The organism is Shewanella sp. SM73 (assembly GCF_025653795.1).
GTDB classification, from domain to species: Bacteria; Pseudomonadota; Gammaproteobacteria; order Enterobacterales; family Shewanellaceae; genus Shewanella; species Shewanella oncorhynchi.
The window spans coordinates 1-57,671 of the sequence record NZ_JAKKRY010000002.1 but is presented as its reverse complement, the minus strand read 5'-3'; the positions used below and the strand labels follow the sequence as shown (position 1 = coordinate 57,671).

General features: G+C 45.8%; 52 protein-coding genes, 2 pseudogenes and 1 riboswitch (1 of these 55 running past the window's edge). Of the genes and pseudogenes, 37 read left to right on the top strand and 17 right to left on the bottom strand.

Features of this window, described 5'->3' with window-relative positions; genetic code table 11:
* From L5M51_RS03490 to L5M51_RS03480, 3 genes are all read right to left on the bottom strand, one after another.
* On the bottom strand, nt 1–287 hold the start of the coding sequence (locus L5M51_RS03490) for a DsbA family protein (RefSeq protein WP_263171622.1). The gene continues 469 nt to the left of window position 1, outside the view; only the first 287 of its 756 coding nucleotides appear in the window; it begins with the start codon at nt 285–287; its stop codon lies beyond the left edge, outside the window.
* 312 nt (nt 288–599) lie between these two features.
* Nucleotides 600–1,244 (bottom strand): DNA-J related domain-containing protein, encoded by a 645-nt coding sequence (locus L5M51_RS03485; RefSeq protein WP_131524261.1) that lies wholly within the window; start codon nt 1,242–1,244, stop codon nt 600–602.
* Nucleotides 1,245–1,577: 333 nt separating this feature from the next.
* On the bottom strand, nt 1,578–2,231 hold the full coding sequence (locus tag L5M51_RS03480) for an oxygen-insensitive NAD(P)H-dependent nitroreductase NfsB (protein WP_028761757.1): 654 nt from the start codon (nt 2,229–2,231) through the stop codon (nt 1,578–1,580).
* A 162-nt stretch (nt 2,232–2,393) separates the two neighbouring features.
* Here L5M51_RS03480 and L5M51_RS03475 point away from each other — a divergent pair, with 162 nt between their 5' ends.
* The 4 genes from L5M51_RS03475 (at nt 2,394) to L5M51_RS03460 (ending at nt 6,088) form a co-directional block, all read left to right on the top strand.
* The gene (locus L5M51_RS03475) at nt 2,394–2,759 is read left to right on the top strand and encodes a glyoxalase superfamily protein (RefSeq protein ID WP_105251592.1); all 366 of its coding nucleotides are present in this window, start codon (nt 2,394–2,396) and stop codon (nt 2,757–2,759) included.
* Between the two features lie 77 nt (nt 2,760–2,836).
* Nucleotides 2,837–3,193, top strand: coding sequence for a DUF6547 family protein (locus L5M51_RS03470; RefSeq protein ID WP_251069017.1), 357 nt, complete (start codon nt 2,837–2,839; stop codon nt 3,191–3,193).
* A gap of 613 nt (nt 3,194–3,806) precedes the next feature.
* Entirely contained in the window at nt 3,807–4,544 is a 738-nt protein-coding gene (locus L5M51_RS03465; protein ID WP_263171621.1) for a hypothetical protein, read from the top strand.
* Between the two features lie 326 nt (nt 4,545–4,870).
* Entirely contained in the window at nt 4,871–6,088 is a 1,218-nt protein-coding gene (locus L5M51_RS03460; RefSeq protein WP_263171620.1) for an IS4 family transposase, read from the top strand.
* Between the two features lie 293 nt (nt 6,089–6,381).
* On the opposite strand, the gene L5M51_RS03455 is transcribed toward L5M51_RS03460, so the two are convergent.
* From L5M51_RS03455 to L5M51_RS03445, 3 genes are read right to left on the bottom strand one after another with little or no spacing between them, the layout of a single operon-like run.
* Nucleotides 6,382–7,107, bottom strand: coding sequence for an amino acid ABC transporter ATP-binding protein (locus tag L5M51_RS03455; protein WP_028761645.1), 726 nt, complete (start codon nt 7,105–7,107; stop codon nt 6,382–6,384).
* Nucleotides 7,100–7,780 (bottom strand): amino acid ABC transporter permease, encoded by a 681-nt coding sequence (locus L5M51_RS03450; protein ID WP_006085903.1) that lies wholly within the window; start codon nt 7,778–7,780, stop codon nt 7,100–7,102. The genes L5M51_RS03455 and L5M51_RS03450 overlap by 8 nt, the downstream gene beginning before the upstream one ends.
* A 7-nt stretch (nt 7,781–7,787) precedes the next feature.
* Nucleotides 7,788–8,522, bottom strand: a complete 735-nt coding sequence (locus tag L5M51_RS03445; protein WP_173496786.1) for a basic amino acid ABC transporter substrate-binding protein — start codon at nt 8,520–8,522, stop codon at nt 7,788–7,790.
* A gap of 433 nt (nt 8,523–8,955) precedes the next feature.
* Between L5M51_RS03445 and L5M51_RS03440 the strand changes: the two genes are divergently transcribed.
* Nucleotides 8,956–9,774, top strand: a complete 819-nt coding sequence (locus L5M51_RS03440; RefSeq protein ID WP_263171619.1) for a hypothetical protein — start codon at nt 8,956–8,958, stop codon at nt 9,772–9,774.
* A gap of 8 nt (nt 9,775–9,782) precedes the next feature.
* Here the strand turns inward: L5M51_RS03440 and L5M51_RS03435 are convergent, their stop codons facing one another.
* Nucleotides 9,783–10,673, bottom strand: coding sequence for a LysR family transcriptional regulator (locus L5M51_RS03435; protein WP_113938996.1), 891 nt, complete (start codon nt 10,671–10,673; stop codon nt 9,783–9,785).
* 122 nt (nt 10,674–10,795) lie between these two features.
* Here L5M51_RS03435 and L5M51_RS03430 point away from each other — a divergent pair, with 122 nt between their 5' ends.
* The 5 genes from L5M51_RS03430 (at nt 10,796) to L5M51_RS03410 (ending at nt 15,054) form a co-directional block, all read left to right on the top strand.
* Nucleotides 10,796–11,230 (top strand): CidA/LrgA family protein, encoded by a 435-nt coding sequence (locus tag L5M51_RS03430; protein ID WP_028761649.1) that lies wholly within the window; start codon nt 10,796–10,798, stop codon nt 11,228–11,230.
* 2 nt (nt 11,231–11,232) lie between these two features.
* Nucleotides 11,233–11,952 (top strand): LrgB family protein, encoded by a 720-nt coding sequence (locus L5M51_RS03425; protein ID WP_263171893.1) that lies wholly within the window; start codon nt 11,233–11,235, stop codon nt 11,950–11,952.
* Nucleotides 11,953–12,127: 175 nt separating this feature from the next.
* Entirely contained in the window at nt 12,128–12,619 is a 492-nt protein-coding gene (locus L5M51_RS03420) for a GNAT family N-acetyltransferase (protein WP_263171618.1), read from the top strand.
* A 396-nt stretch (nt 12,620–13,015) separates the two neighbouring features.
* The gene (gene pbpG, locus L5M51_RS03415; protein ID WP_105251600.1) at nt 13,016–13,984 is read left to right on the top strand and encodes a D-alanyl-D-alanine endopeptidase; all 969 of its coding nucleotides are present in this window, start codon (nt 13,016–13,018) and stop codon (nt 13,982–13,984) included.
* 164 nt (nt 13,985–14,148) lie between these two features.
* Complete coding sequence (locus L5M51_RS03410; protein ID WP_263171617.1) at nt 14,149–15,054, top strand: hypothetical protein; 906 nt, start codon at nt 14,149–14,151, stop codon at nt 15,052–15,054.
* A gap of 29 nt (nt 15,055–15,083) precedes the next feature.
* On the opposite strand, the gene L5M51_RS03405 is transcribed toward L5M51_RS03410, so the two are convergent.
* From L5M51_RS03405 to L5M51_RS03380, 6 genes are all read right to left on the bottom strand, one after another.
* Nucleotides 15,084–16,181 carry a calcium:proton antiporter gene (locus L5M51_RS03405; RefSeq protein ID WP_025008445.1) on the bottom strand — a complete coding sequence of 366 codons (1,098 nt, stop codon included), beginning with the start codon at nt 16,179–16,181 and terminating at the stop codon, nt 15,084–15,086.
* 143 nt (nt 16,182–16,324) lie between these two features.
* Nucleotides 16,325–18,637: a toxin-antitoxin system YwqK family antitoxin gene (locus tag L5M51_RS03400; RefSeq protein ID WP_263171616.1), complete on the bottom strand. Its 2,313-nt coding sequence runs from the start codon at nt 18,635–18,637 to the stop codon at nt 16,325–16,327.
* 159 nt (nt 18,638–18,796) lie between these two features.
* Nucleotides 18,797–20,557, bottom strand: a complete 1,761-nt coding sequence (locus tag L5M51_RS03395) for a toxin-antitoxin system YwqK family antitoxin (protein ID WP_263171615.1) — start codon at nt 20,555–20,557, stop codon at nt 18,797–18,799.
* A gap of 12 nt (nt 20,558–20,569) precedes the next feature.
* A complete protein-coding gene (locus L5M51_RS03390; RefSeq protein WP_263171613.1) occupies nt 20,570–22,867 on the bottom strand; it encodes a hypothetical protein in 2,298 nt (765 codons plus the stop codon).
* Nucleotides 22,868–23,084: 217 nt separating this feature from the next.
* Entirely contained in the window at nt 23,085–24,293 is a 1,209-nt protein-coding gene (locus L5M51_RS03385) for a NupC/NupG family nucleoside CNT transporter (protein ID WP_219233794.1), read from the bottom strand.
* Between the two features lie 264 nt (nt 24,294–24,557).
* Nucleotides 24,558–25,505, bottom strand: a complete 948-nt coding sequence (locus tag L5M51_RS03380) for a LysR family transcriptional regulator (RefSeq protein WP_028761657.1) — start codon at nt 25,503–25,505, stop codon at nt 24,558–24,560.
* 225 nt (nt 25,506–25,730) lie between these two features.
* On the opposite strand from L5M51_RS03380, the gene L5M51_RS03375 reads away from it, so the two are divergent.
* Nucleotides 25,731–26,711, top strand: a complete 981-nt coding sequence (locus L5M51_RS03375) for a dienelactone hydrolase family protein (RefSeq protein ID WP_263171612.1) — start codon at nt 25,731–25,733, stop codon at nt 26,709–26,711.
* A gap of 159 nt (nt 26,712–26,870) precedes the next feature.
* Here the strand turns inward: L5M51_RS03375 and L5M51_RS03370 are convergent, their stop codons facing one another.
* The 3 genes from L5M51_RS03370 to L5M51_RS03360 are packed head-to-tail and all read right to left on the bottom strand — an operon-like array spanning nt 26,871 to nt 31,587.
* Nucleotides 26,871–28,160, bottom strand: a complete 1,290-nt coding sequence (locus L5M51_RS03370; protein ID WP_263171611.1) for a cytochrome c — start codon at nt 28,158–28,160, stop codon at nt 26,871–26,873.
* The gene (locus L5M51_RS03365; protein WP_006082848.1) at nt 28,160–28,693 is read right to left on the bottom strand and encodes a (2Fe-2S)-binding protein; all 534 of its coding nucleotides are present in this window, start codon (nt 28,691–28,693) and stop codon (nt 28,160–28,162) included. Before L5M51_RS03365 ends, L5M51_RS03370 begins: the two co-directional genes overlap by 1 nt.
* A complete protein-coding gene (locus L5M51_RS03360) occupies nt 28,690–31,587 on the bottom strand; it encodes a xanthine dehydrogenase family protein molybdopterin-binding subunit (protein ID WP_263171609.1) in 2,898 nt (965 codons plus the stop codon). Before L5M51_RS03360 ends, L5M51_RS03365 begins: the two co-directional genes overlap by 4 nt.
* A gap of 1,166 nt (nt 31,588–32,753) precedes the next feature.
* Here L5M51_RS03360 and L5M51_RS03355 point away from each other — a divergent pair.
* A complete protein-coding gene (locus L5M51_RS03355; RefSeq protein WP_212599396.1) occupies nt 32,754–34,064 on the top strand; it encodes a DUF3644 domain-containing protein in 1,311 nt (436 codons plus the stop codon).
* A 342-nt stretch (nt 34,065–34,406) separates the two neighbouring features.
* Nucleotides 34,407–34,913: a hypothetical protein gene (locus tag L5M51_RS03350; RefSeq protein ID WP_263171608.1), complete on the top strand. Its 507-nt coding sequence runs from the start codon at nt 34,407–34,409 to the stop codon at nt 34,911–34,913.
* A 947-nt stretch (nt 34,914–35,860) separates the two neighbouring features.
* Here the strand turns inward: L5M51_RS03350 and metH are convergent.
* Nucleotides 35,861–39,595, bottom strand: coding sequence for a methionine synthase (gene metH, locus L5M51_RS03345; protein WP_263171606.1), 3,735 nt, complete (start codon nt 39,593–39,595; stop codon nt 35,861–35,863).
* A 269-nt stretch (nt 39,596–39,864) separates the two neighbouring features.
* Between metH and L5M51_RS03340 the strand changes: the two genes are divergently transcribed.
* The 24 genes and pseudogenes from L5M51_RS03340 to L5M51_RS03225 form a co-directional block, all read left to right on the top strand.
* Nucleotides 39,865–40,590 carry a histidine phosphatase family protein gene (locus L5M51_RS03340; RefSeq protein WP_263171605.1) on the top strand — a complete coding sequence of 242 codons (726 nt, stop codon included), beginning with the start codon at nt 39,865–39,867 and terminating at the stop codon, nt 40,588–40,590.
* A gap of 221 nt (nt 40,591–40,811) precedes the next feature.
* Nucleotides 40,812–40,988: riboswitch (cobalamin riboswitch) on the top strand.
* Nucleotides 40,989–41,087: 99 nt separating this feature from the next.
* A complete protein-coding gene (locus L5M51_RS03335; protein ID WP_263171604.1) occupies nt 41,088–41,963 on the top strand; it encodes an ABC transporter ATP-binding protein in 876 nt (291 codons plus the stop codon).
* Between the two features lie 40 nt (nt 41,964–42,003).
* Nucleotides 42,004–43,089 carry a FecCD family ABC transporter permease gene (locus L5M51_RS03330; protein ID WP_263171602.1) on the top strand — a complete coding sequence of 362 codons (1,086 nt, stop codon included), beginning with the start codon at nt 42,004–42,006 and terminating at the stop codon, nt 43,087–43,089.
* Nucleotides 43,090–43,297: 208 nt separating this feature from the next.
* Entirely contained in the window at nt 43,298–44,380 is a 1,083-nt protein-coding gene (cobT, locus tag L5M51_RS03325; RefSeq protein WP_263171601.1) for a nicotinate-nucleotide--dimethylbenzimidazole phosphoribosyltransferase, read from the top strand.
* A gap of 105 nt (nt 44,381–44,485) precedes the next feature.
* The gene (locus L5M51_RS03320) at nt 44,486–45,274 is read left to right on the top strand and encodes an adenosylcobinamide-GDP ribazoletransferase (protein WP_028759425.1); all 789 of its coding nucleotides are present in this window, start codon (nt 44,486–44,488) and stop codon (nt 45,272–45,274) included.
* Nucleotides 45,271–45,882, top strand: coding sequence for a bifunctional adenosylcobinamide kinase/adenosylcobinamide-phosphate guanylyltransferase (gene cobU, locus L5M51_RS03315; RefSeq protein ID WP_263171600.1), 612 nt, complete (start codon nt 45,271–45,273; stop codon nt 45,880–45,882). Before L5M51_RS03320 ends, cobU begins: the two co-directional genes overlap by 4 nt.
* A 74-nt stretch (nt 45,883–45,956) precedes the next feature.
* Complete coding sequence (locus tag L5M51_RS03310; protein ID WP_263171597.1) at nt 45,957–47,564, top strand: cobyric acid synthase; 1,608 nt, start codon at nt 45,957–45,959, stop codon at nt 47,562–47,564.
* 44 nt (nt 47,565–47,608) lie between these two features.
* Nucleotides 47,609–48,232 carry a cob(I)yrinic acid a,c-diamide adenosyltransferase gene (gene cobO / locus L5M51_RS03305; protein WP_263171595.1) on the top strand — a complete coding sequence of 208 codons (624 nt, stop codon included), beginning with the start codon at nt 47,609–47,611 and terminating at the stop codon, nt 48,230–48,232.
* A gap of 762 nt (nt 48,233–48,994) precedes the next feature.
* A complete protein-coding gene (locus L5M51_RS03300) occupies nt 48,995–49,288 on the top strand; it encodes a hypothetical protein (RefSeq protein WP_263171594.1) in 294 nt (97 codons plus the stop codon).
* Nucleotides 49,289–49,460: 172 nt separating this feature from the next.
* Nucleotides 49,461–49,634, top strand: coding sequence for a hypothetical protein (locus tag L5M51_RS03295; RefSeq protein WP_263171593.1), 174 nt, complete (start codon nt 49,461–49,463; stop codon nt 49,632–49,634).
* Nucleotides 49,635–49,641: 7 nt separating this feature from the next.
* A complete protein-coding gene (locus L5M51_RS03290; protein ID WP_263171592.1) occupies nt 49,642–50,001 on the top strand; it encodes a DUF2750 domain-containing protein in 360 nt (119 codons plus the stop codon).
* Between the two features lie 126 nt (nt 50,002–50,127).
* A pseudogene (locus L5M51_RS22820) lies at nt 50,128–50,517 on the top strand (DUF6985 domain-containing protein); the annotation flags it as partial.
* A 118-nt stretch (nt 50,518–50,635) separates the two neighbouring features.
* Nucleotides 50,636–51,124 carry a DUF6882 domain-containing protein gene (locus tag L5M51_RS03280; RefSeq protein ID WP_263171587.1) on the top strand — a complete coding sequence of 163 codons (489 nt, stop codon included), beginning with the start codon at nt 50,636–50,638 and terminating at the stop codon, nt 51,122–51,124.
* Between the two features lie 91 nt (nt 51,125–51,215).
* Complete coding sequence (locus L5M51_RS03275; RefSeq protein ID WP_263171586.1) at nt 51,216–51,635, top strand: hypothetical protein; 420 nt, start codon at nt 51,216–51,218, stop codon at nt 51,633–51,635.
* Nucleotides 51,636–51,742: 107 nt separating this feature from the next.
* Nucleotides 51,743–52,087, top strand: a complete 345-nt coding sequence (locus tag L5M51_RS03270; RefSeq protein WP_263171583.1) for an SMI1/KNR4 family protein — start codon at nt 51,743–51,745, stop codon at nt 52,085–52,087.
* A gap of 97 nt (nt 52,088–52,184) precedes the next feature.
* Nucleotides 52,185–52,730, top strand: coding sequence for a CbrC family protein (locus tag L5M51_RS03265; protein WP_219233784.1), 546 nt, complete (start codon nt 52,185–52,187; stop codon nt 52,728–52,730).
* Between the two features lie 633 nt (nt 52,731–53,363).
* Nucleotides 53,364–53,636: a hypothetical protein gene (locus L5M51_RS03260; RefSeq protein WP_219255924.1), complete on the top strand. Its 273-nt coding sequence runs from the start codon at nt 53,364–53,366 to the stop codon at nt 53,634–53,636.
* Between the two features lie 837 nt (nt 53,637–54,473).
* On the top strand, nt 54,474–54,842 hold the full coding sequence (locus L5M51_RS03255; protein ID WP_263171580.1) for a DUF6794 domain-containing protein: 369 nt from the start codon (nt 54,474–54,476) through the stop codon (nt 54,840–54,842).
* A 65-nt stretch (nt 54,843–54,907) separates the two neighbouring features.
* Nucleotides 54,908–55,492, top strand: a complete 585-nt coding sequence (locus L5M51_RS03250; RefSeq protein WP_263171578.1) for a hypothetical protein — start codon at nt 54,908–54,910, stop codon at nt 55,490–55,492.
* Nucleotides 55,493–55,541: 49 nt separating this feature from the next.
* Nucleotides 55,542–56,150 carry a hypothetical protein gene (locus L5M51_RS03245; protein WP_263171577.1) on the top strand — a complete coding sequence of 203 codons (609 nt, stop codon included), beginning with the start codon at nt 55,542–55,544 and terminating at the stop codon, nt 56,148–56,150.
* 23 nt (nt 56,151–56,173) lie between these two features.
* Entirely contained in the window at nt 56,174–56,587 is a 414-nt protein-coding gene (locus tag L5M51_RS03240; RefSeq protein WP_263171576.1) for a hypothetical protein, read from the top strand.
* A 273-nt stretch (nt 56,588–56,860) separates the two neighbouring features.
* Nucleotides 56,861–57,166, top strand: a complete 306-nt coding sequence (locus tag L5M51_RS03235) for a hypothetical protein (protein ID WP_263171575.1) — start codon at nt 56,861–56,863, stop codon at nt 57,164–57,166.
* A gap of 200 nt (nt 57,167–57,366) precedes the next feature.
* A complete protein-coding gene (locus L5M51_RS03230; RefSeq protein ID WP_263171573.1) occupies nt 57,367–57,537 on the top strand; it encodes a hypothetical protein in 171 nt (56 codons plus the stop codon).
* 18 nt (nt 57,538–57,555) lie between these two features.
* Nucleotides 57,556–57,671, top strand: a pseudogene (locus L5M51_RS03225) (IS110 family transposase); the annotation flags it as partial.

Genomic DNA, 57,671 nt, shown 5'->3' with positions numbered 1-57,671 from the left:
GCTAATGAACGCATCACTTCGGTGCCAATGTCGCTATTCATAAAGTCGACATGCTTATTGTCGAAACTTATCTGTTTGTTGAGGTTTGCCTTGATATCAGGCAAATAGTTGGTTTCCATATTGAAGCAGTTATGGCAATAAAATGAATAGAATTCAGTGAGTTTTGGTTCGCTGCTAGGCGCTTTGGTCGAGATTTGAGTGTAATGTGTGCCTTCAACAAAATTGGCGGCAAAGGTGCTCAATGGTGCAATCGCTAAGGTTACAGCCAAGGCTAATTGTTTAATCATAGTTTCCTCAAATTCGGTGGGATTGAATTCACAATGTCAGTCGTTGTTATCGTTGACATTCAACGGTCAACATAAGAGATAGAGTGAGCTTCAACCTAGGAGTTAAGCTAGCCCAAATGGCAGCGTTGACACATAGGTTTAGGTTAAATGGAAAGGCTTAATTATGACTGAATTGGCATGAAGCTAGTAGGCTAAATCTGTGATCTCAATGGAAGTTTTACCTTAGATTTGGCAGGACTATAGACAGGAGCGCATCGCTAAGTTGGTGCATGTTGATTAAAGCTCAGTTCTGCATCACCACTGGCTAAATTCTTACGCAATATCCCTAAGCGACTGCCAAGCTTCGCACACCTCGCGAAAACGCGCCGCATCGCCATCGGGCCTGTCTGGGTGCCATTTGAGTGCTAAACGACGCCATTGCTTGCGGATATCACGGGCGGTAGCACTCTCGTCTAATTCGAAAACTCGCAGCGCGTTACCTTTGTTCATCAGATTGATATTTAAGCCAATATAGCTCTTATAATTGCTCCAGAATGCCTCAAGTAATTCTCGTACTACGTTTTCGCTGGTGTCGTAGTTATTCCAATCAAGGTAATACTCACGCAGGGAAGTATCTTGCATTATCAGCAGGTTAACGTTTGATGGTACTAAGCGGAAGATTTGAATTTCCATGGCTTTGACTTGTAGCCATTGCTTGGGCAGTAATATTTCCTGTAGCTCAAACAGGGCGTTCATCAGCAGGAAGTTACGTTTGAATAAATCGTTACCCGGATTTTCATCAAGCTGGTGGATCAGCCCTTGGGTTTGTAATTCAGTGGCTAAGTGATGGATTTTCCAACTTTGATTTGAAGCTTGTAAAACCGTAAGCAACGGCCAAATCAGTGGGTTATCGCCCTTAGTGTTTGCAACTCGAATCGATTGAGATTCTTCAGTGAGTGAGGGTTTGGCAAATAACATACTGACTGTCCCATCCTAAATTGTGAGTGTTACCAATGCGCCGATAAAACCGCTGTGCTGCAACAAAGATGACTCGAAAGGCGACGATAAATGATCATTCACGAAGTTGAGCCGCAAACTATGCCACAGAGCCAAAGTGTAGGCAAAGATGAATTTTAGAGCAATACCGTGATGGTTTACTCCTACTTTAGATGGTTTCTCGGCGTAAATAAGCCGCTAACAGCAGTTAGGTTTTAGGGGAAGGCAGTTAAGAGAGGGCTAGTTTTAGACATGATGCCCTTGTTTATATCACATAAAATCAAGGGCATGCTTATTTTTACATAGAGTGAAGGACTAGATTTCGGTGAAGATCACTTCTTGATCTAAGCGAGACTTAGGCAATTTAGCGTTGAAATCATTTTCTGAGTGATAACCTAATGCGACAACCACACAGGCACATAGACCTTGCTCTCTTAAGCCTAAGACTTGATTCATTTTAGTGGCATCAAAACCTTCGATCGGACACGCATCAATATCTAATACACTTGCACCGAGCATTAAAGTGCCAAGCGCTAAGTAGACTTGTTTTTCCATCCAATGTTGGGCATCTTTCAGCTCAAATTTATGCATATTAGCGAAAAAAGAGCGGCCATTATGTTGGCCTTGCTTGGCTTCTTCATTAGCAAAGCGGCCATCCTTTGCTTCTTGCTCGAGCACTTGCAGTAAGTGTGCTTCATCTAATTGAGCACGAGCACAGAGTACGAGCACATGGGAAGCATCGAGAATTTTTTGGGTATTAAACGCATAGTTTTCGGTCGCTTGGGCAACTAACGCTTTACCTTCCGCCGTACTCGCTAACACAAAATGCCAAGGCTGTGAGTTAGTCGATGATGGGCTGTACTGCAATAAGGTTTTGATTTCTGCTATTTTATCCGCAGGAATCGTCTTAGTTGGATCAAAGGCCTTAGTGGTGTAGCGCTTTTTGGCGAAGAAACTTAAATCACTCATGTAACGGCTCCAAATCATTAAGGAATACAAATTCAATGGCAGCATTTTAAGCAGGTTTAAGTAAAAAACAATGTGATCAAGGCAGGTATTAGTTTCAAAAAAAATTTGAAACTGGGTGCTTATGCGCACTAGACAAAGCTTATGTGTGATGGAGTCGATGGCATGAAGTTTCAGACAATCCCAATTATGCGGATCTTTGATGAAGATAAAGCCAAAGAGTTTTACCTTGGCTTTCTGGGGATGGAATTAGATTGGGAACATCGCTTTGAGGATGGCTACCCGATTTATATACAAGTTTCACTTGGCAATTTTGTTTTGCACTTGAGTGAACATTCAGGCGACTGTACTCCTGGCTGTAAGGTTTTTGTGAATGTGAGTGAACTTGATCAATTATTTGCTCATGTGACTTCTAAGCCATATAAATACAACAAACCTAGTATTGAAGATGCGCCTTGGGGCGATCGTTGCTTTACTGTAACAGATCCGTTTTCAAACAGGATTTTGTTTAATGAAGCAGCAGACACATAACAGAGTGAGGCATTCGAGACCCGCGGCATTTACAAGTTTACGCGCATGGGCACTGCGTTATGCTCTCAGGAGAAAAAATGAGTTCAGTTGAATTGTGGAAAAGCTTTGTTGACGAGTTTGCTCAGTTACATGATGGAGTATTTGAAAAATGGGTCTTGCAAGAAGGGAGCTATCCAAACAGGCAGGAAAATTCAGAAATAAATGAGTTCTTAAAGTCACTAACTGTCCAGCAAAGAGAGATTCTCGTCAAGATGCTTATTAATGCTAGACGTGGTGGTATTCATGATGCCTTAGTACGACTTAATGACAGAATGGACTGCGAAAATGGTCAGTATTACGAAAACGGCATTGAGATGGAATTTCAGCCCTTTAGTTCCACCCTTTACTATGACTATGTTTGTCGCCGAGAAGGGGATAATTGGGAGCAAGAATAGGTATTATCGGAATATCTCGCTTCCAATGATCACCCTGCATATAGCCTAGCACACAGCTGAATGATTTCAGTTACTTAACAAAGTCATCGCTGGTTGAAGGCAAACCAAAAGTGCATTATGTTGTTGGTTTAAAATGGATGGCTTGATTTATTATTCGCTAACGCGGATCCGCTTATACCCAACGTTATGTGTAAGGGAATCTTAATGATCGAAAGACCCAAAGTAATAAACCTCACAGAAGCCAGAACGATTCGCAAAGTCCATTGCGGAGAGTGTAACTGGGAGCAGGAAATAGCTGCTATCACTGAAGCTGAGATAAAATGTTGCCCTTGGTGCGGCTGGAGCGATCTGGAAATAAGTACTTTAAAAGCAGAAGGTGGCTTCCAAGAAATAGAATGTCAAAAGCACGGTAGAGTTACGGTTCTACTACCTAGCTGCAACATTGATCCACTAGACTTCATGAACAACTTATTTTGTCCATTCTGTGAGTAACACATAACAATGCAAACCAGCCTGATGGCTTTTTCGTTCCTTGTTTTGCTACGCTACCGCAAAACAATCCAATACAAAGCAGCTGTTTGTGGCTATGCGTGAAGAGAGATCGGATATATAAATGGAAAAAGCATTAATAGATATTAGGTATTACGCTAGCGACTCCCTATATGAGAAAGGTAAAAGTCTACCTTCGAGTTGTTCTAGCTTTTTCAAATTTCCTAAGCTGCTTCATTACTGGGGTGCTCGTATAGCCACAATACTTGGTGCAAATGGATTATCCCTCGGAGAATTCGATCACCTATATGTAAACTACACAAATGCTATTCCAGAAGGCACGATGGTTTTTTCTGATAGAACACCAGAAAAGTGGCTTAGGTATATAGATTGCGGTGTAAATTTTGAGAAATTAAAATCATTAAATGAGTCCGAACTTGAACAATTTGTAATTCGCAGTACCTTTGAGTGTCTTGAGCACCTTTGTAAGTTGAGCATAGAAAAAACCGAAAAAATCAAGCTTGCTTCAAACGAGGTGGAAAGATTTGGTTCTGCGGTCGAGCTTCCGGTTAAGGCAAAACATACTAAGTCATATTCGGTTCTGGTTTCATATAAATTGCGCCCAAATGGCGAAGCATCTCATGGGCTTGTAAAATACATTAACCACAAAACAGGTGCTACTTTCACTAAAAGGTTTGTTGATCTTAAGGGACCATCGGATATATTTCCTCTTGTCGGTACAATTTCAGTAAAAGATGGAAAAGTCCTGATCACGCCGAGGGCATCATTTAAAGCTAGCCTTTACACAAATTCATATCAGATTCCAATGGAGATTGATTTAAGTGAAGCGGCAAGCGCATAACAAGGCGCTGCTAGGGACAAATCTGCGCTGCGCTTCGGTTTGTCCTAGAGCGCGGCGTTAATCCATAGAAAATTTAATCCGAAAATCATAGATTAGAGCAAGAATTCTAACTCATTTATGTCTACTAGCTTTTTACGTATATATAGCAAAACTGGTAGTTAAAATTGGCATTGGGTCACCAGTGACCGTCCGTGACAGGGATGTCACGGTTGAGCCCTGAAGAATCCCCTGATGATTTACATATAAATCATTAGATTGGAGTGAACTTACACCTTGAAGTGTGATCTGATGGAAGTGCGAACAAACATCAATCACAGGGCTTCAAGGTGCAAGTGTTAACTATCTTACATCAATCTCTCTATCAACATTGTCCAGAAATCCATCAAAAGCGACTCAATACCCTCATGGTTGCTTGCCGAGCACTTATCAACGCGGATTGCCTCACCCTAACGCATTTAGGGCGGCACATTGATGGCACCAGCACTCATACTAAGCACTCAATAAAACGCATGGATAGATTGTTGGGCAACCCGCATCTTCACTATGAAAGAATGGCTGTTTATCAGTGGCATGCAAAGTGGTTGCTAACAGCACATACGATGCCGACAATATTGGTGGATTGGTCAGATATGCGTGAAGGTCGTGAGCTTATTGCGCTACGCGCCTCTATCGCTATCAAAGGTCGCTCTATCACGCTCTACGAACGAACATTTCCGTTAGTGCTGCAAGGCACTCAAACCGCCCATAATCAGTTTCTTAATGAACTCAGAAAAGTATTACCTGACAACATCACCCCACTGATAGTCACTGACGCGGGCTTTCGTAATCCATGGTTTCGAAAAGTCGAGCAGCTCGGTTGGTATTGGCTGGGTCGCGTTAGAGGATTGAGTGTCTATCGGCCGCATCCTTTCGGTCGCCAATTTTCACTAAAAGCGCTTTATCCCCAAGCCCGTCGTCGCGCAAAACATGTTGGGCGGGTGGCGTTATCGGTAAAGAAACCTTTGTTATGTGAGATGGTATTGTTCAGGGCCCCAAGTAAAGGCAGAAAAGGTCAGCGAAGTACGACAACAGACTGTCACCATACTGCGCAATGGACGTATGAGTTGACCGCCAAAGAGCCTTGGGCACTGGTGACTAACTTGACCATGGAAGCCATGTCGCCTCAAAAACTGGTCAATATCTACCAAAAGCGGATGCAAATAGAAGAAACCTTTAGAGATTTAAAAAGTCCCGCTTATGGCTTTGGTTTACGTCATAGCAGAACACGTTACGCGGCGAGGATGGATATACTGCTATTGATAGCATTATTGGTGCAACTGGCATTTTGGTGGGTAGGATTATACGGGGAAACACAGCAATTACAGCGGCACTTCCAAGCAAACACGATAAAGAAAAGGAATGTGCTATCAACAATCAGGATGGGCAAAGAACTGCTGCTGCGGCGACGGCATGATTACCCCATATCAGCAGATGATTTGCTTTGTGCTGCGAAGAAACTAGCTGAACTCTCATTAATTCATGGTTGTTGGGGTTATGAATTATGAGGGGATCCTACAGCGTCGAGCCTATAAGGACATATTCACGGCGTGTCGCTGGAGACACAATGACAATAAACTCCCTGAACAGATAAACGGCTATTTAGCTTTTGTTCAATACCTATTAATTCAAAGGCATAATTTTTATGGTGTTGTGAAAGATGATTGTATCCTGACTTGTCTAATTTAGTCTTTGTCATAAACGTTGAATGTTGGGATCCTAATTTGAATCCTTCGCTCACTGCACGTACTTATAAAGGTCATGACAGTGAGCGTGAGTGACAGGACTTAAGCCGCTTAAGCTAGCGTAATACTTTGCTTAAAAATGCTTGGGTACGGGCTTCTTTCGGGTGGCTAAATAGTTCATCGGGTGGGCTTGATTCGACTACATAACCGCCGTCCATAAAGATCACTCGATCGGATACATCGCGCGCAAAGCCCATTTCGTGGGTGACAATGACCATGGTCATGCCCTTTAACGCTAAGTCTTTCATCACATCTAATACATCCCCGACCATTTCAGGATCGAGTGCCGATGTTGGCTCATCGAACAGCATCAAGTCTGGTTCCATGGCCAATGCGCGGGCAATGGCGACCCTTTGCTTCTGGCCGCCCGATAAACTGGCCGGATAGGCATTGGCTTTGTCACTTAAGCCAACCTGTGCCAGTAGGTCGAGGGCTTTGGTCTCGGCCTGAGCTGGCGTCATCAGTTTTAGACTAATGGGCGCTAAGGTGATGTTTTGGATGACGGTTTTATGGGGGAACAAGTTAAAGTTTTGAAACACCATGCCCACTTTTTGCCGCAGTTTATCTACGCAGGCGTTTGGCGCTGTGATCAATTGACCTTCAATCTCGATATCGCCTTGGCTTGGCTGCTCTAACAGATTGATACAGCGCAAAAAGGTACTCTTGCCACTGCCGCTTGGACCGATCACGCTCACTACTTCGCCCTGACGAATATGCTCGCTAATGCCCTTGAGCACTTGGTTATCGCCGAAGTTTTTATGCAGGTTGGTTATTTTAATCACTTTGTTTCAACCTCTTTTCAAATTTCGACAGCACAAACGTAAAGCTGTAGGTCAGGAATAGGTAAATAAGGGCGCAGGTAAATAAGGGCACACTGTCCTCGAAGGTACGGCTACGGATGATTTCACCGGCGCGCATAAGGTCAACACCACCGATAAAGCCAATGACGGCGGTTTCCTTGAGGAGCACGATAAATTCATTACCAAGTGCGGGCAGAATATTCTTAATCGCTTGGGGCAGAATAATCGATTTCATGGTCATTGCTTGGGACAAGCCAAGTGAACGGGCCGCTTCGGTTTGACCTTTATCAACGGCTTGAATCCCTGCGCGGATTATCTCAGAAATATACGCGCCGCTATTGAGACCAAAAGCGATAATGGCGGCGGTGATTTTATCGACATCTAAGGCTGAAAGCACGATGAAGTAAAGGATCACTAATTGCACAACTACTGGGGTGCCACGGATCACACCGACATAAAGATTGGCGGGGAAGCGGATATACCACTTAGACGACATCTTCATAAAGGTGGTGCCAATGCCTAACACTGCGCCTAATAACATGGCGAAGAAAGTGACGATTAACGTCACTTTCAAACCATTTAATATCAGCAGTATGCCTATCATGCCATCTTCGCCAATCGGGCTAAACAGCGAGGTATTAATTGCGTCTATCATGCTGATATCACTTTATATGGGCAGAAACGAGCGTCTGATATTGGCCGTCGGCTTTCATGTTAGCCAGTGTTTTATTGATGCTCGCTAACAGTTCAGGCTGCTCTTTCGACACGGCGAAACCATAAAACTCAGCAGGAAAATCCAGTTTAATCATCTTTAATTCAGGATTTTTAGCCAGATAGTTAGCGGCAGGTTCGCTGTCGAATAACACTAAATCTACCTTTGAATTTTTAAGCTCCATAATGGCTTCGAAACCCGTATTAAAGGCGGTGATATTTTGGGTGTATTTTTTCGACATTATGTCAGCGGTTGTGCCTAACTGCACCGCAAAGTGTTTGCCTTTAATATCTTCAAGCGTATGAATGCTATCGTTATCTTTGTTGACTAGTACGACTTGAGTCGCTTCGTAGTAAGGCTCAGAGAAGTTTACGTTGGCCTGACGTTCAGCGGTTATCGTCATACCTGAGGCGATAAAATCAATCTTGCCTGAGTTGAGTGCGACGATCAGTGAATCGAATTTCATGTTTTCGACTTTCAGTTTCTTGCCTGCATCTTTAGCGATTTGCTTGGCAAGATCGATATCAAAGCCTTTGATTTCATCGCCACTTTGGCCGCCAACATATTCAAAAGGAGGGAAGGCGGCATTGGTGCCAACGACTAACACGTCATCGCTTTTTCCGCATCCAGCTAACAACAAGGTGGCAGTTAAGGTCAGGCCGCCTAATAACATGGACTTTTTCATTTAAGACTCTCTTGTTCGATTTCACTATCAGTGTGGCGACTATAGGCAGATGAGCATTAAGTGTCAATAATTATGCTGTTAATTTGATTAAAAATTCATTTCTATTTTGCGGTTTTCAGTCGCAAGATTGAGGCCAGCTGCTTTCCTGTACAAATTTGTGTGTAAGTTGTTTTTTCTGGGTTGAATTATTGTGCTTTGGTCTATAACTATTGTTACTGTTAGGTTTTTGGCTATCTATACTTCTGTGGTGTTTATTAGTGGCTTCTCAATGAGAGTGTCATAATTTGAACTATCGCCTATTATTCTTTGATTAAATTGGCTAGCTTAGCCGCTCTTTAACGGCAACCTTAGTTGGTGTTATTCCTATTTTATGCAGTTTAATCCTCTGGCTGATTTGATTATCAAGCTAGAAACGATGTTTCAGGAGTCAAAAGTGAACTATCTCAACTCAGCATTAGTGTGCTTAGCCCTGTGCTTATCGAGTGCACTGCAGGCCGAAGAGCAAACTCAGTGGCATTACAGCTTAGGCAGCCATGATTTTGTGGTCGAGGATTCTCACACCTTAGGGGTGAATGCGAGTCTATTGTTAGAACATAAAACCCAAAGCGATATTTTGCTGACGGCGGCGCTGGATGCCTATTTAGACGTAGATGTCGATAAACTCGATCCTGACCACATCCCTGTGTGGTTTAAGTCTGCCTATGCCGCGAGCGGTGAACTTTATCGTGTTAATCCCGCGTTTTCATTCGGTTGGCAGTTCGATTTACAGGGAAAGCGTAATACCGTTAGCTCGGTTGAGAAACAAGCGAAGGTATTTCCTGGGCTGACAGCTAACTTTGATGGGCAAGCATTACAGGCTCAGTTCAATGCGGGTGCGGGTTATTACTATCTCGAAATCGATGACGATGTGCCTAGAACTCGAGGTTACGATCGTGGCGATTTTGGCAATGGTACGTTTGCTTATACCTTTATGGGAAGTGTAGGGGCTAATGTGACGCCTAAGCTACATATGCAAGTGGCCGCACAAACCTGGCAAGACGAGGATAAATGGTTAGAGAATCAATATCGCTTTGAGCTGAGTTACCAAACCGATTTTTGGCGGACTAATAGCGTGTTAATGCTGAGTGCTGAGCACACGCAATACAATTTAGACCACTATGCCAAAGTCGATGTTAACTCGGCTGAGTATTTGCCTATTCTGCCATGGGATAGCGATACGCTAGTGCGTTTAAGCTTAGTGGTTCCTTGGTAAGAATAGGGTTATTTATGGGTTAAGTGCTTCTCGACTAAGGCGATCATGGCTTGAGCCGCGAAGGATAAAACTTGGTCTTTGCGCCAAAAGAGGGATAACTCCCAGCGCAGCTCGTCACTCGCCAGCGGGATATTTACGACGCCTGACACGCTGTAGCGCCGCGCGATGGAGCGCGGTAATACCATAACCCCTGTGCCCGCGGCGACTAAGGCAATACCGAAATCGGCTTGGCTAACGCGGGTGATGTTTTTAGGGACAAATCCGGCGTGTCGGCAGGCATTGAGCACTAATTGGTAGAGAGTGTATTCGGTTTCGAACATCACCTGAGGGTCGGCACTAAGATCGCTAAATGACAATATCTGTCGGGTGGATAACGGATTTTCCTTAGGCAGCACTACTACCATAGGATCGTTAAACACGCGTATGCCGTCATAACCCTCATCAAAATCAATAATCCCAGTGGCCAGTTCAATTTCGCCCTTTTGGATTGCCGCGGTTTGCTCTACACCGCCACGGACGAGTAAGTGCATCTCTATCTGCGGATATTGCTGGCGATATTTGGCAATAATCGGGGCAAAAATTTCGGCACTACCTAGAGGAGCCAATCCGAGATTGAGTTCGCCCGCGGTTAAGCTGCGTTGGGCCGTGAGTTCAGCGAGCATGCGTTGTCGGCCAGCGAGTAACTCTTTGCCATGTCGATAAACAACTTCGCCCGCGGGCGTGAGTTTGACTTGGGTGCCGCGTTTACCGCGTTCGAGTAAGATGAGGTCTAGCTCCTCTTCCAATTGGCGTACGGCCTTTGATAGTGCAGGTTGGGTGAGATGGACTTTTTCGCTGGCTTTACCGAAGCCTCCAGCATCGACGATTTCGATAAAATAGCGGATAACTTTGAGGTCCATTAAGGTTCACCTTTAAATGTATTCTTAAAATTCATGCATTACATTCTTAATATTCATTTTTTTTATCAAATAGGCAAGCCTAGAATAGCCCTATAGAAAACTTTGTTCTAACCGAGAAAATCATGTCATTCCCACAAGCCGCAATACGTCAGTGTCGACATTGGGCTTTGTTATTAAGCCAAATCGGCCTCTTCTGTTTACTGTCCTTCGCATGTCACTGGTTCGCCACTTGGGCACATTCTCCTATTCCAGGGAGTGTGATTGGCTTAGGCATACTCTTATTTTTATTAGGTTTTAAACTCATTCCTGAAAATGCCGTACAACTGGGCGCCGCTTGGTTGATTGGTGAGTTATTGCTGTTTTTCATCCCGCCAGTGATATCCGTTATTAAGTACGAAGGTTTGTTTGAGCAATACGGCACCAATATATTGTTCACTTTAGTGATGGGCAGTGTGTGTGTGATGTTTGGTACAGGCTTTGTGGTCGATAGAGTGTTTCGTTTTGAGCGCCAACTGAACATCAAAAAGCAAGCCCGTCGCCACGCTAAGGCGGCTTAATGATGACAGACTCAAAAGTGGTGGATTTTGTGTTGTCGCAGACCGGATTAGCCTTATTCAGCTTATTGCTGACCATATTCTGTTACTTCGGCGCCAAGCGTCTCTATAAGTACCATAGAGTCTGGTGGTTAGCGCCCATAGTGTTAGCGCCCATAGTGATTACCTTATTGGTGTTTAATCTTAAGATCCCGCTGCCAACCTATTTTGAATACACCCATTGGTTGATGGCTATGTTAGCGCCAGCGACTATCGCCTTTGCTTTGCCGATTTATCGTGAGCGTAACTTGATCCGCCAGTATCCGCTGACGATAGGGTTAGGTGTAACGGCCGGATTGTTTCTGGGGATGATGTCTTCTTGGCTGCTGGTGAAGTTTGTGCCTCTGCCGGTGGAGTTGTCTAAGAGTTTGCTGGTACGTTCGGTGTCGACTCCCTTTGCGATGGAGGCGACTAGTGCCTTTGGCGGCGTGCCTGAGTTGACGGCCATGATGGTGTTAATCACAGGCGTGATTGGCATGCTGGTGTGTGAGCCGTTATTTAAATTTATGCGGATTCGTACTTCGTTAGGTAAAGGTGTTGCTTTAGGGGCATCTGCCCATGGTGCTGGCGCCGCAAAAGCCAATGAAATCGGCAAGCAAGAGGGCGTTATCGCCAGTTTGACTATGATTTTTATTGGTATCGCTATGGTGTTAGGCGCACCCGTTTTTGCATTGATTTTTATCTAGGCTTTGAATGCTATCGTGTGAGTTTTATGGCTTGAATTTACACACCTCAATTTCGGCAAATTTGCCTCTTCGAGCGCTAACTCCTTCTCGGTTATGCGCTTTTTTTTTGAGCTTACCTTCATAAAATGTGGCATGCTGTACCAAGTTGAAATACATAGTATTAATGGTGATACCTATGTCTAGTAAGTCAGATAAACAGCCAAACACGCAATACAGCGTGAGTTTACGCCTGATTATTGAAAGTGATCTTGAAGCTATTTTTGTGCATCAAAGCGATCCCATTGCTAACCAGCTTGCTCAATTTCCTCCTCGAGATCGAGAGGCGTTTTTTAAACATTGGCATCAAAATATTCTGGGACAAGTGAATGTATTACCAAGGGCGATATTGGTCGATGGCAAGTTTGTGGGCAATATTGGGCATTGGCAAAGTGATGGACAAGCGCTGATAGGGTATTGGATTGACCGTGAATATTGGGGCAAAGGTATCGCGACACAGACCTTAGCGCAATTTTTGCCTTTAGTCAGTTTAAGACCCCTCTTTGCCCATGTGGCTAAACATAATTTAGCTTCACAGCGAGTGCTGCTCAGACACGGTTTTGTGCTGACAGACCAACTGATACAAGAGAGCGAAGATACTGAAGCCTTACTCGAATTTGTCTTACGCTAGCGGATAAGATGCTATAACGCGACATTTTAGGGCGTATGTTAACGCTTTCATTCGCCTAAAATGACGTATTTAGATGCTTGAAACCACTGTTGTACAGGGACTTTTGTTAAAAGTGCAAAAAGTCGCCCATTATTTTCATTTCAAATTATTCTACTGAAAAAAATATCTTTCTAAGATTTTGTCTCTACTACAATTGAAAGGTCTAGAGCTAGATGCTTTATTGCTCTGGATTGGTGACAGGTTAAGCTGGTTTTATATAAAAAAATTGAGAAGAAAGTGCTGATCTTACTGATAAAAGTCTAATTGCATTCTATTTCTTTCACTGTAGAACTCCTATACTTAGCCAAAACCTGTGCCATAGCACAATCGATCCCTTATCTATTCAGTGAAATCTATATGAAGATCCGTTTTCTGCTCAGTAGTTTTATTCTTGCGTGCAGCAGTCTCACCGTTGCCACGACAGCGCATTCAGCCGATTCGGCCTCTGTCGCATATAAAAGCACCAAAACTCAATCGACAGCAAAAACGAAGCAAGCACCATTAAAGCAAGAAATTGCAGGACGTAGTGCGATAGTCGTGGACTTAAAAACCAATGAAGTGCTTTATTCCAATAATCCTAATGCAGTAATGTCAATTGCATCTGTCACTAAGTTGATGACAGCTATGGTAGTGCTGGATGCAAAGTTACCTATGGAGCAAAAGCTTGCGGTAAATATCCGTGATACCAAAGAAATGAAAGGTGTTTATTCTCGAGTTCGTATCGGCAGTGAAATCAGCCGTAAAGAAATGTTATTACTGACCTTAATGTCATCAGAAAACCGTGCAGCTGCAAGTCTTGCACATCATTATCCCGGTGGTCATAAAGCTTTTATTAAGGCGATGAATGCCAAAGCAAAAGCGCTGGGAATGAAAAATACCCGCTATGTTGAACCTACAGGTTTATCCTATAAAAACGTTTCGAGTGCCAGTGATCTGATTGTATTACTCAAGGCCAGTGAAAAGTATCCTATGCTAGGCCAGCTGAGTTCGACCGAGAAGAAGACGGTTACCTTTGCCAACCCAAGATACAGTTTAGATTTTCGTAATACCAATCGTTTGGTTTATAAAGATAACTGGGATATTCATCTAACCAAAACAGGCTTTACGAATGCTGCGGGGCACTGCCTTGTGATGCGTACTGAAATGGCAAAACGCCAAGTGGCATTTGTCGTGCTCGATGCCTACGGCAAATATACGCATATTGCGGATGCTAACCGTTTACGTAACTGGCTAGAGACTGGCAAAGTCACTCCTATTCCTGCTGAAGCTAAGCAATACAAGAAACAACGTAGCCAGCAGCAATTAGCTAAGTTGAGTGAGACCTAGTTTCTCGGTTGCAGCTTTATAAAAGTACAAACACAAAGGCCAGATGAGCAATCAATCTGGCCTTTATGTTTTAACGCTTTGAGTTTCTACTCAATTTTGGTAAATTTATGATGGATTTGAGCGTACCATAGTCGTTATTTTATGTTCTCAAGGATGACATTCGTGTGGATGTATTTTTAAAAAAAATTCAACTTATCTATTTTCCCTTCTTATTTCTCAGCCTGTTATTTGTTTCTGGTTACAGTTTTGTCCATTGGCTGTTGTTGGTTAACCTTGAGTTTTTTAGCCTAGATGAAGATATCGTTAATTTGTGGCTGCCGCAGATACTGTCTTGGCTATTGTCGATCATTTATATCAGGCCTAGGCTAAAACGACTCAAGTTTGTTAAAGATAATTCGCGCTTTTTCTATTTATTGATTGCGGTGCAATTAATGGCTGTTCCTTGCATCGTTGCGCAGGAATATCTCAAGACTGCTACGGGGAAGTTAACGCAATTAGCATCGATACAAGAATTGTATCTCCATAAAAATACTCAGTATTATCAGTTGCAGCAATCTTATATTGATAAGACGCAAATTGGTTTGCAGCGAAGCCTAGAGGTTACAGGTAAACATAGTAGTCACTTAAATATGGCACTGTATATCGCTATGCCGATTTTTGCAGAGCGTGCAGACAGTTGGCATGCTAAGGCCCTCGCTTGGTATGGTAAAGTTTATCAGCAGGAGATCAGTAATCGACTTGAACCCGATGAGAAAGAAGCGCAATTCAAAGCGTTTTTGGCTAAATCCCTAAATGAGTTCAATGAGTTGGACCCCCAGAGTTTTGTTTACCTTGAACGATTAGCTCCATCCTCTCTTCGTTCAGAGTTGCTCAGCGCCGCACAAAAAAGTCCGCTTTACCAAGCCGAACATCAAACGATTTTTATGCCCAAATTTGAGCCATTTGAGGCTCGTAATGGCCATAAGTTAGTGTGGATTTTTATCTGGTTTGTTGTTGGCGCTTTAGTCTGGTTTGTACTCTTACTGCGGGTCAATCTGGATGAGAAAAGCGTAAAGCCGAGACGCAAATAAATCACGCTCGGCCTTGGATTTAATAAAGTTTAGGCATGTTCAAACATTAAGAACAAGTAAACGATAAACAAGACTATATGAGTCGCGCCATGCAATGCATTGGTGCGACCGCTACTAAAGCTTACCTTACATACCATTAAACTGGTGATTAATAGCACCATGTCGGCGGGTGACAGGCCTAAATGGACTTCTTGATCTATCACGCTGCCAATAATTAATACCGCGGGGACTGTGAGTGCAATCGTCGCGAGCACTGAGCCAAAATACAGATTCATCGCCCGCTGTAATTGATTGTTTAACGCGGCCTTAAAGCCTCCCACAGCTTCGGGAGATAAAATCAAGCAGGCCACAATAAAGCCCCCTAATGCCTGTGGAGCGCCTAGGGTAGCTACGCTGTAATTGATGGGCATAGCTAAGGTTTTTGCCAGCAAAATGACCACGAGTAAGTAGCCAATTAATAGAATCGTATGGTAAGCATTACTGCGCAGTATGCCGTGGTGTTCCTCATGGTCTTCATGATCGGCATCGACAAAGAAGTGGCTGTGGCTCTTCGTCTGTACCACTAAAAAGACGCCATAGAGCAGAATCGAAATAATGATCAGCATCCAAGACATGGCTTTAGACATGCCGCCAATAGTGCCACCTTCGGTAAAATTAGGCAGTACTAAACAGAGTAGGGCGAGGGGAATAATCGCCACGAGATAGGATTTTACGCCATCTAAGTTGAAATGCTGGGTATGGTAACGCCAGCCGCCAAGTAATAATGTAAAGCCTACTAAGCCATTGATGATCAACATGACGACGGCGAACATAGTGTCGCGCGCCATGACAGGGTTGGGTTCTCCGGTCAGCATCACGGAGGAGATCATCACCACTTCGAGTGAAATGACCGATAAAGTTAAGATTAAGGTGCCATAGGGATCGCCAAGCTTAATCGCTAGTGCATCTGAGTGGCGTACCACAGAGAAAATAGCCCAAGTCACTACACCCAATAGGGCGAGTGAAACGGGAATATAGGTCGAGAGGGCGGTGCCATCGGCGAGTAAGCTATCGCCACCGGTTTTAAAGAATACTAAGGTCAGTATTCCCAGTAGCAGGGCTAACTCGTCTTTCATAAATGTCTTCATAGGCAATTTGTCCTAAACGAAAAAAAAGGCCGTTAGTATAGACACTGGTTATGGCACACTTTGCATGAAACTTCCTTTAGATTTGGAGTTAAGGATAAATGTTTGAACTAGATCGCTTTTTAATCTAAAACCCCATTTTTAAGCTAGCCATGGTGTTCTGTTTTAATCAGCTTGCCGAGTTGATCATAATGATTCCAATCCCCTGATTCTCGATCGCTGAGATAACTGCCTTCAGTGCGTTTTTCACCATTAGGCCAAAAACTTTGCCATAGACCTTCCCTGCGATCCCTAAGATAAGTGCCTTGTTCGGCTAACTTGCCATTGTTGTGGTAATAGCTGGCATCGCCTTCTTTTTGGCCTTTCACCCAGGTTTCAACGAGTTCTGGCTTACCGTTCTGGTGATATTGCTTAACTTGACCATCAAGCGACCCCTTAGCATAAATTGCCTCTAATTTGAGTTGGCCGTTACTGTAATATTCTTTCGTTTGGCCATGGCTTTGACCGTCTAAAAACTCAGTGCTAGCAGCTTGCATCCCGTCCTCAAACCAGCTTTCCCACAGTCCAGTTTGATTACCTTTATCCATAGCCCCGCTGAGTTTTAGCTGGCCATTGTTGGGATAGTACTCGGCATATGGGCCTGTTTTATCATTTTTATCATAGGTTTCTGAGCGGTAAACCACTTGCTTAAAGCTGTAAAACTCGCGAATTCCGTGGCGCTTGTTTTCCTGCCAATGGCTTTTTTGCTGGACATTCCCCTCGGGGATTGTGCCATAGGTAGGGTCTTTTTCTTCGTAGCGATAATCCGTCCACAGACCGGTTTTTTGGTCGTCCAGATACTCCCCTGTCACACGGCGGCGTCCGTGGTAATACTCTGCATAGTTACCATTAAGTTTGCCATTGGCGAAGGTTTGCTCCCGTTGTTTCAGGCTTTCGCTGTACTGTATCCATAGGCCTTCTTTATTGCCGTTTTGATATGTGCCTTCTTCATTGGGATCACCATTGGCATACCAGCGGGCGAAATGGCCATCAAGAGGGTAACGACTGGTATTGTCTTTTTTATCCCGTGCGTAGTGAGATACTTCCCGAGGTTTACCGTTATCGTAAAATGACTCATATTTTCCGACCCATTGGCCATCGATACGTTCGCCGCGCTCACTCACTGTGCCGTCGTCAAAATAGGTTTCTGATTTCCCTGTTGGTTTACCTTCAACGTATTGATCTAGCGTCCGCAGCTTGCCATTGTTGTGGTAACGGCGTGATTCACCGTGACGCTGCCCTTGTCGCCATTGTTCGGAGGATTGCAGCTTGCCAGCGTGATAGCGCTCAAATAGACCATCCTTAAATCCCATGTCGTAGTGGCTTTTTTCGAGCAAATTGCCTTCGGTATCATAACGCTCCGATGGTCCATGAAGCGGGTATTGGCCATTGTCAGTCAGCTTTGAGTCTTGGTAGTTACGTAATTCTTTAAGTTGGCCGTTGTTGTGGAAATACTTTTGCGTACCAGCGAGTAGATCCTGTTTATAGTTGAGAGCACTGGTGAGAATGCCCTCGGCATTAAAATATTGCTGTGGCCCGTCTAATGCACCATTAACATACTGTTCTTCAACTTGTAATTTACCTGCATCATTATATTGCTGGCATTTCCCTTGGCGTTGCCCAGCGCTATATTGACAGCGGCTGGCGAGTTCACCATTGGGGTAAAATGTCCGTTCTTCACCCTCGAGCAGATTGAGATTAAACTGGCTGCTGCTCGATTTAGTCCCGTCATCGAAAAAGGTTTCCCATGCTCCTTGGCGACGGCCTTCTGCATCGAAGCGGCCCGTCACTGTGGCTTGTCCATTGGGATTTTGTTCTAAATAAGAACCTGAGAGTTGGTTGTTCGCATAGCTCTGGCTTTGGGACAAGGTACCGTTTTCATAGAAACTTTCCCATTTCCCGTAGCGCAGGTTATCGAGGTAACTTTCTTGGGCTTGCAGTTTGCCACTGGCATAGAAACGTTTTACTTGCTCCTTTTTACCGTCTTGATAGCGCGTCGTTTGGCTGAGATGGCCGCTGCTGTTGTATTCCTTCCATTCGCCCGTGGGCACGCCTTTGGCAAATTGCTGTTCCTCAGTAACTGCGCCGCTCAAATCGAACATATGCCAAGTGCCATCTTGATAACCCTGCTGATAGTTTCCTTCGACTAGCTTGCTGTTATTGGTATGAAATACTTGCCATTTACCATTAGGGATCCCCTCGGAAAACTGCCCTAAGGTATAGCCTTGGTTATCGCGCACTATGGCGATATCGCCATTTAAGGGCATGCCAGTGGCGAGATTGTAATAGCTGGGAATTCCGTCCTGTTGGCGGATTTCGACCATCATGGAGGAGAGATTTTGCGCTGCTTGTACATGGACACTGGTTAAGCTGGCTCCCGCAATCGCGAGGCTGATAAAGCGAAATGGCGTATTGAACATGCTGATTCCTTGCTCTGTTCTGGGTCTTAAGGCCGCGCGGTTTGCAGCCTATACAAGAATCCTAATTTTTTGCTGTTGAGTTTATTTATCGGGCTGTGCACTTATATACAGTGCACAGCGCCAAGGGTTAAGTTAATCGATTAAGCGAATATGCTTAGGCTAAAAAATAGGGAAAACATGGTCCGAGGTAATCACCGGCGGCGGTATTTCCCGATTTAAAAACTCGCCATGATGGAAGCTATTGATCACTTCTATCCAGCCATTATCCCTAAATTCGTATTGTTTACCATGAAGCCTGCCCTGCTCGTCATAATTCGCTATTTCAAGCACATAGTCTTCGGTATTACGCAGTTCCCAGTGGCCGACTTGTTTACCTAGATCGAAACGTCCGTACCAATAGTGTCTCTCAGGATTTGGCATTGGGTTGAAACCGAACTCACCATGGGTGTACACCCAGTCGCCATCCTGTTGCCCATTGCGGTATTCGCCCTTTTCATACAATTGGCCGTCAGTGGCGTAGCGTTGTACTAATCCTTCGGGTTTGCCATGGTTAAAGTTTATTAATTCAAGCAATTGCCCAGAACTTGTCTCATTACGGAACTCACCATCGAGCTCGCCTTGGGCATCATAGCTAAAGGTGAGGCTGGTATCCTCTTGCTGCTTCTTCCATTTGCCTGAGGGCTTGTCATTGGAATATTGACCTTGCTCGGCCACCCAACGCTTACCGGTTTTATGGTCGATTTTCACCATTTCATAGGGGCCTTCACGCTTGCCCTCGTTAAAATACTCGCGGGAAACGGTGTTTACATCAGTTTGGTCGAAGGATTTAATATGTAAGCCAGTCAATTTTTTATCGAGTTCCTCGCTGCGACTCACTAACTCGCCTTGCTGGTAGTCTTCGCTGAGTGACCAGTTTTTGAGTATGTCGTTTTCTGTGCTCTCAATCAGTTGGCCCTTGCTAAAGCGCTGCTGCTTACGATAAACCCAGCGATTACCTTGGTATTTGCTGTCGGTGGTTTTTTTTATTTGCCCTTGCTCATCGTATTCGATGGATTGGAGGGCATCCCCTTTATCGTTGGTCACTTCCTTTAATTTGATCTGACCATTTTCATAATAAGTCAGTTGCTCACCGACCTGATAGTCAGCTTGATATTGGTAGTGACGCTCGACTTTGCCATTGTCAAAATATTCAAAATAGTCACCTTGCCTTTTGTCTTTAACGAACTCTTGGGTCGAGATGACTTGCCCATTCAGGCCCCAAGTTGTCTCAGTGCCATGCAATAGGCCATCAACGCGATGTGTTTCGCGGTTGAGTTTGCCAAGATTAAAATATTGGCTCACACAGGTCGGGTCATTGCAGATCTTGGCGGTGACTTCGCCCTCTGGACTAAAATGTTCGCTGATGCCGACTTCTTTGCCTTTTTGAAAGTTCACTTTGTAACGGATATTGCCGCCATTCCAATAAGCAGTTTCGAGGCCTTGTTTAACGCCATTTTCATAGTGCGATTCAACATACAATTGGCCGGTGGCAATGTATTTTTTAAGCAAGCCATGAAGTTGGCCTTGCCCATTGCGAAAGCCTTGCTCGTACGGCTTGCCATCCTCAAAGTAGCATTGATAAGCACCGCGAAATTGTTCGCTTGTGAGGGTTTTGCCAATTTTGTTATCGGCGAGGGCACTGGCGCAGAAAAGCATATCGTTATTTTTGTAATAAACTTCAGCCTTATAATTTCCGTCGATAACTTCGGTCGATTTTTTTAGATAGTATTGAGCCTGTTTTTCATCTTTGACAACCTTCCAATGGGCATCGAGTAACACCTTTTGTGAATTGGCATTGGCATTGGCACTGGCACTGGCACTGATAGTGATACAAATAAGTACCAGTGCTCCAAGGAGCAGTTTTACTGTAAATAGACGCATAACCGCTCCTTTTTATGGCAAAGGTTTAAAGGTGAATTCATAGGGGATGTCTACGGGGTTTTGAGAGAGAGTCATATAACTCACCTTAGCGGCAGGGCCTGCGACACTTAAATAGCGGCCATCGACCAGAGCCTCTTTAATCCGTAGTTCGGCATTTTCGGGCAGTCGAATCGTTAAGGTTTTGCCCTGGGCATCCTCGACTTTAAAGTAGTTCTTAAGATCTTTACTCGGCTCGTCACCATAACCGGTTTTTGTTAGCCAAGCTTGTAAATCGATTAACCAAGGACGTGGATTCGCGGCCTGCTCTAAGGGTTGCCAACTGATATCACCTTGGCAATGGATTTTTCCTTGGATGTGTTTATCGTAGAAAAACTGCCGCTCGCGGTCGGGCGTCATCAGGGTATATGCTGGTCCGTTTGGGGCATTATGCTCAAACAGCCAAGTGACTTCGTGTTTCCCCTCTTTAAAACCTTGTTCTATTTCAGGTTTACAGGCACTCGCTAATGCGGCTGACATAGGAATATACAGATTATGGCCATTTTCAGTCTCAGGTTTTATCCCTTGGATCGCACTGATTTCGGCGTTTGATGGCTCAAGATCTTGATAGAGGAAGTTATTGAGGCTCGAATCGCCAAACTCGCTTAAGGGATTGGCCAGATTTTGGTTGTAGTCGGTAAAGGTCACAAAGCGGATGTTCTTGGTTTGGCTTAACTCCGGCTGTGGCTGGTTCTCTACGATTACAACGGTTTTAGGGATCTCATCTAGCTTAAGTAACAGGGCGCGGGTGCTAAGGTGATGAGGATCATCGACACCGATTAATTCCCCCAGCAGTTCCTTATCCGTCACTGTTAACCATTGGGGATAATCACCATCGCGACGGGCTTCGGCCATCTTTCCTTTAAATTGCTGAAAAGGAAGGTTAATGTTTTGAGTGTTACTCTGCTTTGTTACGACTTTAAATAGCTTTGCCTCGGCGTCGAGCACCTGAATGGTGAGGCTCGCATCGCCGAAGGCGTAAGGATTCGCGACCAGTTCATCCCACGACTTTTCGACTATCTTATTGCTTTCGGGGATAAGGGTTAGCTTGGCGGTGATATGATCTATCTGTTTGAGTTTATTGGCGGTGTTGTCCCAGCCTGTGGCGATAAGATCTACCGAAGACTCAATCGAGCGGTTGAAATTCATCGCCACACCTCTGCTGTGCTGCCAGAAGTGAATGTCTATCGGATTTCCACTGGCATCAAAGGCGGCTAAGTCTTCATAATGCACATTAGCAACCACATATCGCGGGCTTATATTATGCACAAAGCGCAATTGCAGCACTTCTGGAGTGTCAGCGCCCCATGGGCCAATATTATCAAGAATACCTTGTTGATCAGGTAATAAGGATTTTATAAAGTCCTTATCATGGGCTTTATATTCCCGAGGAACATCGCTGATGGAGTACAGCTCTTTTTGCAGATCATCTATATCACGCTCGGCATCGTAGTTAGCGTCGGCATGCCAAAGCATGTTCATGATATAAGGGCTATCCTTGGGCGCCATGGCGATGCGGCGGGTAAGGGTACTGCCTTTGCTCTCTTCCTGTTGAAAAAACGCCATGCTCTCTAACCAGCCGGTTTTGCGGTTAAGCTCGAACTTGCCATAGGCCTTAAAGTTGTCTTTCTCACCTTTTACTACTGCAAATAACTTATCTTCGGTCACTTGCTCAACCGTCCAAGTTAGGCGCGCATCCATGGGGGCGCTGATGCTATAACCGACCCTAGGCTCAAGCACCACAGGCAAGGTTGGAGCTTGTTTAAACAAGCTATTAAGATTCACCCAGTGGTCAAATAATTCCTTGATATCTTTTTGATCCATTTTGGCAATGGGAGTCAGTTGGCGGACTTCACCATTGTTAAATTCCACATTAAAGCCGTCTTTAACCAACTGAAAGATTTCATTAGAGTTACCTTTAGGGTCGATATTACTCACCGGAATCGGCATGCCATAATCGCTAATTTGCAGCATATTAGGTTGGATAAAAAAACGGGCGTTATGGGTTAACGGCGTTGTTAAGCTGGTCGCCTTACCCTCTGCATTCTGTAATTGGTAATCCAGCAGCAGTCGTGCCTGCAGCACTTTGCGGGTTTCAAAGCCATCATTGAGGTTTATGGTGGAGATAATCTGATATTCACGCTCTGTGGGTATGTTGGTATTAACTGAATTGGAGGGGGGCGTTGAGTTATCGCAGGCGGCGAGCACTAAGGCTATGCCTAGTGCTGTTATACCGATTGCGGCGTTAACTGCCTTGTATTTCACTATGGCCATTCGTACTCCTTTGGCTACGCATGTTATTGAAATGTAAACTCATTAATCTTTTTCTGGCGACATTATACACAAAAAATATCTGAGGCATAAAAGAAAACCCAAACCAAGCTTGCTTGATTTGGGTTTGTGTTGATCGCGGTTTTGCTGCGCGAGAGTGGCTAACTTAGTGGTTAACTCAATGGTGAGATGAGTGCCTAAAAAAGCCCAAGCTGATGGATTACAGCGAGAGGATCACGCTGGCAATGGCCGCACTCATGAGGTTAGCGAATACGCCAGCGGCAATGGCGCGAAAACCATTACGGGCGATAAATTCACGGCGTTCTGGCACCATGCTACCCAGTCCACCGATCAAAATTGCCATAGTGGAAATATTAGCGAAACCGCACAGGGCGAAAGTCACAACGGCCTGAGAATGGGCGCTCAGTTGGTCTTCGACTTTCATTAACTGAATAAAGGCCACAAATTCATTCACTACGATTTTTTGGCCAATGAGTGAGCCTGCAGTAATGGCCTCATGCCAAGGAATACCCAGCAGCCATGCCATAGGGGCGAACAGATAACCGAGTAAAAATTCGAAGCTTAACTGGTAACCGAACCATTCACCCACAGCGCCTAACATGCCATTCAGTAGGGCGATAACACTGACAAAGGCCAGTAGAGTGGCACCAATCCCGACAGAAATCCGCATGCCAGACATAGCGCCATCGGCTAAGGCTTCAACCACATTGGTGGCGCGTGGCAGTTCGACTGAGGTGATTTCATCGGCACTATTTTTGTCATTGTCGCTAGGCGGCATGAGGATTTTTGCCATCAACAGACCCGCAGGTGCCGACATAAAGGCTGCGGCGATCAAATAGTTAAGATCGACACCTAAAGCGGCATATCCCACTAAGGTGCCGCCCGCGACTGAGGCTAAACCACAGCTCATGACCGCGAAGAATTGCGAATCGCTCATGTGCTTTAAATAAGGTTTGATCACCAGCGGCGCTTCAATCATGCCGACAAAGATGTTCGCCGTGGCAGATAAAGACTCGGCGCGGCCCGTGCCCAGTAAACGCTGCAGACCGCCACCAATAATGTTGATCACCTTAGGCATTAGACCAATATGGTACAGGGCTGAAATCAGCGCCGAGAAGAAGATGATGATACCTAACACATTGATTGCAAATACGAAGCCGACTTTACCCGTGGCGAGATCGCCAAACAGGAAACCAATCCCTTCGTTGCCATAGGCTATCACGCTCGACACGCCCGCAGTAACGGATTGCAATACGGCCTTACCCGCAGGGACGTAGAGCACTAACAGGGCAAATATAATTTGTAAGCCTAGGGCTAAAATCACAGTGCGGTAGGGAATATTCTTGCGGTTCACTGACAGTAACCAAGCAAAAAACAAGATACTAATCATGCCTAATATCGCGATCATAAGGGGTTATTCTTTTGAGTTAAGGAAGAAGCCGCGCATTGTAGGCCGAGTCGCAGTAAGGGCAAGTCGAGGGCGTTACTGGGCTGTTACGATAAAATAGTCGAAAATAGCAACAGTTTAAGCTGCTGTTTATGCAGGAGAATAAAAGCTATTTTAGCTACTGTTGCCCAGAGGAAATAATATTTGTGCCTGTGGCAATAATCGAAATCATGCCACAGACGACTTTAGGCTGGTGTCGTAGTCAGTACTTTTTTGAAATGCAGCTTAAGTGACTGTCTTACCTAACCAAGGTTTGAGCTTTTTATCCCAGTAGGGCGGGTGGCCGATATGGGACTTTAAACACTCGATTATCACCTTGTACTTAGTCGGTAAATGGCGCCGCCTCGGGTAAACCACATAAACGGGCATCTGTTGCAGTGGTTTCCAATCGGGTAAGAGCTGGATCAGTTTTCCGCTTTGAAACTCATCACTGAGTAAATACGTGGCTACATAGCCTATGCCGCGCCCGGCAATCACCGCATTGCGCACGGCTTCGGCTAAATCGACACGGTAATTCCCCGCCACATGCACGGTTTGTTCTAGGTCATCCTTAGCAAAACTCCAGCGATCATAATTACGGCTCTTGCTTTGATAGATAACGCAATTATGTTGCGCTAACGCCTGTGGATGGTGTGGCACGCCATGCTTGAGTAAATAATCGGGAGAGGCGACCACCACAAAGTTAGTCTCGGCGAGGTGCTGGGCGATATAACCTTCGTTCAACTGTTCATGGTTAGTGATCCAAAGATCGAGGCCTTCTTCTAGCATGTCGGCTTTATGGTCGAACAGGCTTAGCTCAAATCGCAATTCGGGGTATTTTTGCTGCAACACTTCCAGCGCGGGGATAATGTGTAAGGTGCCAAAGGACTGGGAGGAACCGAGACGAATCGTACCGCTAATGTCATCGCGGGCATCCAGCATAATCGCATCGGCATTTTGCGTCGCTTCAAACACTTGCTCACAGTAATGGGCAAACTGTTGGCCCGCGTCGGTTAGCACTAAGGTGCGAGTGGTCCGCTGGACTAACAGCAAGTTCAGCTCGGCTTCCAGTGCGCCAAGCTGCTTGCTGACATAGGAAGTCGAGGTTTTTAACTTGGCCGCCGCTTGGGTAAAACTACCACTGGTCACCAGAGTGTGGAATATCACCATCTGGCTAGCTCTATGTTGTATCACGCTAGGCCCTCTAGAATCTAAATCGCTATTTTAAGCTAGCCTTGCCCTAACCGACAGCCGTTTGTGCCGATCGTGTGCTATTTCAAAACAAACTTACCAAACGGCACACGTTAAAGTCAGTTGCCCTAAGTGCGATTCTTACTTTACTCTTGAGTTAAATCTTAACACCCACAAGCTAGGGAAGACGTGTTACCTGTGGTTAGCTTGTTCAATGGAGGAATAACGATGACACAACAAGACAAGCAAGCCTTAGCAGAAACAAGTCAGATACATGCCCAGAAAGTACAACCGATACCGCAGGAAGCCTTTGACTGGTATGACGAATATGCCCATGGCATTATCGATCGCCGTGAGTTTATGGGACGGCTCGCAGGGCTGGTGGCGCTAGGTTTTACCATGACGATGCTCACGGGCGCACTTATGCCGAACTATGCCCTCGCCGAACAAGTCTCCTTTAACGATCCCAGCATTCAAGCCAGCTATGTTAAGTTCCCCTCGCCAAATGGTTACGGTGAAGGGCGCGGCTACTTAGTCATGCCCGATGAGTTATTGCTCGCGGGCAGTGCCGCAGGAGAGCTGAAAACCTTAGATCTCAGTAAAAAAGCCGCTGTGGTATTAGTAGTGCACGAGAATCGGGGTCTTAATCCTTATATCGAAGATGTGGCTCGCCGATTAGCCGCGCAGGGTTATATCGCCTTCGCCCCCGATGCGCTTTATTCCCTAGGTGGTTATCCGGGTAATGATGATGCGGGCCGCGCTATGCAAAGCAGTTTAGACAGAGCCAAAATCGAACAAGACTTTATTGCCGCTGCGCAGTTTTTAAAATCCCATCCCCAAAGCAATGGCAAACTCGGTGCCGTGGGTTTTTGTTTTGGCGGCTATATCGTTAATATGCTGGCCGCCACGATTCCCGATGAACTCAATGCAGGCGTACCTTTCTATGGCACGCCTGCCGCTGCGGAACTGCGTAGCCGAGTAAAGGGGCCACTTATGTTGCAATTTGCTGGGCTCGATCAGCGGGTGAACGACACTTGGGCCGAGTACGAAACTCAGCTAAAAGCCAACAAAGCCGATTATGTCGCTTATCTTTACCCTAATGTGAATCACGGTTTCCATAACGACTCCACTGGCCGATACGATAAAGCCACCGCCGAACTCGCTTGGGCGCGCAGCTTAGCCTTCTTCGATACTCGACTGCGTGGCTAAGTGGGAGTGAAGCTCCGCTTACTTTGATTAAGTCGATGAGTGACCGATTCTCGCGCTCTATATCATTCAAGTAAAAGCCGACGCTAGCGTCGGCTTTTATTTTAAATCTCCCACATACCTATGCGGCTTTTATCTTAAATATCCCACATATCTATGTGGTTAGTCGTGCTCGAGGATCACTTCTTTTAAGCTTTGGATGGTTTTCACATCGAGATTACCAGCTTGTGTGCTCCAGGTGAGTCTTAGATAATTGGCTAAGTCTTTAATCTGCTCGTCGCTTAACTCATCAGCATATCCCGGCATGGCATAAAAGCTGGTGGTGGCGTTGTAATGCTGGCTCTGAATACCTTTTAGTATCACGGCGACGATATTATGAGGACTCGCTTTATCTAAGGTGGCGTTTCCTGCCATCGCAGGGGCGACGTTAGGACGACCTTCACCATTTTGACCATGACAACCGGCGCAGTAACCCTTGTAGAGCGTATAGCCTGGCAGTTCAGGTTTATGGCCGTTAAAGGTGAGCGGACCCGGTTTAAGATCATCGTCGTTATCGAGCAGATAACTGCTAACCGCGCGCATATCATCATCGGTCAAGTGGCTAAAGCTGTGATACACCACGGGATACATGCCGCCAAAGACAGTGCCTTTACGGGAGTATCCTTCGGTAAACAGTGATTTAAGATCCTCATGGGTCCAGTTCTGCCTGTTAAGCTCGGCGGGGCGAATGTCCGATGCCTCTAGCCCTTCGATAATCGCGCCCTCAAAGTGCTTGTCCTGCTCCATGGCAAACAGCGTGTCTCTTGGGGTGTGGCATTCACCGCAATGCCCTAGGGCATTGACTAAGTAATTGCCGCGGTTCCAATGTTCGCTTTTTTCCTTGCTCGGGGTAAATTCCTTAGCATCGTGGGCGACTAAGTTCCAGGCTTTTAAGCCAAAACGTAGATTAAACGGAAAGTAAACATCATTGTCGCGATTGGCTTGTTTGATGGGTTTAGTACTCATCAGATAGGCATAAATCGCCTGAGTGTCTGCGTCCGTGAGCAAACTGTAGGAAGTGTAAGGCATAGCAGGATAGAGGTTGCCGTTGACGCCAACACCGTGGTGCATGGCATCAAAAAACTCCTCGTAACTGTATTTGCCAATACCGGTTTCTTTATCTGAGGTGATATTGGTCGAGTACACAGCGCCAAAGGGCGTTTCGAACGGCAAACCGCCCGCGAGTTCGCGACCGCCGACCGCAGTATGGCAGGCCACACAGTCGCCTATCTTCATCAGATACGCGCCGCGTGCGATGTCGTTATTTGTATTGCCACCTTCATCGGCAACGCTGCTGGAACAGGCGAGCAAACCTAGCCCTAAACTCAGGAGTAGATTGTGACTCAACAGATTTTTTATCCTTTTAAGATACGAGAAATGGCGCGGTAAATGGCGCAGATTGGCTGATGTCATCACAGGGTTAGCCCCTTAGTTTTGAGGATCAGATCTTTGACCGCCGCATAGTATTTTACGTAGCCAGTACAGCGACATACGTGTTCACTCAAAGCATCTTCAACGACTTTTTCAACTTGATCTTTAGCGATAGGTTGTCGCTCTAATCGCTCAAGCAGTGCAGTCGATTCGTTGACAAAGCCCGAGGTACACCAGCCACATTGAAACGAGAAATGTTCCAAAAAAGCCTCTTGTACTGGGCTCAGGGCGGTGATTTCGCCAAGGGAGTTTTGTCTGGCATGACCTTCGACAGTGCGGACGCGTTTACCATTAAAACGCTCAACACCATTGATGCAGGTACGCACCACTTCACTCATGCCTTGCTCGTCGTCGACGATCACTGTACAGGCGTGGCATACGCCTGCGCCACAACCAAACTTAGTGCCTGTGAGGTTCAAGTATTCATGTAGAAACTCAATCATCATCACACCATCGGCGACTTCAATCGGGCCTACGGCTTGGTTATTAATGGTCAGTTTAATAGACTGGCTCATGCCATGGCCTCCTTAATTTTTTTCGCTGTCATGGGTAAATCGTAAAAGCGGACATGGGTTGCTTGATACACGGCTTCAATCAGCGCCGCGACCACAGGGATCATCACCACTTCGGCGATACCACGGCTAGGATCGTTATCAGATAACTGCGGCAATATGGTATGACGTTGATCCCACACGCCCACATGCCGCGCTAACGGCACCTGATAGCGATTGAGGTTCCACGTACCATTGCCGGCGCCTGCTTCAAATGGCGGTAAGCCTTCATGCAGTGCATGGCCTATTCCCATCGCAAGGCCACCTTGAATTTGTCCTTCGACCAACTCTTTCACGATCACTTTGCCCGCCTCTAACCAAGTATGAGAACTCAGTAGCGTGACTTCGCCATTGCCTTCGTTTACGGCCACTTCAACCAAAGTGGCGCAGGGGGCGTAGTAAGTCACCATGGCATTGTTCAGTTCGGCCTTGGGATAACTCATGGCTTGACGATCGATCAAGTGATAGCCATTAGACTTCATGCTGGCTTGGCGCGCTTTGATACTCATAGTCGTGTCAGAAGTGGCCGCAAACGTCGTGTTGCCTTCGCCGTATTGCAGCGCCAGCGCATCGAGTGCTAAACGCTCTTTAGTGCCAAGAATGTCGAAATCGGCTTCGGCCCAAGCCCAGCGATTAAAGGCATGGCCCATCACGCCGACCACTAAACCCATGTCGTGGGCGCGTTTTGCGAGAATATCGATAGAAAGTGGCGGAAAACCCAAGGCGGTTAGCTTGCCATCGACCCAGCGACCATCCCGTGAGTTATGCAAATTAGTCGAACCCATTGGTGTGTTAAAATACAACTCGTTCCAAATCGAGACCGCCGCAGGCCATAGGCCGTGGCGATAGATAATATCGGCGGCTATGCGGGTGACATGGCTTTGGTAATAGGCCGACATAGACGCCGACGATGCCATGGCTTTAACCGGTGTCCAGCGTGGATTGGCCGCCATTTCATCTTGGCGTTGCTGCGAAATAATATAAGGATTATCGGTTTGCACTAATTGCATCGCATCCCAAATATCCACTTCGGCGAGTTTTACCTCATCGGCAAAGTTGCCTAGAGCATCGCTGATCACGACGGCTTGGGAGGTTTGCGTGCCTGTGCCCATTTCGATAAAGCCGATTTCTAGGGTGATTTTGCCGTCTTTAGCTAGGCGAACCGCCGCACTTGGCGCTGCTGCACCCGTACCATAATCTTTGGTGGCGATACCAAAACCGACGCCGTAACGCATCCCCGGATGTTTGGCCTCATAGTCCTTTTTATTCACCGCGCGGTTTTGCCACACGGGAGCTTGCTCTGCCATGTCGAGCATTTCGCGGTAACGTAAAGTGCCGTTAGGAATCGCACCTTGAGTATTACGCTGGCCAGACTCCATCACGTTGGCGGCGCGCAGTTTAAAGGGATCAACCTTTAGCTCGTCGGCGATCTCGTGGATCATGCATTCCATCGCTGTCATCGATTGCAGCGTGCCATAACCGCGCATCGAACCGGCATCTGGGTTACGCGACGCATAGGCGGTGGCGATAATATCGTTGCGCGGCGTGTAGTAAATGCTTTGCATCGCTGTCGCACCAACCGAGGTCACAGACGGAGTAAAGTTGACTCGTCCGCCGCCATCGACTGTCATCTGTGAAGTTAAGGCTTGGATTTTTAAGGTCGATTTATCCACCGCTAAGCGGCTTTTCATGATGAACGGATGACGTTTAAGGCCAGATTGGAATTGCTCGAATCTGTCATTGGCGAGTCGGATTGGCCCTTTGGCATAAACGGCCGCGATCACGCCGTAATAGGGAAATATCGAATGGTCTTTCGCGCCAAATCCACCGCCGATATAGGGCGAGTGCACCACAAGATGTTTTACCTTGCCTGCCAGTGGGCTAGATAACAGCATGTGCACTGCCATCTCTTGAAAGTCCTGCGGCGACTGCGAGGTAATAACCGTATGAAAGGTTTGGCTAGTTGCATCATACCAGCCGTTAAAGGCTTCGGGTTCCATCATCATAGGATCGATGATCTGGGTGCGATATTCCCGCTCTAACACTTGCCATTGTTGATTGGCTTGGGCGCTAGCAATTTGCTTATCTATCTCACCCGCATAATAAAGCCCGCGCTCAGACACTGTCCCTTTGGCATTCGGATTACCTAACCATTCAGGCTTGCGATCTTTTACGCTGGGGAAAAATAGCCCATCGTGGAGCGGGCTATATAAATCTTCCCTTGCGCCATTTTCACCTTCAACTCGAATAAGGCGCCAGCTGGCGTAAGGGTCTTTCGAGTCCGACACAAACGGCGTTTGCTCACCAAAGCGCAGTAAGGTCTGGTCAAATTGCAGCAAGGACTTAGCTTGCTTAAAGGCGGGAAAATTGTCGAACAACAATATCGCCACCGCATGACCTAAGTAGTCGGCGGTTTGCCCCTCGGCCAGTAACATGTTGTCACCGTAAAAATCGGGCAGCTTGATTTTATCACGGGCCAGATCGGCCGCAGTGATCACTTTATAGGGCTTAGCCGACGCGGGCAGGTGGTCGAGGGAAAAGCCTTGATAAACATGGGAGGCATCGGCGGCGCGAAGGATAAAAGCGTAACCTTGCTGCTTGGGCCAGCCCTCCATGTCCATAGCGCGGTAATCACGGCCATAGACCTTTTGGCCTGTGACTTTCGCTATGCCGTCGTTACGAAACTTAGGTTTGGATTGACCATTAACCTGAGTTTGCCATTGGGCTGCCAGTTCAGGTGAGACAATCGCCGCATTCGCGCGACTCATTTCCCACAACAAAGGGGCCGAATATACGGCAACCCCGCCAATCACACATTGCTTAATAAAGGTCCGGCGTGACGTATTAGATGGTTCCATATCTCAACCTCAGTTGTGCTTCCGTGTAATATCAGCCGCGCTGCATGGTATCGCCCGATATAAGCTTGTTGTCGATCGACTTTTTATTGATTGTTGCGACATAGCTTTGATAAACACTGAATGTAAATTTACATTAGCCACGTTAGCATGTAGGGCCGAAAATGCAAATTTAGGCGGTTAATCGTTGCAGTTTTGACCAAGCTAAATCAGAGTGTAAAACCCGTGTTATCAGGCTTCTGCAGTGATGTTCGCACTGTGATTCAACTCAGTTACGTTATGCTGGTATTTTGTTCAGTGCTCTTTGCGCTGAGCCCTTGAGCAATGCACTCAAATTGGGGCTTATTCGCATGTCGAAATTGGCTCGCTTGCCAAAACCAAACCGCCCGTCACGGCAAGACTTCATTGCCACCGCAAGATCAAGAGATAGTGCTATTTGATGGCGACTGGTTTAGTCACATGCATTCATATCAACATTGTTAAATCAGTGCTTGCTTAATTACTTGATTTGTAATGCTAAAGTTATAGACAAGTGTACGCTATGTCGCTATCTTAGGTTTTTAACAAGGATGAGCTTTAATCGCGTACCCGCGATTCGAGTCACTTGCATCAGGACGATGTGTCTTTTCTCTTTCTTAGATACCCAACTCCTCCTGCAAATTGGTGAATATGCTTTGGCACTTATTTTCTTGTTGCTCAGTGTTTGTCGCACTGTACTGAGTGTTATGGGTTAACCGTTTCGCGTTGAGTTCGTTGAGTTCGTTGAGTTAGTGCGGCCTAACGGCCGAGGTGAATCAAGGTCGTGGGTCTTCAACCCACACCCGACCAAGGAGGACTGCTCGTCCTATCCTCCTTGGATGCTCCAAGACGCCCCCAACGGAGTTGAAAGCCCCTTGTGCTCATTGCCAAATCTGCTATCGCTTCCGAAGGATGCGTCCCGGCACCTGCGAAAGCTAGCTCGGCATCCATGCCGAGACTCACGCAATTTGTCTATTCGCCCTGCGGCAACTCCGAGGGGATGGGCGTATTCAATGAGCTTTGGTGTGATGTAAGATATAAAGTTTTTACTATTTAATAACAATGACTTAATTGCGGCAATAATACTGAAATTATTTTTGTCAGAGTGAATAGTAATCTGACTCAATTGATCAGGATATTGGGAGATAAATATGGCAGGACGTCAAAGTCAGCGGAAATTCTTTAATTTCTTACAACATGCTGAGCACTCTGGGAAAAGTTTCTCTAGGGAAGAGTTAATCGTAGCCTCTGGTTGGAAGGTCAGTACATTTGAAACCTATTACAACAAAGGCCAGATTACACAGTTTGTCACAGAGACCGGTGATGGCATTTTCCGCGCAATAAATACGCTGGATTTAACTTTTGTCGAGTTCCAAAAGCGATTATCCCAAAGTAAGCACTTTCAGGAGCTTGGTCATAAATGTAAATCGCAACTTTCCAAAGCGTTACTTAAAAAATCTCGCGATAACATGATGTTGGCGTTAGAGCTTTATAATCGTCCATCATTAGAGAATAAGTTAGACGGCTTTGTTTTGCTATTCTGTACTGCGTGGGAGCAACTTTCTAAAGCACGCTTAATTGAACGTGACGGTGAAGATAGTATTTTCGAGCCAGCAAATAAGAAAGGTATACGCCAGACGATTTCATTGAGGGCATGTTTGGCGCGTTTGTATGCTGATAAAGATTTAGTTCGAAAGAACATTGAAATGGTAGCTGATTGGCGTGATCAAGCTGTACATCTCTTAATGCCAGAACTACAAGCTATTGCCTCTAGAATATTTCAATCAGGTGTACTTAACTTTTCATCTGAATTTGAGGCATTTTCACAAGTGGCTTTTATATCGGTTCAACATACTGGAATGATGACTATAGTTGGTGATTTTAAACTCCCTGCAATGTCTTTATTAAAAACACAGTATGGTGCTGCAGCATATGAAATTCTTGAATTAGCAACCAGCATTCAGTATGAAGTTGAAAAAGCTGATGATATGAACTTTGCAATACCATTGAAGGTTCATTTGGTCTTTGCACAAGGTGAAGGGGATGCACAAGTGGTATTGACCAAGGCCTCGGGTACTGCAAGTGATCTTAATGAATTACGTCAAAAGCTAAAGGTTATAGAAAAGACGATAGATTTAGATAAGTCGCATCCGTATTCGCAGACAAAACTACAACAATTGGTAAATACCAAATTAGAAACCGATCGTGACCAGTTGAAGTTAGAGAAATGTATCCCAGGAAGAAATAAATTTACCGGAAGACCAGAGCTTAACAACCATTGTATTCAAGCGTGTATACAGAGACTTGCTTGGCAGCAATCTAACAATGAATATCATTACCATGCCAAGCTTGCAAACCGGCATCAATACTCTGAATCTGCTGTAACTGAACTAGTTAAGCGCATTACTCAGGAAGATGATTTCGTTGCTAAAGCTAAAAAAATGCTAAGTAAAAAGAAATAACCTAGTAAGGTTTCTGCTAAGAAAAATAAAGACCCCATTATTAAAAATAATGAGAAGAAATTATACAGGCATAGTTTTCGGGTGAAGGGACACTTTATCGAAAGCGTTAGCTATTTTCAAATAAGCACGAAGCCACCAACTAATGCTGGTAACTTCACTAAGGACGCCGAGGGATTTCCAAAAGAGGAACAGGCGTTTTTAACCTTTTGGTCGTGTGTGGGGGAGGGAGTCTCATGACCTTGATTTAAGAATGACTACGAAGTTTGTAACTACTGGTAGATGAGTATTTTTAAGTTTTACTCTGACACCATTTGTGATTACTTATTAAGCAGGGTGTGTGGAATGAATAGATTACTATTTACGGTTATAAGAGGGATTTTTTTTCCGATTTTTCTGTTATTCGTTACAGCATGTGGTTCTAATGCAATTTCTTATCAGCCTACACTAATGAGTTACAGTGAGGCGTTGAATGTTGTTGAGGAATTAACTATGACGCAACACTCAGAATGGAAACCTGATGAATTTGGAATAACGGATAAATATGTTTTTTGGAATTACGGCTTTGTTACTAACTCATCGAGTTCTGCTGCAATAATTGCTGACACAGCAATAGTTGGGAAAAGTCAGGCTGAAACGAAATTAAACAATGAGCGTATTTACTTTAGAACAATTAAAGGTGTGAAGTTACTTGATTGGCAGCGCAAGTTTAAGCAGTGGTATGTAGTCTCATTAGTTGATACTGAAGATCGTATCACAAAGCACGCCTTGAGAACTCGAAGTCTTGATGATGCGAAGAGGTTTATGGATGCAATGGAGTCGATAATTAGGGAAAGAAAAGACTCGCAGTAGTAGCTTGACAATGATGATTATTTTTAACGATTTCTTGCTCTGGTGTGGAATGGGATTCCACGACTTTGATATTTTATAAGAGTTTTTATGAAAAAAATTAGTTTTTTTGGTATGAGCATAGTGCTTGCTTTGACACTTGTTATCGGCCTTGCAGTTGATTTTATAGTTGAATTTAAGTCTGAATCGATTTTTATGCAGATGAATATTTTTAGCTTCAAGTTATTATTTTCGTTACTTAGCATGCTCTGTGTGTATATTGCTATTGCAGTCACTTTTAATTTGAAACTGTTACCTATGCTTATAGGTAAAGATTATCCGTCAAATTACTTTAAATGGTCTAAATTTCGACTTATAGAAGTTTTCTTTTTATTTAACTTATGGGCTATGGGTCATCTTCAATATTTCACCGTCGTAATAGTTAATTTCGCTTTGGTTGAGTTGATACACTTATATTTAGTTTATAAAAGTATCAATAATAAGCTCGAGTCTACTATATAAATTGGTAAGTTGAGGGCAATAAGGCGTGTGGAGTTGGCATAACTCTTTCAATGCGAAAAGTTAACTCTAATGCCACAGAAGTTCACCGATCCCCCGGCGAAGTTGTCGAAATACGCAGATAAAAATGCCGTGGCGACATCATGGATGATGGCGCAGGCTCGGGGGCACATGGATGTGCCATCTGAGCCGTTAGGCGATTTTTATTGGAGTATGAGACAGGTAATTAATGCATGTAACTTCGCTAGGGGCGGCAAGGGGAGATGCAAGAGGGGGATTGCTGTTGATCCCCTTCTTGCCTTGGTGTGGAATGGAATTCCACGACTTTGATTTTTTATTTTGATTTTAAAGTTAGACATTAAAACCAAAAATAAGGGGCTTCGACTCTGCCCCTTAATTCCACATTTGTCTAATTTCCCAAGTGAAACTTGGGCATTAACGAGTACCAATGATTACTCGGGATCATAGTCAAGCACTGGCGCTAGCCACTTCTCCGTTTCACTCACTGTCATCCCTTTACGCTTCGCATAATCTTCCACTTGATCGCGGCCTATGTTACTCACGCCAAAGTAGCGGGATTTCGGGTGGGCGAAATACCAGCCCGATACTGCCGCTGTGGGGAACATGGCGTAGCTTTCGGTGATGTTCAAGTCGATAGTCTCATCGGGCTTGAGCAAGTCCCATAACAAGCCTTTTTCTGTGTGATCAGGGCAAGCTGGGTAACCGGGTGCGGGGCGTATACCTTTGTATTTCTCACGGATTAAGGCTTCGTTGCTTAACTGCTCGTCGGCCGCATAACCCCAAAACTCTTTACGTACCCGTTCGTGCATCCGCTCGGCAAAGGCTTCGGCCAAACGGTCGGCTAAGCATTTGAGCATGATGGCGTTGTAGTCGTCGTGGTTGGCTTCAAAACGTGCCACATGTTCGTCTATGCCGTGGCCTGTGGTCACCGCAAAGCCGCCCATGTAATCGGCGACGCCTGAGTCTTTTGGTGCAACAAAATCGGATAGGCAGAAGTTGTCGTTGCCGACACGTTCAAGCTGCATCCGCAGGTGATGTGTGGTCATTTCGACTGTGGTACGCGACTCATCGGTGTACAGCTCAATGTCGTCGTAATTGACGGTATTGGCTGGGAATAAGCCGATAACTGCTTTCGCCGTGAGCCACTTTTCTTCGATGATTTGCTTGAGCATGGCCTGACCATCGGCGAATAGCTTCTGTGCTTCTTCACCGACCACTTTATCGGTGAGGATTTCGGGGTAGTGGCCGTGCAATTCCCACGAGCGGAAAAACGGTGTCCAGTCGATACGCTCGACTAAGTCTTCTAATGGATAATTATCAAATATTTGGCGACCGAGCACGTTTGGCGTGAACGGGGTGTAGTTGGCCCAATCGTGTTGGCAGCGGTTTTCACGGGCCGCTTCGAGTGACACTATCTCTTTGCGCTTGGCTTGGGATAGACGCTTAGTACGCATGTCGTCGTATTCAGCATAGGTTTCGTCTATGGTCGCTTGGCGTGTCTCGTTGTTGATGAGCTTACTCACCATAGGCACGGCGCGGGACGCATCGGCGATATAAATGGCGCCATGGGGATAATGGGGCGCAATCTTCACCGCAGTGTGGATTTTCGAGCAAGTGGCGCCGCCGATAATCGCCGGAATGGTTAAGCCTTCACGGTGGAAGGTTTTCACGTTATGCACCATCTCGTCCAGACTCGGAGTGATGAGGCCCGACATGCCGATGATATCGATATTGTGTTCTTTCACGGCGTCGAGAATTCGCTCCACCGACACCATCACACCTAAATCGAATACCTCAAAACCGTTACAGGCGAGCACCACGCCGACGATATTTTTGCCAATATCGTGCACGTCACCTTTTACCGTCACCATCAAAATCTTGCCGTTAGATTGGCCTTCGACCTTTTCCAGCTCGATATAGGGGTTTAAGTAAGCCACGGCTTTTTTCATCACCCGCGCCGATTTTACCACCTGCGGCAGGAACATTTTGCCCGAGCCGAACAAGTCGCCGACCACGTTCATGCCGTCCATCAAGGCGCCTTCAATCACATCCAGCGGACGTTTCGCTTCTTGGCGAGCGGCTTCGGTATCTTCATCAATAAATTCGGTAATGCCTTTGACGAGCGCATGGGATAAGCGTTGGCTCACCGGCCAGCTGCGCCATTCTAAATCTTCTTTCTTACCCACCTGCGCGCCATCACCGCGGAATTTCTCCGCGATTTCAAGTAACTGCTCGGTATTGCTTGAGCCTTCAACTGGGCAGGGCAAGTTAAGCACCACGTTTTCGACGCGCACTTTAAGCTCAGGATCGATATCGTCGTAAATGGCTAACTGGCCCGCGTTGACAATCCCCATGTCCATGCCGACTTTGATGGCGTGGTACAGGAAAACGGCGTGAATCGCTTCGCGCACTGGGTTGTTACCGCGGAACGAGAACGACACGTTCGACACGCCGCCCGAAATCATCGCGTGGGGTAGGGTGGCTTTAATCGCTTTAATGGCATCAATAAAATCGACGGCATAGTTGTCGTGTTCATCGATACCGGTGGCGATGGCAAAAATGTTTGGGTCGAAGATGATGTCTTCTGGCGGAAAGCCGACCTTATCAACCAGCACCCGATAAGCGCGGGTACAGATTTCGATTTTACGTGCTTTAGTGTCGGCCTGACCTTGTTCGTCGAATGCCATGATAATGGCCGCCGCGCCGTAGCGTTTCACTAAGGTGGCTTGCTCAATAAACTTGGCTTCGCCTTCTTTGAGGGAAATAGAGTTAACTATGCCCTTGCCTTGAATACATTTGAGGCCAGCTTCGATCACTTCCCATTTAGAGGAGTCGATCATAATAGGTACGCGGCTGATGTCGGGCTCAGAGGCTATTAAGTTTAAAAACTTGTGCATGATTTCGGCGCCATCGAGCATGCCTTCGTCCATGTTGATGTCGATGATCTGCGCGCCGCTTTCGACCTGCTCGCGGGCGACATCGAGCGCCTGCTCAAACTTGCCTTCTTTGATCAATTTTAAAAACTTGGCCGAACCTGTAACGTTGGTGCGCTCACCCACGTTAACGAACAGGGATTGGGCGTCGATAGTCAGTGGTTCCAAACCTGCCAAGCGGCAAGCGACGGGAATGTCTGGCAAAATACGCGGATCGTGACGGCTCACTGCTTCGCGGATCACGCGGATATGTTCAGGCGTACTACCACAACAACCGCCGATAATATTGAGCATGCCTTCGCGTGCCCAATCTTCGATCACGTTCGCCATGTCTTCTGGGGTTTCATCGTAACCGCCAAACTCGTTCGGCAGGCCTGCATTCGGATGCGCCGACACATAACACTCACTGATGCGGGATAATTCTTCCACATAGGGGCGCAATTCTTTTGGCCCAAGTGCACAGTTAAGACCGATAGATAAGGGCTTGATATGGCGAAGGGAATTGTAAAAGGCTTCGGTCGTTTGGCCAGTCAGTGTACGGCCAGAGGCATCGGTAATGGTGCCCGAAATCATGATCGGCAATCTGTCTTTTGAATGCTGACCGAATAAGTCATCGAATACCGATTCAATCGCAAACAGCGCGGCTTTGGCGTTTAAGGTATCGAATATGGTCTCGACCATAATGATATCCGCGCCGCCTTCAATCAGCGCCTTAGTGGATTCTTTGTAAGCAGTCACTAACTCATCGAAGCTGACGTTGCGATAGCCAGGGTCGTTCACATCAGGGCTAATCGAACACGTACGGTTAGTGGGGCCTAACACACCGGCGACATAGCGTGGAATGCCTGTGGCAGCAAAGGCTTCATCACAGGCTTCACGGGCGAGGCGCGCGCCGACTAAGTTAATTTCGGCGGACAGCGACTGCATGTCGTAGTCGGCCATGGCGATGGTGGTGGCGTTAAAGGTGTTGGTTTCAATGATGTCGGCACCGGCGTTTAAGTAGTCGGTGTGAATTTGTTTGATGATGTGAGGCTGTGACAAGACCAATAAATCGTTGTTGCCTTTGACGTCAGTGTGCCAATCTTTAAAGCGTTCGCCGCGATAGTCCTCTTCTTCCAGCTTGTAGCCTTGGATCATAGTGCCCATGGCACCGTCTAAGATTAGAATGCGCTCTGCAAGCTGTTTGCGTATGTCTGCCAATATCTGGCCGGCTTTAGTAGAGGGTATCGTCATAAATAGTTACCTTAAATACAGCTAAGTTAAGTCCAAAAATCGGCCATTGTTATGCTAAGTGCATTTTATTGTCGTCAGCCGACATTTTTTGAATACTTGTTCTTAAAAATTTGTTTTGGACATTTAAACGTATAGACGTCCATAATACGCGACTTATGATTGTCAGGGCAAGATGAAAGTCAAAGGCATTAGGAGCGAGAATCGAGAATCAAGAATTTAGGCCCTTGGCTTGAGTTCCTAGCATCTAGTCCCTAACTAAAAAGGCATATATGAAACAAGTTCGGTTGTTATTGTTGCGCCACGGTGAGTGTGAAGGCGGCGCGATCTTGCGGGGTCGTGTGGATGTGCCTTTAAGCAAAAAGGGTTGGCAACAAATGTCGGCAGCAGTTGAGTCACAGGCCAGCGTGTGTAGCGCGATTTATAGCTCGATTTCACGCCGCTGCGCCGATTTTGCCCACGCTTTTGCCGCCGAGTTGCATTCGACGGCGGCACTGATATCTGAGTCAAGGCCATTGCAGGCGCAGTGTTTGTCGGGTTTACAGGAAATTGATTTTGGTGATTGGGACGGTTGTCGGCTCGATGAACTGTATCAACAAGAGGGCGAACGCTTAGCGGCGTATTGGCAAGACCCTTGGCAAACTCCGCCGCCCAATGGTGAAACTATGGCAAGTTTTGAGTCGCGGGTGAATGGGACGATTGACCAGATACTCGCCGCCGAGTTTGAACGATTGACCCTTGACTCACATAAAATGGGTAATGAAAACAGTGCCGTTAATGAAACCACTGTCAATATGCCAGCCACTCAAGTGTGGGTCGTGACCCACGGAGGGGTGATCCGTCACTTAATGGCGCGTGCCTTAGGGGTTGAACGGGCGGTGGGGTTTTATAGTCAACTCGATTTACCCGTGGCGGCCGTGGTGACTATTAATGTGCTGCAAGATGAACAGGGTGCCTGCTATTGGCGTTTAGATTGGCCGAGTGGGCGCAGGTGTTGAGGCCTTATTTCACTATCTCGGCGCTATCATGTAGGCGTGATCGTTTGGCGAGAATAAGCTGACATGAAAATATTCTGATTTAAACAGCATTGCCTAATGGGATAGATGTAGGATAATGCTTTTCCCTGACGTTTGAACGAGATAGCGTATTACATGCGCAATGAGTGATAACGTCGCAGAAATAGGTGTTGGGAATAGACTCTCTTTGTTCGAATCGCTCCGTTGTTTTAATTCACAGTGGCGTTGTTAACAAAGAGTATATCAACCCAAACATAATAGGGAATCGGGGAGCTGCTCGTCAGTCAGCCCGAACTGTGCCCGCAACTGTGAGTAGTGAAAAAGATCTCGAATCTTATTCCCTACGAGTCAGGAGACCTGCCTATTTCTGTTATCGCTGCGTGCAGCCTTAGTTCTCGAGCGGGTGACTCGAGGGAGCAGATGACAATATGTACAACCTTTTTTTATACAGGTTTGGACTCGATAGGAGCGCCGCTTAGGTGAAACTTTCCGCAATCCAAACTAACAGCCCCGTGAATGACACTAACCCGTCATTGAGCCCGTCAGTCGCGCTCAATGTGAGCCAGTTGAGCTGGTGTATCGATGGCAAAACCATTCTTTCCAATATTAACTTTACGCTGCCAACGGGGCAGATGCTGGGGCTGATTGGCCCTAACGGTGCAGGCAAGTCCAGTTTGCTGCGCTGTTTGTATCGGTTTGTTCGCCCGACTCAGGGCAAAATTACCCTTTTTGATCAAGATATTGAGCGCTTGTCGCCCAAGGCGTTTGCCTGTCGCGTTGCCGTAGTGCAGCAAGATACACCGCACTATTTTGATCTCACCACAGAGCAATTGGTCAGCATGGGCTTAACGCCCCACAAGGGTATGTTCGATACCAATTCGAGCTGTGATATTGAGCGTATTGCTAAGGCTTTAGAGAAAGTCGGCTTGAGCCATAAGATGCACCAACAATATGAGCACTTATCTGGCGGTGAAAAGCAACGCGCCTTGATTGCCCGCGCCATAGTGCAGCAGCCGCAGCTTTTAATCCTCGATGAGCCAACGAACCACCTCGATGTGCGCTATCAAATTCAAATCCTCGAATTGGTGCGTAGCCTTGGCATCAGCGTGATTGCCTCTATTCATGATCTTAATTTAGCCAGTGCCCTGTGCGACAGTTTGTTGTTGATCCATAACGGGGAAGTCAGCGCTATGGGGACGCCAACCGAAGTATTAACCGAGGCGCGAATTGGCGATGTGTTTGGCGTGTGTGCTCAGGTATTGCCCCATCCACAACATAAAAAGCCCTTAATCAGCTATTTTTATGGTTACCATGATTTAACGCACCACATGGCTGAGCGAGGCGAGGGCGGATGATTCAGGGAGTAAATAGCATTTCATCTCACATTTGGGGCGTATGGTGACACCTTTGACGAGACAACAACTGATGCTGGTCGCATTAGGCATAATCACTTTGATAACCCCCATTGCCGCCACAAGTTTTGGCGCGGCGAACATCAGTTTTATGGATGTTATCCAAGTCTTTATCAATAAAATGGCCAACCTCACTCAAGCCAATGGCATGACTGAGCGCATTGTGATGGAGCTCAGGCTACCGCGCATTTTACTCGCCTTTGTGGCGGGTGCGGGTTTGTCACTGGCGGGCAGTGTGTTGCAAACCGTGACTCGCAATCCGCTCGCCGATCCCTATTTGTTTGGCATTAGCTCAGGCGCGTCCTTTGGCGCTGTGGTGATGTTGACCTTATTCACTGGCTCTGGATTTTTTGATAATGCGGGTATGACGGCACATTCTGGGCTTTTTAGCGGTTCGGGTGCCTTGTCTGGATTACTTTGGTTTAGCTTACCCTTGGGCGCTTTTATTGGCGCGAGTTTGTCGGTGTTGATAGTGCTTGCCTTGTCTGGGCTCGGGCTTAATAGTCAAGTGGAGCGCATGCTGCTCTCTGGTGTGGCGACCTCCTTTATGTTCGGCGCATTAACGAGTCTGCTGCTGTATTTCGCCAGTCCGCAGGCGACAGCCTCTGTGCTGTTTTGGAGTTTAGGCAGTTTTGCAAAGGCCAGTTGGTCCTTGTTAGTACTGCCGACACTGGTGATTGGTGCGAGTTTATTCATTATTTTAGGCATGAAACGGCAGATCATGGCGTTGCAGGCGGGGGATGAAACGGCGCATACCTTAGGGGTGAATGTGCCTAAGCTGCGGCTCAATATGTTGCTGCTCTGCTCCTTGATTACCGCTATTTTGGTGGCTACTTGCGGCGGTATCGGTTTTGTCGGGTTAATGATCCCCCATACAGTACGCATGCTGTTTCCCGGTCGTCAGCCGATTTTATTAACGGCGCTGGTGGGCGGATTATTTATGGTGTGGATTGATGTATTAGCGCGCTGTTTATTGGGGAATCAAGAGTTGCCCGTGGGCATTATCACGGCCGCCATAGGTAGCATGTTCTTTTTGCTGATTTTGCGTAAGCGTAGAGTCATGCCGTAAATACAAGGTCATGCCGTAGGCACCTAGTCAGGACGTAAACGCAGCGTTAAGTCGTCATCCTAGAGTCATGTCGTAAGCGCAGGCTGGCGGGATAATCAGTATTTCTGTTGATATCCCACCCGCGATTGGAAATGCACAATTGGACATGTTCGTCATAGACGCGGGATGCGTTGTGGTTATTTAATGTAGATTACAAAGTGGAGTGTGGATGTCTCAGTCAGCCGTGTCTTTTCAAATAAGCCCTGTGAGTAAAGCGCAGGATCTGGTGATTCTGCAGAAAATTGATCTTAAGACTAAGCCGCCCGGCGCCTTAGGTCAGCTCGAATCCTTAGCCTTGCAGATTGCCCGCGTGCAAACGACTGATTTGCAAAAAACGGAGCAGCCACAAACGGATGTGCTCAAAATAGTCCATCCAACCATGTTAGTGTTTGCGGGGGATCATGGCATTGCCGCAGAAGGCGTGTCGATTGCCCCTAGCGAAGTGACTCACCAAATGGTGCAAAACTTTGCCCATGGCGGCGCGGCGATTAACGTTTTTTGTCGGCAGGTGGGCTTTAAGCTCGAAGTGATCGATTGCGGTATTTTAACGCCAGTTGAAGGGGTTGAAGGTATTATCGATCAACGTCTTGGCGCTGGAACGGGTGCAATCCATTTAGAGCCAGCAATGGCGCTTGAAACCGTCGATAAAGGCTTTGCTATGGCGCGCGATTTGATTGAGCGTCACCATCAAGCGGGTTGTAACTTAGTCGCCTTTGGCGAAATGGGCATAGGCAATACCTCCTCTGCAGCAGCCATTATGGCGGCGATCATGCAGCTGGATGTGATTGATTGTGTCGGCCGTGGTACGGGCATTAATAGTGAAACCTTAGAACGTAAACTGATGCTGATTGAACTGGCGTTATTGCTGCATCAAAGCGCCTTAACTGGGCCTAAGTCAGTGTTAGCTTGCCTAGGAGGTTTTGAAATTGTGCAGATGACTGGAGCTATGTTAGCCGCCGCCGAACGTAAAATGCTGGTGGTCGTGGACGGTTTTATCGCGACAGCGGCGGCATTAGTCGCGGTGCAAATCGCCCCTAATGTGCGTGATTATTTGATTTTTGCCCATCAATCCGATGAGCAAGGTCATCTGCGAATGTTAGAATTTTTGCAGGCTAAACCTTTATTGTCCCTAGGGCTGAGATTAGGCGAAGGTACGGGGGCGGCCTTGGCATTGCCGCTTATTCAAGCCTCAGTAAATTTTTACAATCAAATGGCGAGTTTTAGTGATGCGGGGATTGAGGCTGTTGTATGATGTGCTCTGCTAAGTCGCTTATTTTACTTATTTAAAATAATAGCCTTTAGCCAACCGTTTTAATTTTAAACCTTGCAGCAAGTGTGAATTCACTAAGGATGCTTTATGTCAGAACGCGAAAGCTGGCACAAAGAGATAGATTTATTTTTAGTTGCCATGGGCTATTTTACCCGCATTCCTATGCCTAAGTGGGTCGAAGTCGATAGCGATAAGTTGAATAAGGCCAGCCGTTATTTCGGTCTCGTCGGTCTTCTGGTCGGTTTGTTAAGCGCCATAGTGTTTTGGCTGACGCAGAACTGGCTCCCCGCTGGCGTTTCTGTTCTTTTAGCTATGTTGGTTGGCGTCTTGCTCACGGGCGGATTCCATGAGGATGGCCTCGCCGATACCTTCGACGGTTTTGGCGGGGGGTGGACGGCTGAAGACAAGCTGCGGATCATGAAAGACTCGCGCCTTGGCAGTTATGGCGCACTGGCACTGATGTTGGCTTTGCTGCTGAAATGGCAGTTGTTAGTCGAGTTGGCCCTGTACGATCCTGTCGTGGCGGGTTCAGCACTTATCGTCGCGCACACTGTGAGCCGTGTGGTATCAGCCAGTATCATTTTTAGCGAAAAGTATGTCCGCGATGACGAGACCAGTAAGTCTAAGCCGCTATCGCAACATCAAGGCATTAATGAGCTGCTTATCCTGATCGCCAGCGGCGTATTAGTGCTGCTATTCCTCAAGGGGTTAGCGGCATTGTCATTGCTATTGGTGATGATAGGACTGCGCCGTTTGATCATAGTGATCTTTAGACGCCAGATTGGCGGTTACACGGGTGATACCTTAGGCGCGGCGCAGCAAATATCTGAAATTGTGTGTTATTTTGTATTGCTCGTTGTGGGTAACATACTGTGATCCACCTCGTCCTAGGCGGCGCCCGTAGCGGTAAGAGTCGCTATGGCGAAGCCTTAGTGCGTCAGTACACTGCGCTTGGCTTCGATGCTTGCTATGTGGCGACGGCGCAGGCGCTAGATGATGAAATGGCGACACGTATCGCCAAGCATCAAGCGGGACGATCGGACGATGGTATCGAATGGCAATTGTTTGAAGAGTCGCTCGCCCTCACTGCACTGCTAAAACGGTTAGCAAAACCTGGGCGAGTGATTTTAGTAGACTGTTTAACCCTTTGGTTAACGAATCAATTACTTGCATCGAACATTAACATCGATGATGAACCCGCGCCGACTGAGTGGAATGCGACTGACTTTGCCGTTTCAACCTCTGACGATAAAGCTCATGCGAGTTGGCAGGCAGAGAAAGCGGCGTTTGTGGATTCCCTCGTCGAGCTTGAGGGAGTGGTGATTTTGATCAGTAACGAAGTCGGTTCTGGCATAGTACCCTTAGGTGAGTTGAGCCGACAATTTGTCGATGAAGCGGGCTGGTTAAATCAAGCCGTGGCCGCATTGGCTGACAATGTTACCTTAGTGGTTGCAGGTTTACCCTTGGCACTAAAACCACTGTAATCTAAATCAGTTTAGTGATATTTAGGCTGAGTTTTTATCTTTGTCCCTGCAAACTAAAATAAGTTTTTAACCCTATGCCTTCTTCAAACACAGACAACACAGGCTGTGCCAATGCACTCGATACCGCTAATACCGTTGTTATGAATCCTGCTGCTAATTCGCTTCAGCGCGCAAAAGTCTTGATGGTGCAGGGCACAACATCGGATGCGGGTAAAAGCACCTTAGTGGCGGGGATTTGTCGTTTGCTCGCCCGTCAGGGCGTAAAGGTTGCGCCCTTTAAGCCGCAAAATATGGCGCTCAATAGCGCTGTCACTGTCGATGGCGGCGAGATTGGCCGCGCACAGGCCTTGCAAGCCGTGGCCTGTTATCTTGAGCCCCATACCGATTTTAATCCCATTCTGCTTAAACCAAGCTCGGACACGGGCGCGCAAATTATTGTTCATGGCAAAGCCCTGACGACACTCGAAGCCTCGGCCTTTTTTGGGCCTAAATCTAAGGATTACAAGGCAATGGCGCTTGGCGCTGTGCTGGAATCCTTCGAGCGATTAAGCGGTCAGTATCAAACCATAGTGGTTGAAGGCGCGGGCAGTCCAGCGGAGATCAATCTGCGTGAAGGTGATATTGCCAACATGGGATTTGCCGAAGCTGTGGATTGCCCTGTGATTATCATTGCCGATATCGATAAAGGTGGCGTATTTGCCCATTTGGTCGGGACCTTAGCCTTGTTATCAGAATCCGAACAAGCGCGGGTAAAGGGCTTTGTGATCAACCGTTTCCGTGGTGATATTAGCCTGTTGCAATCAGGGCTCGATTGGCTTGAAGCTTATACTCAAAAGCCTGTTTTAGGCGTGTTGCCTTATCTGCATGATTTACATCTCGATGCCGAAGATGCGCTGGTTGATTCGCCCACTAAGCAGCCGAAGAGTCGTTTTAAGGTGCGGGTACTCGTATATCCGCGAACCAGTAATCACACAGATTTTGATCCGCTGCGGCTGCATCCCGATATTGATTTTGACTATGTGTCGTTGCAAACCCAAGCCGCGACTCATTTGCCCGCCGCCGATGTATTGATCTTGCCCGGCAGTAAGAATGTGCGCGCCGATTTGGCCTTTTTACGCCAGCAAGGCTGGGATAAAGATATTGCCACACACCTGCGTTACGGCGGAAAAGTGCTAGGCGTTTGTGGCGGCTATCAAATGCTAGGCCAAAGCATTGCCGATCCCTTAGGTATTGAAGACAGTGTGGGTGATACCGCAGGACTTGGCTACCTGCCGCTGAGCACAGAACTCAAAGCCGAAAAACAGTTACGGCGAGTGAGCGGTGAGCTAACGTTACTTGGGCAAAAGGTTGCTGTGAAGGGCTATGAAATCCACTGCGGTGAGTCAAGCTATCTTATCCCTAGGCTTGAACAAACGAATGCGCCCTTGCAGTTAATCCCTGAATCCACATCTGTGAGCTTTGCTGATGGCCTGCAAAGTGATGATGGGCAAATCTTAGGTACTTATTTACACGGGCTGTTTGATAGCCCTGATGCGTGTCAGTTGATTTTGCGCTGGGCGGGATTAAACGATGCTAAGGCGATAGATATCAATCAAATACGTGAGCAGCAACTCGATCGTTTAGCCGATGTGTTAGCTGAGCATTTAGACATGCAAAAATTACAGCCAATTTTAGAAGCATAAGTTTTAGAAGCAGACATTTTTAGCCGCAGAGTGAAGAGAAGACCATGACAGCACAGAACGACAACGAACAAGCGCAAATCAAGGCCGAACGCCACAAGGCTCGCCAACAGAAAGTGAAAGCCGGTGTGGATGCTAAAATTGCCGCCGCCCAAGAGGAGAAGGGGATTCTGCTGGTGTTAACCGGTAACGGTAAAGGCAAATCGACCTCAGGTTTTGGCACAGTGGCCCGCGCCGTCGGTCACGGTAAAAAAGCCGCGGTAGTGCAATTTATCAAAGGCACTTGGGAGTGCGGTGAGCGCAATTTACTCGAAGGTGCAGGGGTTGCGTTTCATGTAATGGGCACAGGTTTTACCTGGGAAACCCAAGATAAAGAAAAGGATACCGCCGCCGCTGTACTCGCTTGGGAAGCCGCCGAAAAGCTGCTGCAAGATGAGAGCATAGATTGCCTTATGCTCGATGAACTCACCTATATGGTGAGCTATCACTATCTGGATGTGGAACGCGTGCTTAGCGCACTTAAAAATCGCCCACCGATGCAGCATGTGATTATCACTGGCCGTGCTTGCCACCGTGCCATCATCGAGCTTGCAGATACGGTCAGCGAAGTGCAGCCGCTGAAACACGCCTTTGAAGCGGGTATCAAGGCACAGCAAGGTTTTGATTATTAAACTGAGCGTGTTGTTATCATCATAAAGCGATATTTTTTATATCCATATTGGGCAGATATAAAATGGCGGTCATGCCGCCAACGATCACTGTTGCAACAATGGCAATCTTAACGACTATTGAGCTGTTTATCTGGTGAAAAGTTGTTGTCTCAAAGCAAGATAACTTTGTCGTCAGGTGGTTGGATGAATTGTCATTGCTTCCCCAGTGACTCGCCGTCTATTTCTTTCAAAATAAGCATCTCTATAGGCTCGGCGGTGGCATCTGCTGCATATGGAAGTGCGAATGCCGCGATCACATGGATGTGAAAGAGCGGCCATGCCGCCAACTGTCACAGGTACACCAATGCCAATCTTAACTAACCCTCTCGCTGCTCGTTTAGCTAAAAAGCTATTGCCCCAAAGCTGGCTAGCATTCATTTAGTGAATTGAAAACTGACGAATGAATTGCTCTACAAAATCTCATCTATTTACCCAATGTTTGGCCCTACCGTAAAGCGACTAACAATATATGGTTTACAGTCGTATTTAAATTTAGATGCTTTTGAGTGTTTTTAAACTCGTTAGTTTGCGCGTTTATCCAGCCTAAAATTTATAAAACCCTTAAAAATCATCCGTATAAACTTTCCCCAAATTAGTTAATAGGTTTGGAAAACGCGCATGCGCGTTTTTCCGGATGGTGTATTAGATAAAAAGCTGATAAGTTCTTTGCAATACAAACAGTTAATGGTGCGCGTTTTTACTGGTCTAATGAGGTAAACGCGCATGCGCACTAATAAAATTTTAGGTATCAAAGCCGTAATGCTCTCAGACCCCATGAATGTCGCAATGGAAGCTTTGTTTGCCGGTGATGGAGCGAGGGCGGAATTACTTTTACTGAGCCTTGCAGAAGCAGGCAGCGGCTGTGCAGCACACAACCTAGGCACCCTCTACATCACTGGTGCTCCGGGTGTTAGCCCCTGTGTAAAGAAGAGCCAGCATTGGTATCAACGCTCCCTTGATTTAGGCTTCGAGGTAACCGTTGCATCGGATCCCGATTGGTTTAAACGGCGGAGTTGAAACCTAACAATGCGCTCAAATCGTTCGCTTCGCTCACTGGGACGGGCTAAAGCCCGCCCCTTAGCCAATCGTTAGGCAGCCTCCGGAAATTCCTCCCAGGTTGGTTTACCCGCAACACCGCGGCGCCAGTACGTCGCCATAGTTATTGGCATTATCAAAAGGAGTTGGTTTTATGCCGGGCACCGTAACAAATAACTTACTCAGTACATCCGGCACATCGGCGGCGTTAGCCTTTTCTGTCTGTGTTGCGGCTACCGTATCGGGCCAGAAAGGCCTAACAACTGCTTCAAGTCGTTCGCTGCGCTCACTTGGACGGGCTAAAGCCCACCCCTTAACCAAACGTTAGGTGCCATATGAGTATCAGCGCGGCACATGCCTCCGATTTTTATCGCGAAATTGCAGAGTTCAAACTTGTCTGGGGAATTAAAGATGCTGGTGGCTTTCCAGCTCCGACAGCCAGCGACGGAAGGCGCGCCATGCCATTTTGGTCATCTGAATCGCGTGCGCTTTCTGTAATTCGTAATGTGCCTGCATATAACGGCTTCACGCCTGTATCTATTCCATGGCTAGTCTTTTGCGAGCGCTGGGTTCCAGGCTTAAAAAATGATGGATTGCTTGTAGGCATAAACTGGTCGGGGGCCAGAGCATCTGGTTTCGATATTAGCCCCGAAGATCTACAACGTAATGTTGATGCCCTGTGTCATGGCACCTAACAATGCGCTCAAAGCGCTCACTCCGTTCGCTGGGACCGGCGAAGCCGGCCCCTTAGCTTAATCGTTATAAATCTAGGTAACTATGGACGTAGCCGATAATATTATCGATATGACCTTGAAGGGGAAGTAACTTTCCCAGTTCTTGGTGAAAACGTCTTATTCACTCTAGGATTATCTGGTTCGGGTGCTATAGAACCATCACATAAAGAGTCTATTGATTGGCTCTATAAAAACATTTCAGATGTATTCCCAAGCATAGAAGAAGCAATATTTGAGTATTACCTTTCGGTATTACCTGATTATCATCTTGGCTTAGGGGAATATGCAGAAGAATTAATGCCACGCATCAAAAACTCTAGAGATGTTTGGAATCATGTTACTGAACCAGGTGTGTTCATATTTCCTGAGGATGAAGGCGGTGAAACCCATATCGAATATGAATGTATTTTTGATATTGAACACGGCCTAAGGGTAATATTCAAGAATGGAAAATTAATTAAAGTAGGCTTGGAGTAAGCGATTTATAACAAGCCATTAAACAGGGACAAAAAACAGTTGGTTTTTGCTCCTTCGTCGCTTATTTTAACCAACTATTTTATTGCCCGTTAATGGGGCGTTATGTCTCTGGGAGTTGATGGTGTTTGGACTATTTAAAAAAAAGATGAACGTCGAAGAATTTATCTCGGGTAGCGTCGAAGGCCTGAGGATGACCACTGATGCTCACAGAGCAACGTGGCACCTAGGCGAAGAGAAATCCTGGAACGTAGATCAGGACAGCGGACAAATCATCTTTTCGTTTGAAGATGGCACTATTGCAGAATCACCAGTCCAAATTATTGGTACCTTCAATTCCAATGATGACACGTTCATGTGGGGCTGGGACCACCCTTCAATATTGCCTACACTTCAAGCCAACGCATTGCGGGTAAAGCAATTTGGCGAAGAGCATGGTTCAACGGAACTAACGACTCAAAAGGTTACCTGCACAGAGATGAGAGCGTGGGAATATACTGCACTGGCTATGCGCCTTGCTGAAGCAAACGGCGCATATCGTGCTGAGGCCGCTCCAGGCACTTTCGTGTTTATGAATTTTGGAGAGGTACACCTTGCCAAAGAAACATAACCAGTGCAGGCACGGCGACGCCCATTACATTGCGCCTTCGGCTCCATTCCATGGGCGCGCATGCTGCAAGCGTTAGCACCCAGTACGTACTATGAATATCACAGAAATAATAGAGAAAAGAGATTGTGGTGAGCTAAGAATCAACTTCTCACCAAATTGGAATTATCCCATTAATTCATTGCTGAGTGGTTTTGGGCTTTTTCCAAATGAGGAGAATCTCATAGAGGTCACAATTGAAATTGCTTGTGAAATCGTTGAAGCAATATTTTGGCGCGATCTCGCGTATAGTTGTGAGATTATGCCAAGAGAAGAAGCTAAGAGATATTCAGAGTATTTGGTTTGTTCTATGGCGCCACCTGAATCCACCTTTTATACAAACGCAGAATGGCACAAATATCATGGGGCAAGTTCTTTCGGTTTAAGCCCTTTTACTAGCTCTACGTTCGATAGTGGTATTTTATGTGTCGGCAAAAATTCAGCAATGAGCATATGGGTGGAAGATGAGGACTAGTGCTAACAAGTCAAAGCACTCGGACTTGGTAAAGCTGTCACCTTTTTTGTTCCAAAAAAGCCGCCAACTTCACCAAGCCGGTGTTTGAGGCGTTATGTGAAAATATTATGAATCATATAGTCGAAGTAGAAAAATATCTTGGGTGCACTCTACCTAAAACCTATCGACAATTCCTTTTGTCCTTCGACAAAGAGCTGGACGGAGATGTTTACCTTTATTTGCCAGATATGCTTATTGAGAGAAATGAGTGCTATCAAACAAAGGAATACGCTCCAGACTATATTAATATCGGTAGTGATGGCGGTGGTATGGCATTTATTCTTAAACTTAGTGATCAAGATCCGAAAGTTGCTCTTATAGATCATGGAAGCATGGACCCTGAGTTAAGTGAGTTTGTTTGTAGCAGTTTTAGTGAATGGGTGGCTTCAGATTTTGAATACGATGAAGAGTAATCACATAACCAGGCCATCAAAGACCGCCCACAAAAGGCCGTGGGCTGGACTCGCTTCGCTCGCCCTTTATGGCGGCGTTATATTTCTAAGGTGAGTTATGATCTTTCCCAAGTTTAAATACCATCCCGATCCGATAAAAACTGGGAGTATAGTAGAGAGTAAAAACTCATGTGATTGCTGCAAGCATCAGCAGGGGTACGTTTACTCAGGTTCTATTTATAGTAAAAATAGACCAGACTCAATCTGTCCTTGGTGCATTGCCGATGGTGGTGCAGCTAAAATGTTCGGAATTGAGTTTGTCTCTTTGATGCCGGCAATTATCGATCCTAGCAATCCACAAGAGATAGAATGTAGCGAAAGTGCTTTCGATGAATTGCTTCACCGAACTCCTGGGTTTTCAAGTTATCAAGAAATTGAATGGCCAAATCATTGTGGTGATTTCTGTGAATATCATGGAATAAGCACTGTGAAAGATATAAAGAATATTTCTGCTGAGCAAAAAGAACGATTATTCCAAACTAGCTATTTAGACGAGCGTGAGCTTACAGATATACAGAGAGGTAAAGACGACGAATTGCACTATTTTTTAAGGTTTTCCTGTCGTAATTGTGGCGAATCCTTGTTTCAATTTGATCCAGATTAAAAATATAATAATTCGCGTCATTTGCAGCCTTCGGCTGCTGGGACGCCGCTACGCGGCGCCCATGCGCTCAACGTTATATTTTAAGGAAAGTTATGCGTAAAATTTTTTATTTATTATTTTCTTTCTTGGAGGATGCGCAACAGGTTCATCAACAGAGCACATCACTACACCATCCTTAATAAATGACTATATAGCAGAACATATCATTGAAATTGATGCCTACAACACAAAGTATAGAAGCGAATTAAATGACCTAGCAAACAAAATCACCGATGAATGTGTAGTTAAAAAATCAATAGTAAGAAATCCATTAGCTTGGAGAAACTTATCAATATAATTCTAAATGGCCGCGTAATCTATAAGATAGATGACAAGGGAGTGATTGAATCCGCTTGGTATGATGGACATAATCGAAGTCAGGCTCAATGCGTTAACAAAAATGCAGTAGGCTATCCTCTACCTGAGCCCAAAGGGGTTAAGTATATTTATGATCAGTTCCGCGTTGAGGTTACTGGAGATAAAATATAACCAGTTGCTCAAGTTTACTCCCCAGCTAAAGCTGGCTCCGTGGTACTGTCGCGTGGCGCCAGCCCCTTAGCAAAGCGTTAACTGTACGAAAGTATCGAGTTGGTAATGTCGAATAAAACCGTATTAGAAAGACTTTTAAACGAAATAGAGAAATACGATAAAAATCGTAATGATCGTGATGCTTTTGCACAAATAGTTTATGAGTCAATCGAAGCCCTGGAGGGGATACCCTATTCAGTTCATCAGCAAGGTAGGGATTGGCAGTACAAAATTGAAACTGAGGAATACTTCGACAAAGAGGGCTTTGAGTCTGAAATCAATGAGGTAATCCCAAAACTTAAAGCGTGGGTCGATGAGCTTATTCAATCCCACAGTTAACAAGGCCAGCCAGAGGGACTGCCAAACCGCGACGCGCTTTGTCTGCCCCTGCTGGCGGCGTTATGCGGTGCCAAAGCAATGACTGAGAATGTAGTTATAAAGGAGTTCGCTAAGAGAGAGCGAAAGTTAACTGTGATTTTTGCAGTGTCGTTTGCCATTTTTGGGCTTACGCTTTTAATGAACGCATTTACTGAAATATATATAAATCCAGCGCTTCCATTTTTGGTTAGCTTTGCATTGATTTTTTTCGGCTTATACAAAGTCTATAGGTGCCCCGCATGTAATTCTGCACCAAGAGCCATAGGAAGAGCAGGGGTACAAATTTCGCCAAAAAATTGTGGTAATTGTGGAATCAAGCTCAAGTGAGGCCGCATAACAATCGCCACCAAAACGCCGCTTCGCGGCTCGACTCGCAACAAGTTGCTCGCGTTTGTGGCGGGCGTTATATGCTAAAGGAAGTTAATTGAAAACTCAGTTCTCACCAGAAGCACTGGCTCACCTAGAGGTCTTATATCAAGCAACGTTGATCGCGAGATCTCTAAGTTGGGATAACTCAAATGGTGCGAAATCAGAACTCGTGGCTGACTTAATGGATGCTGTACACAACATTCCGTCACACTTAAAGTCAGCGGTTATACCAGAGCAAGAGTTTGTCCAAATGTACTACGAGGCTTTTGATAAGAAGCACCCAATGAGTGTATCGTTGGTCAAAATTTATAGTGAGTGCTTTTAGTTGCCAACCGCATATAACAAGGCCAGCCAGCAACGCTCCCTGCGGTCGCTGGACCTCGTTTCACTCGGCCGCTGCTGGCGGCGCTACATGCCTAAGAGGATTAAATGAAATTCATATTTTTATCTTTACTATTTTTGGTAATAGCTGGCTGCACATCAAAGCCAATTGAAAATGAAAAGCCAGCTAGCGAACCGGACTCGCCTATAACATGTGAGGGCGCAATTGAGAAAATTGCAAAAAGTCTCGACGCAGATAGCATCAAAACACTGAGAAATACCAAAAAAGAAGATTTGGTAATGTTTCATATGTCTTGGGGCATGGGAATCAGAAATGATTATGGCTTGTGGTCTAAAAATTCACCTATTAGAAAGTCATGCGCGGAATCCATTGGAGAGAAAGATATGCATCCAGATAATGCATCTGGGGTGATTATGGAAGGAGTATGGGAAGTTGTTCATAGCAACGGCATGTAACAAAGCCATCAATTTGACTGTCTTACGCTGCGCTTCAACCAGCAAATTATGGGGGCATTAGCTTCATGGATAAATCGATGCTTTTAGAAAAATTGCAGAATTCGTTAAGATATGCATTTCAAGAATGTATAAGTTCAAATTATTCTAAGCCTAGATTATTTCATGCAGCGAGAAGTAAAGCTTGGGTGAAAAACATCGCAGCATCATTTAGAGAAGAATATGTTCAAACTGAATACAGAGTTTTTTCAGCAGATTATTCTAATAATAGAAGCGAATTTAAATTAAATGAATTGCTTTTTGATATTAGTGTTGTGAATGTTAAATCTATACCTTCTGCGTCAAACAAGAAGCAGCTAATTTATGTGAATAAAATGGAATGGGCTATTGAAAGTGAATTTCAAAGAAGCGACAGTCGCGCTTCTATAATCGATTTTAGTAAATTGGCCATGGCTCGATCAGAAAATAAGCTATTAATACTCTCTCAAAGTAAAAGTATAAAAAATTGGGCGTTATCAATACTGAGTGGTGCTGTACCGGAAGATGGCGATAATTACTTCTTAGCATTTGTACCTCATCCTGAAAGTTGGGATGAAGACATGAAAGTGGAACTATATTCTCATGGTAAAGATGGCTGGGAAGCAAGAAGCTAACAAGGCAAGGCACAAGACCTCCGGCGTGTGCTCGCGGCGTTAAGGCCTAATGAGAAATTTCCGTAATCTGTCTAAAAATGAAAATGAAGAACTTTCTAGAAAGTTTTCATTTCTGTTGAAGTACAACGAAGATTGTACCGCAGAGGATTTTAGCTGTGCAGCGGTAACTGTATTTGATCATTGGCTATATGAAACTGACTCTTTAAGTATTATTGCTGATGCAACTGATGATCAGATAAGAGCTTGGAACGGAATCATTAAAAGGTTTTTTACCCAGCTTGTTGAGTTGGAAAAACCGCTTAAATATAAGTACATTGGCCGCAATTCTAAGCAAAAGTTGCAGTTTTCGCGTTTTGTTGGCAGTGATGACTTAGGCTTATATGTTGCAAACCTGTTTGATGCTGTTTATGCAACCAATTTAGTATTCGTGCGCTTAGGTATTGAACTTTGGCTCGAGGACAACTGGACAATTCACTTTAAATATAAAAATCAGAAGGATTGTTTGGAAATGTTCGAGCTGATCGCTAGTCTAGGGCTGTATATTTTACCAGCCTATTCAGCAGAACATCTAAATAATTACAAGACTCAGGCAGCATATTTGCGTAGCCAGGGCCTTAACAAGTTACTTCATCGGACTGCTAACGCAGCCGCTGAGTAAAGCGTTAACTTTACGGAAGATCAATGCACCCTCAAGCACCGCTTAAATTTTGCTATCAGGCCCTTACAAAAAAGGGAGCAAGCTACTATCGCTGGTGGGTTATCGGTACTGTGTTACTTACTCTTGCGGCATTCGTTGGTGTTACTGTTTTTGAAATGGCTGAGTGGTTATTATTTTCAACTTTTGGTCTTGCTGGTATGGCAATGATTATCGCAACGCTAAGGCTTTTCTTGGTGAAGCTCTTTGAAGAGAATGCGGATGCGATTAATCTGTTCTCTAGTTATTTTCCTTCACTGCTGGGTAGCCGGAGCTTGGAATTAGCTTGTAAGTTAACAAATGCCGTTTATTACGGTGTGTTTTATCTTTGTTGTTATCTCTTGTTGGTTGCTATTTTATTGTTCCCGCTGTCTTTAGTTGTAGAGTATGCAAAAAGTTAACAAGGCAAGTCAGCATCGCACCTTTGGTACTGGACTCGCTAACGCTCGCCGCTGCTTGCGGCGTTAGGTTTTTCGGTAAGTACTTACATCTAGGTGAGGTAATCATGGACTTTTATGATGATGCGAAAGTGAAATTTATAATTCCTCCTCAAGCTGCAAATTGTTTCCAGCGCTTTGATGAATGGGTAAGTATTGACTCTAGATCTATGGCAAAAAGAATGTATTGTTCAAATTAGGCGTTATCAATCTATTGAGTGTTCAGATGGATTTTCGATGGATGTCACTGATGAGTGCTGGCACGATCTACAAGTATTCACGTTCACAGATGATCTTTTTGATGAAGACGTAAATGACAATAGACAATATGTAGTTGGGGCTGTTGGTTTTACGAAACATTGTAATGAAATAGCAATGCTTGAATTCTGCTGGATTCACCCGTTCTGGAGAAATCGTGGGTTATTAAAGTCTAGTTGGGCTGAGTTTGAGTTCACTTTAGGTGAATTTTATGTTTCTTATCCGAGGAGTAGGGCAATGCAAAATTTTCTAGATTCGATTGCTTATGTAGAACCCAAAACCTAACAAACGCCTCAAGAGGGACTGTCAACGCGTAGCGTTTCCAGTCCCATTGAGCCGAAGTGGTTTCGGTTGTTGTGTTTGAGTTTAGTGTTAATGCGTTGCCAGCCCCTTAGGCGGGCGTTATCTCCATAGAAATTTTAATCCGAAACTGACAAGTTAGAGCAAAGGAGCTATCACGCTTTTGTCTCAAAACTGTGTTGCGTATGTCTTTTAAATCTACAGGTTACGCTAAAGCCAAAACGGTGAGCCGTGGTGATTKGCGAGACGACCGTCCGCCCCATGGACGGGGCGGTCGAGCATCCAAGGATGATGGGATGGACACCTCTTGTGAAGTAGGCGTCATTTACGCCATATTGAATTTGCACGTTCAATAACAACAAAAGGTGTCCAAAATGAAAGTTACACTAATAGGAATTGATCTCGCAAAAAATATCTTCCAAGTATGTGGAGTTAATCAAGCAGGCAAGAGTGTTTTTAACCGTTCGATTAAACGTGCTCAGCTCCTGAC

Coding starts and splice junctions, on each gene's coding strand:
- L5M51_RS03485 (WP_131524261.1), bottom strand. CDS start 1,244: ATGTTATTTGCCAAACCCTCACTCACTGAAGAATCTCAATCGATTCGA.
- L5M51_RS03480 (WP_028761757.1), bottom strand. CDS start 2,231: ATGAGTGATTTAAGTTTCTTCGCCAAAAAGCGCTACACCACTAAGGCC.
- L5M51_RS03475 (WP_105251592.1), top strand. CDS start 2,394: ATGAAGTTTCAGACAATCCCAATTATGCGGATCTTTGATGAAGATAAA.
- L5M51_RS03470 (WP_251069017.1), top strand. CDS start 2,837: ATGAGTTCAGTTGAATTGTGGAAAAGCTTTGTTGACGAGTTTGCTCAG.
- L5M51_RS03465 (WP_263171621.1), top strand. CDS start 3,807: ATGGAAAAAGCATTAATAGATATTAGGTATTACGCTAGCGACTCCCTA.
- L5M51_RS03450 (WP_006085903.1), bottom strand. CDS start 7,780: ATGATAGACGCAATTAATACCTCGCTGTTTAGCCCGATTGGCGAAGAT.
- L5M51_RS03445 (WP_173496786.1), bottom strand. CDS start 8,522: ATGAAAAAGTCCATGTTATTAGGCGGCCTGACCTTAACTGCCACCTTG.
- L5M51_RS03435 (WP_113938996.1), bottom strand. CDS start 10,673: ATGGACCTCAAAGTTATCCGCTATTTTATCGAAATCGTCGATGCTGGA.
- L5M51_RS03430 (WP_028761649.1), top strand. CDS start 10,796: ATGTCATTCCCACAAGCCGCAATACGTCAGTGTCGACATTGGGCTTTG.
- L5M51_RS03425 (WP_263171893.1), top strand. CDS start 11,233: ATGACAGACTCAAAAGTGGTGGATTTTGTGTTGTCGCAGACCGGATTA.
- L5M51_RS03420 (WP_263171618.1), top strand. CDS start 12,128: ATGTCTAGTAAGTCAGATAAACAGCCAAACACGCAATACAGCGTGAGT.
- pbpG (WP_105251600.1), top strand. CDS start 13,016: ATGAAGATCCGTTTTCTGCTCAGTAGTTTTATTCTTGCGTGCAGCAGT.
- L5M51_RS03405 (WP_025008445.1), bottom strand. CDS start 16,181: ATGAAGACATTTATGAAAGACGAGTTAGCCCTGCTACTGGGAATACTG.
- L5M51_RS03400 (WP_263171616.1), bottom strand. CDS start 18,637: ATGTTCAATACGCCATTTCGCTTTATCAGCCTCGCGATTGCGGGAGCC.
- L5M51_RS03395 (WP_263171615.1), bottom strand. CDS start 20,557: ATGCGTCTATTTACAGTAAAACTGCTCCTTGGAGCACTGGTACTTATT.
- L5M51_RS03390 (WP_263171613.1), bottom strand. CDS start 22,867: ATGGCCATAGTGAAATACAAGGCAGTTAACGCCGCAATCGGTATAACA.
- L5M51_RS03385 (WP_219233794.1), bottom strand. CDS start 24,293: ATGATCGCGATATTAGGCATGATTAGTATCTTGTTTTTTGCTTGGTTA.
- L5M51_RS03375 (WP_263171612.1), top strand. CDS start 25,731: ATGACACAACAAGACAAGCAAGCCTTAGCAGAAACAAGTCAGATACAT.
- L5M51_RS03370 (WP_263171611.1), bottom strand. CDS start 28,160: ATGACATCAGCCAATCTGCGCCATTTACCGCGCCATTTCTCGTATCTT.
- L5M51_RS03365 (WP_006082848.1), bottom strand. CDS start 28,693: ATGAGCCAGTCTATTAAACTGACCATTAATAACCAAGCCGTAGGCCCG.
- L5M51_RS03360 (WP_263171609.1), bottom strand. CDS start 31,587: ATGGAACCATCTAATACGTCACGCCGGACCTTTATTAAGCAATGTGTG.
- L5M51_RS03355 (WP_212599396.1), top strand. CDS start 32,754: ATGGCAGGACGTCAAAGTCAGCGGAAATTCTTTAATTTCTTACAACAT.
- L5M51_RS03350 (WP_263171608.1), top strand. CDS start 34,407: ATGAATAGATTACTATTTACGGTTATAAGAGGGATTTTTTTTCCGATT.
- metH (WP_263171606.1), bottom strand. CDS start 39,595: ATGACGATACCCTCTACTAAAGCCGGCCAGATATTGGCAGACATACGC.
- L5M51_RS03340 (WP_263171605.1), top strand. CDS start 39,865: ATGAAACAAGTTCGGTTGTTATTGTTGCGCCACGGTGAGTGTGAAGGC.
- L5M51_RS03330 (WP_263171602.1), top strand. CDS start 42,004: ATGGTGACACCTTTGACGAGACAACAACTGATGCTGGTCGCATTAGGC.
- cobT (WP_263171601.1), top strand. CDS start 43,298: ATGTCTCAGTCAGCCGTGTCTTTTCAAATAAGCCCTGTGAGTAAAGCG.
- L5M51_RS03320 (WP_028759425.1), top strand. CDS start 44,486: ATGTCAGAACGCGAAAGCTGGCACAAAGAGATAGATTTATTTTTAGTT.
- L5M51_RS03310 (WP_263171597.1), top strand. CDS start 45,957: ATGCCTTCTTCAAACACAGACAACACAGGCTGTGCCAATGCACTCGAT.
- cobO (WP_263171595.1), top strand. CDS start 47,609: ATGACAGCACAGAACGACAACGAACAAGCGCAAATCAAGGCCGAACGC.
- L5M51_RS03300 (WP_263171594.1), top strand. CDS start 48,995: ATGCGCACTAATAAAATTTTAGGTATCAAAGCCGTAATGCTCTCAGAC.
- L5M51_RS03295 (WP_263171593.1), top strand. CDS start 49,461: ATGCCGGGCACCGTAACAAATAACTTACTCAGTACATCCGGCACATCG.
- L5M51_RS03290 (WP_263171592.1), top strand. CDS start 49,642: ATGAGTATCAGCGCGGCACATGCCTCCGATTTTTATCGCGAAATTGCA.
- L5M51_RS03280 (WP_263171587.1), top strand. CDS start 50,636: ATGGTGTTTGGACTATTTAAAAAAAAGATGAACGTCGAAGAATTTATC.
- L5M51_RS03275 (WP_263171586.1), top strand. CDS start 51,216: ATGAATATCACAGAAATAATAGAGAAAAGAGATTGTGGTGAGCTAAGA.
- L5M51_RS03270 (WP_263171583.1), top strand. CDS start 51,743: ATGAATCATATAGTCGAAGTAGAAAAATATCTTGGGTGCACTCTACCT.
- L5M51_RS03265 (WP_219233784.1), top strand. CDS start 52,185: ATGATCTTTCCCAAGTTTAAATACCATCCCGATCCGATAAAAACTGGG.
- L5M51_RS03260 (WP_219255924.1), top strand. CDS start 53,364: ATGTCGAATAAAACCGTATTAGAAAGACTTTTAAACGAAATAGAGAAA.
- L5M51_RS03255 (WP_263171580.1), top strand. CDS start 54,474: ATGAAATTCATATTTTTATCTTTACTATTTTTGGTAATAGCTGGCTGC.
- L5M51_RS03250 (WP_263171578.1), top strand. CDS start 54,908: ATGGATAAATCGATGCTTTTAGAAAAATTGCAGAATTCGTTAAGATAT.
- L5M51_RS03245 (WP_263171577.1), top strand. CDS start 55,542: ATGAGAAATTTCCGTAATCTGTCTAAAAATGAAAATGAAGAACTTTCT.
- L5M51_RS03240 (WP_263171576.1), top strand. CDS start 56,174: ATGCACCCTCAAGCACCGCTTAAATTTTGCTATCAGGCCCTTACAAAA.
- L5M51_RS03235 (WP_263171575.1), top strand. CDS start 56,861: ATGGATGTCACTGATGAGTGCTGGCACGATCTACAAGTATTCACGTTC.